The organism is Paenibacillus sp. 4624 (assembly GCF_050435065.1).
Classification (GTDB): domain Bacteria; phylum Bacillota; class Bacilli; order Paenibacillales; family Paenibacillaceae; genus Paenibacillus; species Paenibacillus amylolyticus_D.
Genome location: NZ_JBNDJR010000008.1, coordinates 169,078 through 226,748, shown reverse-complemented (window position 1 = coordinate 226,748; position 57,671 = coordinate 169,078). Strand labels below are relative to the sequence as shown.

Below are 57,671 nucleotides of genomic sequence, written 5' to 3'. Positions count from 1 at the left end.
CCTCTTCCAATACCCGAAAATAAAAGCCGGTATGCCCGCTTTCCTGAAAATAAACAGGTAACTCCTTGTAATCATATCTTACACCCAACTTGAAGCATGGTTGTCTTGGCTGACTGACTTGCACCTGCGCATCACCGAGTTCAAATACATCACCAATGCGAACCTCTTCCTCGGCGCATCCTGTAACGGTCAGATTCTCTCCAAATGCCCCCCACTCCAGCTTACGGTCCATCAGGCGCTCAATCGCCGAATAGCGACTATGATCGTATACACAGACCGCTTTATCTGGACCACCGTGGTGCACCAGATCCGCTTGGGCATCCCCTGTCATTCCAGTGAATGACAGGAAAACCGGGGCGGAGACAGGGTGTTTCACAATACCGCTCAACACTTCATGCTTCTGACCGGGCAGTGGCTTAGGCTTCCCTATATTAATCGCCAGAACTGCCGTGCTTTCCTCTTCTGTTATCGAATCGGGTATAGGTGTCATGCCACATCATACCTCCATGATTACTTATTATCGAACAGAACCACCAAATACTAATGTATTACTTAACAGCCGCCCTGGAGAAGTCAGCATCTTGCCACCTGCATACATTCCGGAGGATGCACCGCCATCCAAGTTCATCGCCTGTTTGGCTCCCAGCTTTTGCATCACAGCTGCCCATTCTTTCATTGTAGCACCAGAAACGGTGGCAAGCATCACCGAACCGTCGGGCATAATGGCAATTCCGCTTCTCGCTCCAGACGAATTCAAAATCTTCGGATCTCTGAACCCCTCACTTGCCGGATTGACCGATATCTTGCCGTCTTTCACCAGACGCGGGCCAGCACCGACAGCTGTGACTACATCCTGCCAAGGAATTTCCTGACCGGCTGCATTAGTATATCTGTAATTCATCTCTACGGTGGAACCTACCGTAAACCGGTCTGCTGTGGACTTCTCCCGGCCTGTGAAGACAAGAACAGAACCATTTTTGGGAATCGCTACGTTTGTGTTCGGTACTTTTTTGGTCACAACACCCTTTTCCATAATCACTGCTGTCCCACCCTTGAAACCAACATTGGCTCCGCGTTCTGGAGTGTATAGCATCGAGATGCTTGCATCTGCTGAAGGTGTCCGATTAATAAAGGTCGCATACCAGCTGCGTGATTTTCCGTTCGTATCTGTGACCGTGCCCGTTAAGCTCACTTGAAGTGAATCCATAATCGCTGACCCATCCGCTTTAAAACCAATAGATGTGCCATACCTTCCTATATGTATAACTTTCCCATTTGCTATTAACATCCCGTAAGGATCTGGTGCTCCGTGATATGCTTCAAAAAAAGCTCCGTTAATTGCTGCTTGTGCGCCATACGCTTTTACAATAGACGGCAATGTTGCGGTTTGGCCAACCTGTTTCTTAGCAAGTCCGACGGTTACTGGTGTCCCTTTTGGAATGGAAACGGTCTGTACGCTAAAACTACGTCCTGCTGCTTTCACTTTCTGTACTTTCGTGCTAATGGCTGCTTTGGCTTCCGCTGTCTGTGGTGCACTTACCGCCCCCGACAGTACTACCGGAAGTGCGAGGACGAGGGCCATCGCCCCAGTCCACCACTTTTTACTCTTTTTTTTCATCATCATGTTGCTCACCCTATCGCCACTCCCATCCAAGAGCCAAGGCTCTTCATCTCAAGTTGTTCAAACTTGTCCATCACCGTATCCGGGTCCAGACGCAATTCACAGCCTTCCAGGGTACAAGCCACCGGAACTGCACAGTGAATCTCTGCCAGTCTGCGAGACAGATGCAGCATATCGAGATCACTCTCAATTTTTTTACGTACCGAAGGAGTGAGTTGATCCAGATTGCTTAAGATCCCTTCAATCGATCCATACTCTTGCACAAGCTTCAAAGCCGTTTTCTCGCCAATTCCACGTACCCCGGGATAATTGTCGCTGGCATCTCCCATCAAGCCCTTCATGTCAATAACCTGACGCGGTGTCAATTGTTTCTCGGCCATCAACGTTTCGGGATTGTATACCATGTAGTTGCCGTGACCTTTTTTCATAATAATGATACTTGTGCGGTCATTAATCAGCTGTAACATATCATGGTCTCCCGTCAGTACCATCACATTCATATCGGTTTCTTCGGTGTAATACTTGGCGAGTGTCCCGATACAATCGTCAGCCTCATACCCTTCTGCACCAATATTCGGAATGTTCAAACTATCCATCACTTCACGAATCAGAGCAAACTGGGGAATAAGGTCATCTGGTGCTTCAGCACGATTACCTTTGTACGCTGCATACTCCTGACCGCGAAACGTCTTGCCTCCCATATCCCAACAGCAGATGACATGGCTTGGTCCAAACGTCTGAACCGCATCCCAAAAATAACGGATAAACCCATAGACTGCATTGGTCGGAAGCCCTGCCTTTGTACGTCTGATATATCCGCTCGCAGATGTTGCATAGAATGCCCGGAACAACACTGCCATACCGTCTACCAGTAACAAAGTAGGTTCATTACGTTGATTCACTTGATTTTGTTCTCTCCTTGATCTATGAAAGCTGGATAGACAAACTTCGCTATCAACTTCAATAGTATATTAAATGTCGAAACTCATTCTATCATTATAACATAGTTACGCCAACCCTCATTAGAGCATAATTATGCCACTCCTCCGTTCCACCAAAAAAAGCCCTGAATTGTGAACAATTCAAGGCTTAGCTCTGGCGAATTTTCAGGCGTTGTTCCATTCCTGCTCATACGTATCTTCTTTGAAACCTACGGTGACTTTTTCTCCATCAGTTACGATCGGACGTTTGATCAGACGACCATTGGAAGCCAGTAACGCAATCTGCTCTTCCTCGGACATGCCTGGCAGTTTGTCTTTGAGCTGTTGCTCTTTATAGACTTCTCCACTGGTGTTAAAAAACTTTTTCACTTCAAGTCCGCTTTTTTGAACAAGCTCTGTCAATTCATCTTTCGATGGTGGTGTATCGAAAATAGGGACTAGCTCCAGCTCATGCCCTTTCGCTTCTAGCCATTTCACAGCCTTACGGCACGTACCACATTTGGCATATTGGTATACTTTCAGTTTTGTCATGGGATCCCTTCCGCTCGGGTTTTGGTCTCTCGCTTCCCTTGGTTTGCTCCGCAAATCCAAAAGTCGCTCCATCCCAATACCCTCGCTCAGCAATTTTTCTGTTGGTGAACGGGGGCATATCGCCCCTCATTACACCTTGATTTTTCAACATGTATTCCAACATCTTTAGAGAGAAATGTTGGGGGGAATCCATACTCTGTGAGCTTAGAGATTTATGGGCTCTCCGGCTTTAACTAGCTTAAAGCCGTAAGAAATTTAAACTCTAAAAGTCTCTTTAGCCTTCGGCGTGTGGTTCGGATGCTTTGCTCACCGAACTCTAAAGCTTCAAAACCTTAAGGCTCAAAATGCCTTTAGCCTTCGGCGTGTGGTTTGGCGCTTCGCTCACCAAACTCTAAAGCTTCAAAACCTTAAGGCTCAAAACCCCTTTAGCCTTCGGCGTGTGGTTTGGCGCTTCGCTCACCAAACTCTAAAGCTTCAAAACCTTAAGGCTCAAAATGCCTTTAGCCTTCGGCGTGTGGTTTGGTTGCTTTGCCGCCAAACCGTGGGGTATCTTCGCTTACGATCACTCATTCGCTCCCCTGGATCTATGGTTACTCATCCACTAGGGTGTTTAGCTTGGCTATTGCACCGTTTCTCTCGGGGCCGCCTCGGTATCCAAACGTTTCTCCAATGCGGCCATATCTGGCGGCAGTGGTGCCTGGAATGTCATACGTTCACGAAGGATTGGATGTTCAAACGTCAGTTCACACGCATGCAGCGCTTGGCGTTCAATCCACGTATCCCGTTCCTCCCGAACAGCCATTGTCTGCTCATCCACGTTATGCACTGGCAACGTCTTATACATCTGATCACCGATCAACGGGCAACCGATAGACGTCATATGTACCCGGATCTGATGGGTTCGTCCACTCTCCAGCTTCAAACTTACAGCACTGGCACTTCCATCATCCCAGCGTGACAACGTTGTGTAGAGCGTTCTGGCTGCATATCCGTCTGGTGTAACGATACGGCGATGCGGTTCCTCGGGATCGCGATCAATAGGTCCGTCGACTGCTCCATGTTCGGGAACAGGGCTGCCATGCACCAGTGCGATATATTTTTTATCCACAGTACCGGCGATCATCTGCTCTGATACATGCTGGTGCACATACGGGTTTTTGGCAATCGCCAGCACACCGGATGTTTCTTGATCCAATCGATGGATAGGACGGAAGCGGAATTTCTCGCCTTTTTGTTGCCAATAATGCACCACACCATTAGCCAAAGTGCCTGTGTAATGCCCATGGGTTGGATGCACGATAATTCCGGCATCTTTATTCACGATCAGCAGATGTTCGTCTTCATACAATACGGTGAATGGAATTTCCTCTGGCAGAATATCATCGGATTCCTCTTGCTCCATCCGAACCTCCACCAGATCACCCGCACTTACTTTGACACTAATGTATACTCGTTCACCATTCAGCATAACACCTTGCTCGGTGAGTTTGATTTTGGATAAAAGCTTACGCGAAACCTGCAGCCGTTTTTGAAGCACGGTCTTTAACAGCCAGCCGTCCTCTACTTCGGTCACCCTGTAGGCAATCGGCGCATAATATTGGCTCATTCTTTGCGGCGGAATACTTTTTTGCTCCGCACATATTCAATATCCGCAACTTGTTGTCTAGCATTGGCTGTCCGTGCAACAACAAAGAAATAATCCGATAGACGATTCAGATACCTGCGCACCGACGGATTAATATCCGTATGCTGTCCCAGCGTAACGGTACGGCGCTCTGCCCGGCGACATACCGTACGGCACACATGTAGTGAAGATGAAAGTGGACTTCCGCCTGGAATAATAAAACGTTCCACTTTAGGATTCTCAGCATCATATTGATCGATCCACTGTTCCAAACGTGTGACCATCTCATCCCGTACTTTGTACTTTGTCTCACTTATGCGTACAAAAGCCAAATCTGATCCGCAGTCAAAAAGCTCCTGTTGCACTTCCAGCAGATGTTCGCGCAGATCCTCAAATTCTCCATTAGCAGAGTCAATAAGACTGATCGCTTGACCCACAAAGCAATTTAATTCATCAATCGTACCATAAGCCTCTACCCGATCATCATCTTTGATAACTCGGCCTCCAATGACTGAAGTTTGGCCTTCATCACCGGTTCGTGTATATATCCCCATCATCATCCCTCCAATTAGGCATCAATCATTTATCAACCGCTGAAATATCTTATCCGATTACCTAAAGCTCGTCTATTCTTAATCTTCATAACGCAAATGCAGAGCTTTCAGATCAATCGCAAGGCCAGACACCAACATAAACATCTGTTTTGCATTGGACTGCAAAATCCGGTTCACCGAAGCCATTCTCGCTGCAAAAATTCGTTCCTCTTCTGACGGATGTAAACTGCCATGCATCTCATTTGTAATAATAAGTATTTTCCCCTGGTAGGATAGCAGTGTCTCTAGTAACCGTTGTGTTTCAACACGTTGCTGATCCAAGTCAGTTGCTTCTCTGAAACTCGCTGCCATCCAGGATGTCAGGCTATCCACAATCAACATGCGTTGATCGGCCAGAAAAAGATTGGATTCCCGATTAATCTGGTTCACCACTTCAGCAAGCTTTGGACCGTTCCCCGCCTGAATGGCACGATAATGAGCGGATGGCAATTCGGGAATAACGGAATCATGATCACCAGTGGATAAATATACACCTTCCCGGCTCATTTGAGCCGCATATTGCAGCGCAAAGCGCGTTTTTCCGCTGCCTATACCGCCTGTGACCGTAATCAGCAATCCGTTCCCTCCTCCCATACCTGTTCTATATAGATGTTACTCTGTCAGCGCTTTGAGCACTTTTTTCGACTCTTCAATGTTAGCCGCTGACAATGGAATGGTAGCGAACAGATTGCTTGGAGCATAGTTCACATCCTTGAACATCTGCATGTCCTCAAGCGGAATGCCATACAGGTGGGTTTCCTTTTTCATATCAGATCCATCGTCGCCCTTCCCTTTTTCAACCAATACAGATCCCTCAAATACACCGCGTTCATATTTCTTGGGATCAAATGTATCGTCCAGCGGGACATTCGAGCCATTCTGACCATACTGTTTCATATCATTTTCAGGCAAAATAAAGATATCGTGGCTGCCAGCGGCATATTCAACCAATATTTTTTGGACATCGTACATCGCACTTGTAATGATTTCTACTTTTGGCTCTTCACCAAGCTTTTGCTGCAGCTTTGTTTGCAATTGCTCCGAAATACCCGATGGATTACCCTGGTTATCAATAATAAACACCGTAAATCCATCTTTACCGCCGCATCCGGCTAATATAAAGATTAATGAAATTATTGCGGCAAGTCCCCAAAATCTTTTCATTCCAGCTCCCCCTTTAGTCTCCTAACTCCAATATATCACAATTGTTCCACGCAAAAAAATAACCCGTCTATTCAACAATTATATTAAAGTAAATAGCAAAAAGGAGACCCTTTCGGACCTCCTTCTCTACCGTGTTACAAATTATATCATTCTACATGTTCCCAGCGTATATCCATCAACCCGATATTTACTTCGGTTTGACAGGATTAGCCTTCATGTATTCGTTAATCTTTAAGTCCAGCAAACTGCTGATCTCAATCACAATATCGGACGTAAATGATTTCTCTTCCAGGAAAATCTGTTCCATTTTGCTGCGAAGCATGCGGATCTCATCTTCCAAGGAAATGTTATGCAAGGATGCGTCATCAGGGTTCACCAACCATCGGTCGCCATGATCGCTTTCTGCCAGAACGTGTCCACGATTCGTCGGTAAATCATATTCAACACAAAACAAAGCTAACCCCTCCTCGGAAAATAATTTTCCAAATATATGAAATCTCATTTCAAATTGAAATTATATCATAATATTTTGTAAAAGAAAGTATTTTTTTGGAAAAGTTCCAAATGCCTTATTTATACTGTACCTCTTGTTTGTATTAACCCTCTTTTTGAACTTTGTAAACAAAATTCCCGATACGTTCCAAAGCTTCGTTTAACTGCGATACGGAGGTCGCATATGAGCAACGTAAAAATCCTTCCCCTTGCGGGCCAAAAACGTTACCTGGCACAGCAGCCACCTTGTTCTCGGTTAACAATCGTTCAGCAAACAGATCGGAGCTCAGGCCTGTCTTCTGAATACTCGGAAAAGCATAGAACGCTCCCTGAGGTTCATGACAATCCAGTCCGATATCACGGAACCCCTGTACAATCAAACGTCTGCGCTGATTATAGGATTCAACCATTCGGTCTTTCTCACCCAGTCCATTCGTCAATGCTTCAAGTGCAGCTACCTGCCCCATTGCTGGTGCACACATCACCGTGTACTGGTGAATTTTGAGCATTGCTGCAATAAGTTCGGGATGTCCACACATATATCCGATCCGCCAGCCTGTCATCGCAAACGCCTTGGAAAAACCGCTCACCAAAATCGTGCGATCTTTCATACCATGAATTGAAGCGAAGCTGACATGTTTTTGATTATACGTCAATTCGGCATAAATTTCGTCAGCAATGACGATCAGATCATGTTTTTTGACGACTTCTGCGATCGGTAGCCAGTCTTCATAAGTCATAATTGCCCCTGTAGGATTGCTCGGATAACATAAAATAACGACCTTGGATTTCGGTGTAATGCTAGCTTCCAGCGCTTCAGCCGTTACCTTGAACTGATCTTTTGCATATGTCTCTACCCCAACAGGAATACCTCCACCGATGGATGCAATAGGGGAGTAAGCTACATAAGATGGCTCCGGGATTAGAATCTCGTCACCGGGCACGATCAATGCACGCAAAGCAAGGTCAATCGCTTCACTTCCACCTACGGTGACAATAATCTCGTCTTTTGGATCGTACTTGGTATCAAACTGTGTATCCAAATAATCGCTAAGTGCTTCACGCAGCTTCGGCATACCTGCATTTGATGTATAACTAGTCATGCCTCTTTCAAGAGAGTATACACAAGCTTCACGCATATGCCACGGTGTTACAAAATCCGGCTCGCCTACACCAAGCGTGATGATATCTTTATTGTCGCCCACCAGATCAAAAAACTTGCGGATGCCGGATGGCGGGATCTGCTTCACAAGCGGAGCCAAATATGAGGACATTGTTTTGTTATTCCCGGTTGTCTGTTCATTCACTATCATGACACATCTTCCTTTACGGCGAGATCATGAGACGGTTGTCTTCCTGATGGTCTTCAAAAATAATCCCGTCCTGCTTATATTTTTTAAGAATAAAATTCGTCTTGGTTGACAGTACTGAATCAATCGGAGACAGCTTCTCCGATACAAAGTTAGCCACTTCACGCAGATTGCCGCCCTCTACTTCAACAAGTAGATCATAAGCTCCTGACATGAGGTACACGGACTTCACTTGCGGATAAAGATAGATCCGTTCAGCAATCCCTTCAAAGCCACGCCCACGCTCGGGTGTAATCTGAACTTCGATCAGGGCCGTCACTTTCTCATCATCGATTTTGCTCCAGTTCACTACCGTTGCATATTTGACGATGACGTGTTCTTCTTCAAGCTGTGCTACAGCAGCTTTGATTTTATCTTCCGACTCCCCCAGCAGCGTTGACAGCAGTGCGGGAGTCCTTCTCGCGTCTTCCTTCAACAGATCCAGAACTTTGAGTTGCAGATCGTTCAACTCTTTCATCGTTTTCCCTCCAGCGTCATCCAGGTTCCTAAAATGAATTAATACTTATATTACATGAATTCAACGTTGGTGCATAGACAAAAGACCGCCTGCCCTCAATTCAGGCAAGCGGTGGTATGGTCTATAGCGTCATGCTTCAAAACCCTTATCTACAGGTTACATGTAATAAGGGTTGCCGTAATTCGGTTGACGCGGAGACACATTCGGTATCTGGCTGTAAGAATTATTTTGTGCATTTTTCTCTTGCACAAATTGCTGACACTTCTGCTGTGCCTGGTGTGCTGACTGAATCTGTTTATCCACGTCCTGACGAGGTGCTTTGGCGGAAGCCGAATACATATTGTTCTGCTGCATCAGGTTAAACAGTTCACCTTGCAGTCGGAGTGTATCATTCGTCAAATCATTGAACATACTGCGAACCATAGGGCATGAAGATTCTGTTGTAGCTGTTGTGTATTCGCGCGAAGTTCGTCTCAGATCAGCAAGAATCGTTTTTAACAAATCCTGTTCTTGCATGAAATTACCGCTTTGATTATACATGTGTTTTCCTCCTATGTGCTTATTTATCGCTGCAGGCTGTCTTTAGATGTGAAGCTATTGGGATTGGGACGGTGCAAAAGATTGATGCTGATGCAACGTTTGAATCAATGTGTTCATGTGTTGCTCATGAGAGCGAACATATTGATTCAATGCCTGTTGAATAGCCGGATGTGTGGATATAGAAGCTGTAGCTGCACATTGCTTGATCAGCATCTCCTCGTTCGAGATGGAATCGGCAATGTAGTTTAATTCCTTTGGGCTCAGGGCTTGCATTTGTGAATGTTGCATGTACGTCGTACCTCCTAGATCTAAAGTTTATGCGAGTTTATTGTTACCTTGAATGACAAAACTATACCAATGTGATGACAAAGGAGTTGTTTCAGATGGATCTCGTATATGGCACACCTTACTGGCCTTCAACTTATAAATCGGATGTGGATTATCCCACGTTAAACAGCGATACCTCATGTGACTGCCTGATTATTGGCGGCGGTATGGGAGGCGCCCTGACCTCCAGGTTGCTTGCGCAGCGTGGAATCGATACTGTGGTCATTGATAAGCGAAAAATCGCGCATGGAAGCAGTTCAGCCAATACAGGCCTGCTACAATATACCAATGACAAAACGTTGACATCATGTATCAACACATTTGGAGAAGAAAAAGGGGTTCGCTTTTATCAATTGTGCCGTGAAGCCATGCAGCAGCTTACCGAAATTGCCGGAAGTTTGCAAACCGATCCCTGGTTTATTCCGCGAACCAGTTTTTGTTTTGCCAGCTCTGAAGAAGATGTTGCTATCTTGGAGGAAGAATATCGAACGTTGCAAAAGTATGGATTTGATGCAGAGCTATGGAACCCAGATCAAATTCAAAGTCATTTTTCATTCACAAAACCAGCGGCTCTTTATACAAAGGGAGATGCGGAAGTAAATCCGTTTCGCTTTGTGCAAGGCTTGTTTGAATCAGCTACTAAGCATGGGGCACGAATCTACGAACAAACCGAAATGATTCACTGTGACTATGATGATGAGGGGGTATGGTGTTATACGCCCCATGGCAAAATCCGAGCTAAACAGGTTGTCTATGCTGCCGGATATGAAACTCAGGAGATTAAAAAAGACAACGGAGCCTATCTGAAAGCAACGTATGCGATTACCACTAAACCTCTCCCCGATCTGAGCCTCTGGCATGAACAAGCGATGATCTGGGAAACAGCACGTCCTTATTTGTACATGCGCACCACGCCGGATAATCGAATTATTGCCGGAGGACTCGATGAAGAAATACCAAACAAGGATCAGCGCGAGCTTCGTGCAAAGAACCAAAGTGATGTTTTGTTAGAAGAGGTCAAATCGTATTTCCCGCTTGACGCGCTTGAGGTGGATTATGCTTGGGGTGCTGTGTTTGGTAATACACATGATGGCCTTCCCCTCATTGGTACGCATCCAGATCACCCGCACTCATACTTTGTCGAAGGGTACGGAGGGAACGGAACGGTGTACAGCATGATTGCGGCCTCCCTAATAACCGATGCCATTAGCGGCGTCCAGAATGAAGATATGAAGCTGTTTTCTCTGACAAGAACGAACAAACCATCTCCAATTTAAATTGCAAAAACGAATAGGATGAAACACAGCTTCATCGTGTAAAATGACAAAAAGGGTACAGCTAAGGGGAAAACTCCCCCCTCTTGCTGCATCCTTTTATTTTTTTTATTAACTTTTATGAATCACGTGCTGTCGTCTTGATCAAAAGTTTCCTCATAAACATCCAGCCAAAGAGCGGAAAAGCCCCCAGGATGATAATGAGCCAGATTAACACTTTAGTAGATGGGGAGTTTAGCACCGTAATCATAAATACGGTCAAGCCAAAAAGCCGCCCGCACATCAGACTGAGTTCCCTTAATACGACAAGTTCAACCCTTTTCTCCACATTTTCGCCGCTCGTGCCCATCATGTCGAAACCTGCGGAGATCATCGGCAAAATATATAGCGGCATGGCTATAGCACTTCCGATTCCCATAAAGAGAAGTGTTCCATAAGTCACTTTCCAAAGCAGAGGTAACAACACCAAAAGCAGCAGTACGGAACCTGTTAACATCCCTTTAGATCGGTAATGAGGTTTAAACCATTTTCCTGCAGCCCAGTAACTGACTAATGCCACAGCTGAAGTAATAAGAGAAAATTGTCCAAGTTTATACTCCTGGGTTGTCGCCAGATAAACAAGCAGTGCAATCAAAAAGGCAAATACCCCTTCCCGAACGCCTTGGGCAAACAGCCCCATGGAGAGCGGACGCCAAGGACTCTTTGGTGTGGATAATTGCCGAATGGGCTCTGACCAGCAGTATGTTCCACTAACTTTTCGTTTTTTCAGAAAAAAACTGAAGATCACTGCGATGATATAAATGACAAGAGATACGGTGAATATAAGCTGATATCCTGTATTATCTGCCATACGTGAAATAATGAGCCCCGAAAACCACGGCCCAACAATGCCTGTCATGGAGCCCAGCAAGCCAACCCAGCCATTAAACAAGTCCCTATTTTCTCGATCCGTCACTTCGAAATAAACGACATTAAAGGCAATCCAGAACAACCCCAATGCACAACCTAGGAGCAACCCCAGCGGCCAGATCCAATCCACCGCGCTCTTTCCCGTCCAAAGCACAAGCATATAGAAAACACCAGATAATGCTGTCCCAAGCCTCAAAGCACTCATTTTATTATGTTCCTTGACCCACTTCCCCGCGAGCCAAAACGTGATGCCAATAGCCAGTTGCTGACTGATGGTAAACCAGCCGAGCATCGCGTAATCTGGACGGCTTTTCCATAGAAACACGTTCAAAAACGTACCGGACAATGCTCCGGCTAACGCAAACAATCCATTCACGCCTAAAAGCAGAATGGATTGTCTTCCCAAAGTAATCTTCATCTGCCCCTCCTCCATCACCTGATGCCAGCTTACGTGGACAGGCGGCTCTTAAGGGTTAACGTACCCCAAGCCGGAGGAAAACATGATGAATCTTTGGTGTTGTATAAAATTAGTTTTCAAACCAATGTAATCTATTCGTGTGCACTCAGGTTCTGAATCAAACGCAAACGGTCATCCTCAGACAAACTGTATTGAACCTGGAAACAACCAGAGCACACGTAAGTCAGCACCGTAAATGGAGATGACAAGACAACGCCTTTTCCAGAAGCTGCATTAGCCATTGGTGTGAAGGTATCCTGACTCGCTGTCTGCGTTCCAGCTAGAATCATAAATTCACGGCAGTTCGGACACTCGGGTACTTCCTCTTGCTGATCCAGTTGCTTTTCTACACCTTGTTCATATTGAATCAGATCGTTGCCCTCATCTGCATATTTGTTCAAAGTACGAAGTTCTGGCAACTTCAGCTCCACTTCATCGCCCCAAAGCGAAGTCAGGTCTGAAATTTGCTCTTTGTCATTTGAAATATTTTCCATGTCGAACTCTTCTTCACTGTCATCATTCTCTTCGTCGCCGATGTTAATGTTCAGTGTACGGTAACCCTTCAATTCATTGTGACAATACGGACACTCTTCTTCCGGACCCAGTTCCTCATCCCAAACAATCTCGGTTTGGCACCAAGGGCATATCGTTGTTTCCATCATGTATCAACCTTTCTCTTTCATTTCACATAATTACGTATTTAACACATAGATCACACCGATGGCAAAAAATACAATCGATGCCGCAAACAAAATCCGTATCAATATTTTCATCATCGATCCCCCTAGATAATGCTTGCGCCAATAACAAAGGACAGTGAGACAGAAATGATCATGGATATCAATCCAACTGCACGGTTATCTGCTTCAATCTCCCGGTCAATTGAAAACACCGGCGTCAGGAACTCGAACAAAAAATAAGCAATGAGCAGCAAAATAAACCCGACAATAGACCATGTCATTGCTTCATATACAGAAGATTTGGCCTGAATACAAAAACGGAGTACGTTGCAAATTCCGAAGATTTTCCCGCCTGTAGCCATAGCCACAGCCACATTGCCTTTTTTGATCTCCGTCCAGCATTTATATTTGGTCACCAGTTCGAAGCAAGCGAGAAAAACAAGCAGCTCCATAATGGCAACCGAGAAGAAACCGAGGACCATCCCCAGCGGATGAGACAGCAGTCCGTCAATCGCTTCTTTCACTCCCCATTCTCCTTCCGAATCTGCTGTCCGACTTCACTGGACAGCAGATTTTTTTTCATTCATGTTCAGGCTATTCCAGTTCAGCGACGGTTACACCGTTGCCTCCCTCTCCGTAATTGCCTAGACGATAACTTTTAATATGTTTATGCTTCCGTAGGTAATCCTGAATACCCGTACGCAAAATTCCTGTACCTTTACCATGGATAATATACACTTGACCCAAGTTGGCGAGGAATGCTTCATCGATAAAACGATCTGCTTCCATCAGTGCTTCTTCCAAATTCGCCCCCCGTAGATCCAGCTCACTCTTCACGTTACCATCTCGAGTGCGCTTCATGCCTGTGACTGGTTTTTGCTTTGGCTGTTTTGCTGCCGGCGCAGTTTGTTGCAACTCCAAATCATCCAGCGACACCTTCATTTTCATAATCCCGAGCTGCACAACAGCATCCTTGTTTCCTGCCATCTCCACGACATGCCCCTTCTGATTCAGACTGTAAACCAGAACTTCATCACCTGGGCCAATTGCACGTGCTTTTGGAGCGGCTGTTTTATTCACCGTTTTTTTACGTTTTTCCGGCTCTGCTTCATCCAGTTGCTTGCGAGCAGCGATCAATTTATGCTCCTTGACAGAAGCACCCTCTTCCAGGGCCAGCTGACGAAGATCAGCAATAATTTTCTCCGCTTCTGCACGAGCCTTATCTACAATGCTACGCGCATCTTCCTCCGCTTTCTCAATCCGGCGATCACGCTGTTGTTCCAGCTTTTCGAGTTCGGCTTGATGGCGGCTGCGCAGTTTTTCCATATCTTGGCGAAGCATTTCCGCTTTTAGACGCTCTTGTTCAGCTGTAAGACGGTTCTCTTCGAGGGAAGCGATCATGTGTTCAATCCGCTGGTCTTCTTCTTTCACTTCACCGCGAGCGTAATCCAGAATGTACGCTGGAAGTCCCAGTCTCTCTGCAATCGCAAAAGCGTTACTGCGTCCCGGTACACCAACCAGCAGACGGTATGTCGGACTCAGTGTATTGATATCAAATTCCATGCTGGCATTAATAACACCTTTACGCTCATACGCATAAGCCTTCAGCTCACTATAGTGAGTCGTTGCTACCATGCGGCAACCTGTCTGGTGCATATGCTCTAACATAGAGATCGCCAGCGCAGAACCTTCCGCCGGGTCTGTTCCCGCTCCGAGTTCGTCTAGAAGGATGAGACTTTTGGGCGTCATATTTTTCAAAATACGAATGATGTTGGTCATATGGCTAGAGAACGTACTCAGATTCTGCTCGATACTCTGTTCGTCACCAATGTCGGCATATATTGCATCGAATACACACAGTTGACTCCCATCTTCGGCTGGCACAAACAATCCTGACATGGCCATCAAACTTAATAGACCAATCGTTTTCAACGTTACTGTTTTACCGCCCGTATTTGGTCCAGTCACGATTATAGAGGTGTAGTCGTTACCAAGCTCTACATCAATCGGAACAACATGTTCAATCGGAATCAGTGGATGACGTCCTTTTTTCAGCTTGAGGAAGCCCCGATCATTCATTCGAGGCAATGTTGCTTTCAGTTCACGGGCTAAACGTGCTTTGGCAAAAATAAAATCAAGTGATGACAGCAAATCGACATCATATAACAGCCACTCCCCCTGCTCACTGACAAGGGCCGTCAATTTTTGCAAAATGATCTCAATTTCGCGCTCTTCCCGAATCCGGGTTTCGCGTAATTTATTGTTCATAGCCACGATGGATTCCGGCTCAATGAATAGAGTCGCTCCTGAACCTGACTGATCATGAACAATGCCGCCAAAATAAGAGCGGTATTCTGCTTTGACCGGAATCACAAATCGATCTCCACGAATCGTAATGAGCTGATCTTGCAGCATTTTGGATACGGTCGAAGAACGAATCATTGAATCCAGCTTTTCCCGAATTCGTGCTTCTCCCCCCCGCAGTTCACGGCGAATCTGTGCCAGCGTTACACTCGCACTATCTGCAACCTCCGCATTATCATCAATGCAGATACGGATAGCGTCTTCAAGCTCCTTCTGTTCCGACAACTGGTCACTGATATAAAAGAGCGATGCGATCGGCTCGTCCTCATGCAGCGTTGCAATCTGACGTTTCAACCGTCTGGCTGCATGTGTCGTCGTGGAAATGCCCAGCAGTTCATGCGGGTTGAGTGTGCCCCCAATCTCGGCTCGTTTTACAGAAGCCGTGATGTCTACAATTCCGCCAAAGGACGGGGAACCTTTCAGACGCTCAAAGGCGAAAGCTTCATCCGTTTGTTGAAGCAAACGTTTTACTTCTTCCAGGTCACTATTCGGCTCAAGCTGCTCTGCTTTTTTCTTGCCCATTGATGTTTGAGCGAAGCCGGTCAATGTATTTAGAATTTTGCGATATTCTAGTGTGTGTAATATTTTCGTATCCAAGTGTACAACTCCTTCCAAACTATACCTGTATTATAACGAAAGAAACGTTGTTGCGCTATTTAACGAATCCTTCCACACATAACTTGAGGTAAGACGCCACAAACTACATGTGTCAGGATTGTGCTATTCATTTTACTCCCTTAGAGTTCCCATGTTTATGCCCAATCCAATCTGAACAAAGGAGGTAAACCCCCATGAATTTTCTGGGCCATGTCGTACGATTTATTATCGCAGCTATCGTCTTAATGGTTGTAAGCTGGATCGTTCCCGGTTTCGCCGTTGGTGGTTTCTGGAGCGCCCTGATGCTTGCATTGGTCATCGCATTACTGGGCTGGATCGTTGAAGGCATCTTTGGCAAAAGAGTGAATCCTTTTGGCCGGGGAATCGTCGGCTTTATCGTAAGCGCACTGGTCATTTGGCTAGGTCAATATGTGGTTGATCACGTTGAGGTCAGTCTTCTCGGTGCCATTCTCGCCGCATTGGTCATCGGGATTATCGATCTCTTCATTCCGGTATCCACACCGTTTGATGCCGGACGAAACTCAAAAAGCTAAAAACTGCCTGTCATACTGGCAAACGCTCTAACAAGACATCTAAACCTCGGAAGGCCGTTGGCCTGAAGAGGTTTTTCTTTTTGAACATTAGTAACCAGCAGCAACTCGATAAATTTCAATAAAACGACATACCCCACATGTCCATGCATCGGCAGATTGCGGTATGATGACTTGAGAAATCATTCAAATTTGATCCATCTCACACGTTGAAGGAGGTACATGATGAAAAAAGGTGTAACATGGCTTGCTGCCTTAATGTTAATCCTTGTTCTTGCTGCATGCGGTAGCCCCAAAGATTCAGAAGCATCCGAGCCAGAGGTTACAGCCAGTGAGCAACTCGTGATCAAGGCAAGCAACTACGAATTTGATCAACCCGAATATCGACTGAAAAAAGGCGTGCCTGTGAAGATTGTTTATGAAAACGTCAACGGAAATCACGGTTTGCTCGTGCCTGAGTTCAATCTTCGGTTGGACACCCAAAAAAGTTCCAAAGTCATTATCCCAGATAAAGTCGGAGAGTTCGAAATGTCATGTTCCGTTTTTTGTGGTTCTGGACACAGCAGCATGATCTCCAAAATTATAGTAGAAGAATAACACCTCAAGACAAGAGCCCCCGCAGCGACGGGAGCTCTTTTTGTATTATAACAAATTATGCAAGAGTTCGCTGATCAACCATCGAGGGACGAAAGAGTCTATCCGCTACGTCTGATCCTGCTCAATCAATTCAATCCATTCGTTATATTCCGTCTGTAACTTCGTATATTCATCGTGCAGCTGACGATACTCCGTATTCAACTGCTCTGCCTTTTCTTGTTCCATCTCCCGTTCAACCTGCAGCAATCGAAGCTGGTTGGCTGCCAGTTCATAACGTTCACCTATTTCGCGTAGTTCATTTTCCATGATCTGCTTCTCTTCATCAGCCTCCACTTGTTGCTGTTCCCGCTTCAAACGCTCCTTGAGCAACTGGTCTCGTTCTTGTACCAGTTCTTCGAGCTTCTCGGAACTTGCTGCACTCTCACGCTGCCACGCTGTCAATTCACTCTCGAGCGCTGTCCAGCGATCCTGCCATGCCTGCTCCTGCTCCGCCCATTCGTCAGCACGTACCTTCCATACCTGTTCGTTCTGCTCTGCCGACTGAGTTGCCTGTTCCAACTGAGAGCGAAGCTCTTCTTCACGTGTCACCAGTTGTTGAATTCGAGAAGACAGTTCCGCCTGATTGGCGGCTAGATCCTCATATTTAATTTGCCATTCGAGAGCTTCCTCTTCCGTCTGCGCGAGTTGATTCGCTTGCTCTGTATAACGCTTGGCAAGCTGTTCAGCGGACTGTCTTGCTTCGTTCAGCGATTGCTCCAGCGCATTCTTCTCCGCTTCGAGTTCACTCATCAGCGAACCAGCATTCTCTTCTCGTTGAAGAGCATCGCTGTAATCGTTACGGATCTGCTTATATTGCTCCTGCAGACGACTCAATTCCTCTTTGGCACCATGCAATTCATCGCGAGTATCATTTAATTCCTTATGCTGGTCATCTAACTCCTTAAGATGTTCACTCAGCTCACTACGAGTGCCCTGAAGTTCCTCATTCAATTGTTTGAGTTTCTCTTCCAGGTGCTCGTTTTCTTTCTCATAACGAACGGCTTCTTCATTGTAAAGACGTGCTTCTTCCTTCACGACAGAAAGTTCATCATGCAAGGACTGCACACCAGCCTCCAGCGTCTCATTCTGATCAGCCGCCTCGAGAATCTGATTCTCCAGATCGCCAATATCAGCGAGCCTCTGTTCAGCAACTTTTTTCCAAGATTGTTCACTTTCCGTCAATGTTGTGATCTCATTTTGTAATGTACGGACAGCTGCATGCGCTTGCTCAAGCACCTTGTGTAGTCTGCGCTGTTCTTCTTCTGATTTCGCTTCTGCTTCAAGCAAATGCTGCGCATCCTGTTCAAGCTGCGCATGCTGCTCCTGGAGTTTGCGCAGTTGAGCTGTGAGCGCTGTTTCACGATCCACTGCTTCATTATACTGATCTTGCCACTGTTGCTGAGACTCCTGTGTCTGTTTCAACGACTGCTCCGTTTCACGAAGTTTGTTTTGCAGATCATTGCTGTCTCCTCTCAACTGCTCTAATTGTTGCTGGAGCTCCGCAATTCGACGTGTCTGGGTCTCCTGTTCCTGAATACGGATCTCGTGCTCCTGTCGCAACGACTCCACTTGGGTACGTTCCGCTTGAAGCAACTGTTCTTGCTCAGAAACCACTTCCTGCGCATGTTGAAGCTGACTCCGAACCTCGCCCAGTTGTTCATTGATCTCCGTTATTCGAGCATTTGCCTGAGCGCGTTCTTCCTCCAACTGACGAGCCAGTTTACGCTGCTCTTGCTGGAGCATTTCCTCAGCCGCAGCCGTTGCCTCAGCTGTACGGGTGGCCGCTGCTTCTTGCTCTTCTTTCAATTGTTCTTCATAGAATGCCTCTTTCTCCATCCATTCCAGTTCGGATTGCTCAGAGAGAGCCTTAAACTCAGCCCGCAACTGCTCCAAGGCAGCCTGGTGCTTCTGCTCAGCGTCAGCAAGCCATGCTTCATGTTCCTGTTTCGCTTGCGCTTCGAGCGCATCTGCCTGCTTCCGTGCATTCTGTTCAGCTTGCTCCAGACGTTGCTTCATTTGATTTTCAAGTTCGCTATATTGAAGGGCCGCCTCTTCCTGCACCTGCTTCAATTTGAGTTCAGCCTGCTCCAGTTCCAAGAAGATCGCTGCTTCTGCCTCTTCTTTGGCCGCTTTTACCTGTTCTGCTGCCTGAACCTGCAGTTTTTGGCGCTCTGCTACAGCCTTGCTTTCGGCTTCCTTCAATTGTGCCGCAGTTCTGTCCTGCAACTCCTTGTACTCGGCCGAGGCTTTGGCCCGCACCTGCTGCAACTCAGCTGCAGCACGGTTCTGTGCTTCTTTAAGCTGCGAAGCAGATTGAGCCTGTACTTGTTTGAGTTGGTTTGCTGCTTTTTCCTCTGTTTCCTTTACACGTGAATTGCCTTTCGCTTCTGCCTCTTTGAGTTGTGCCGCGGCTTGTGCCTGCAGCTTCTGGATCTGATCCTTCATTTGGCTGCGCTCTTGCTCCAACATCGCATTCAGTTTGGTGATTTCAGCCTGTTTGTCTGCCGTGAGCTTTTGCAAAGCCTGCTCCGCTTCAATCTTCTGCTGGCGCACTTCAGCGAGAGATTGATCTCGTTGCTGCAATTCCTTTTGGTGTTCACTCTGAATGGCGTTTAATCGGTTCAATTCATTTCGAAGTTCTGTTCGTTCTCCCGTCAGCATCTTGAGCTCATTTCGGATCTCCTGCGTCTGAAGAGACTGCTCGGCCATATGTACGGCCGCAAGTACAGCAATACGCGGCGTGTCCAAACGGGAATGACTTTTGGAGATAGCGCTCATACGCTCATCTACCAGATTAGCTACTTGTTTCATATAATCGGCACTGCTGCCGACCAGTTTATAGGAAGTCCCGTAGATCTCTACGGTGACGCGTGTACGATCAGGTGTAGTCACAGTTGTGCCCTCCTTCAAGTCTGTATGTTGATTCTAAGCTGTAATGACAAAAAAGTCACATCGATCCTCTAATGCTAAGGATTCGATGTGACTTCAAGCAATTCCTGCTAATCTTTGTTCAAAAAATTGACTTCTGTCCTATTTGCGCAGTTCTGCGTTGAATTGCTCTTCCAGATGTGTTACGACACGCGCATGAACTTCAGTAATCTCTTCGTCGGTTAGCGTGCGCTCACGGTTCCGGTATACCAGCGCCATCGCCACACTTTTCTTGTCTTCCCCCAGCTTGCTACCTGTAAATACATCGAATACCTGTACCGTCTGCAACAGCTCCCCAGCGGATTCACGAATTGCACGAAGCATGTCACCGGCTTCAATATCTTTGCTTACCACCACAGCAATATCACGCTCCACTGCCGGGAAACGCGGAAGTTCACGATAACGAATATCCGCATCCGCTTCCTGATATATCGCTTCAAGAACAATTTCAGCAACATAAACATCATTTAGATCATATTGTTGCTGTAATTCTGGATGCAATTGACCGAGAGTACCGATCAATGTGCCTTCACCGCCGTCTTTGCCATCCAAATAGATAGAAGCAGAACGCCCTGGATGAAATCCTTCCGGACTGTTCGCTACGAAACGAATCCGCTGTTCCAGCCCCAAATAAGCAAACAAGTTCTCAAGTGCACCTTTGATGTCAAAGAAATCCACTTTCTCTGCTCCGACATTCCATTGTTGCGCTACACGATTACCCGTAAGCAACATGGAGAGTACCGGTATTTCATGAGGCTGCTTCGTCAGCTTCTCTTCCTCCGTGAAGAAAACACTGCCCACTTCAAACACAGCAAGCGAATCCTGCTTCCGGTTCATGTTGTATACAGCAGCATCCAGCATCTGCGGCAAAATGCTCGTACGCAACACACTACGATCTTCACTCATCGGCATAGCCAGCTTAACCGCTTTGCTTCCTTGTGTAAGAGCAGGGAACAGCACTGCTTTGTCTGGATGAACAAAGGAATAACTGATCATTTCCTGCCAGCCGCTGCCAGACATCAACCCACGGATGGTACGACGAATGGCTTGAGGACGGGTATATGCTCCTGGTGTAGTCGGGCCTTCGATCCACGTTGTTGGAATGTTGTCGTACCCGTATAGACGGGCTACCTCTTCGAACAGATCCACATCCATCGTGATATCCCCTCTACGAGTAGGCACTTCCACATCGAGAACCCCCTGCTCCGCATCACCACATGCAAAGTGCAACCGGGCAAAGATTGTTTTCACCTCAAGCAGAGATAGATCCGTGCCCAAGTAACGGTTAAGTCTGTTCAGAGACATTTGAATGACACGCTTCTCGGAAGATTCAGCGCCCGCTTGAACAATCCCTTGATGCACTTGGCCTGATGCATAACGCTGAATGAGTTCAGCCGCACGATCCAAAGCCGTAATCACCGCACCCGGGTCTACTTCTTTTTCAAAACGCAAGCTTGCTTCGGAACGCAGCCCCAGTTGGCGCGATGTCTTCCGAACCGTTCCGCCATCGAACTTGGCGGACTCCAAGAGCAGATTCACGGTGCTTTCCGATACCTCGGAATTTTCACCACCCATAACTCCAGCGATGGCAACAGGCTTCACGCCGTCGGTAATCAGCAGCATATGCGGTTCCAGCTTACGCTCCTGTCCATCCAACGTCACAATCGTTTCGCCTTCATGTGCCATACGCACTTCAATACGTCCGTTCTCCAGCTTATCTGCATCAAATGCGTGCAGCGGCTGACCATATTCCAGCATGACATAATTCGTAATGTCCACGATATTGTTGATTGGACGAACACCAGCTGCCATGAGACGGTTTTGCATCCACAGCGGGGAAGCACCCAGTTTGATGCCAGTCACATAACGAGCTGCATAATGGATGCATTGCTCCTGAGCTTTGATCTCTACAGAAATATGATTAGCCGCTTCATCACCAGCTTCGACCAGCTGATCTTTCGGATTCGGCAACGTCACTTCGCGTCCCAGGATCGCACCCACTTCGTATGCTGCACCCCGCATACTCAAGGCGTCGGAGCGGTTCGGCGTCAAATCCAGTTCCAGCACATGATCATCCAAGCCAAGCACCTGGCTAATTGGCGTGCCAACCTCTGTGTTTTCCGGCAGAACAAGAATACCTTCCTGTTGCTCTTTAGGCAGCAATTTGTCGTTCATGCCAAGCTCTTTGGCAGAACAAATCATACCAAGCGATACCACGCCGCGCAGCTTCGCTTTTTTAATATCCAGCCCGCCTGGAAGCTTTGCACCAACAAGGGCTACCGCTACCTTTTGACCCGCATCCACATTTTTCGCGCCACATACGATCTGCAGCTCTTCCTCTTGCCCTGCATCAATTACACAGACATTCAGCTTGTCCGCGTCCGGGTGTTTCTCCTTACTCTTCACGTAACCAACAACAACCTTGTTTACCCCTTGGTTGCGGTTCTCCACAACATCAATCTCGATCCCTGCACGGGTGATTTTCTCTGCCAGCTCCTGTGGTGTTACACCTTCAAGGGCAATATAATCAGACAGCCAATCTGTCGATACTCTCATGCACGTTCACTTCCTTAATCTTTGTATTAGTTTTGACGTTCATTGACGTTCAATATCATTACAGCCGTCCGAATTGTTTCAGGAACGTCTGATCACTGTTATAGAAATGACGAATATCATCTATGCCATACTTCAGCATTGCGATTCGCTCTACACCCATACCAAAGGCAAAGCCACTGTATTTCTCCGGGTCATATCCGCCCATCTCCAGCACTTTCGGGTGAACCATACCGCCGCCCAAAATTTCGAGCCAGCCTGTTTGTTTGCAGACACGGCATCCGCTACCACCGCATTGTACACAAGTGACATCGACTTCCGCACTTGGCTCGGTGAACGGGAAGAAGCTTGGACGCAGACGAATTTCCGTGTGGGCGCCGAACATTTCACGCACAAATTGCAGCAACGTTCCTTTCAAATCACTCATACGAATGTTTTCACTGATTACAAGGCCTTCGACTTGATGGAACTGGAAGGAGTGTGTGGCATCGTCGTCATCGCGGCGATATACTTTACCCGGGCAGATGACTTTGACAGGCACCTCACCTTTCATGCTTTGCATCGTACGAACCTGTACCGGAGAAGTATGCGTACGCATCAACAGATCCTCAGTAACATAGAAGGAATCCTGCATATCGCGCGCCGGGTGGTTCTTTGGCAGATTCAGGGCTTCGAAGTTGTAATAGTCCATCTCCACCTCAGGACCTTCTGCTACGCGGTATCCCATACCGATGAAAATATCTTCGATCTCCTGCACTACTTTGGTCAGCGGATGCAGTCCGCCTTGACGTCCACGGCGCCCCGGCAAGGTTACATCAATTTTCTCGGATTGAAGTCGCTTCGCAGTCTCTTCCTTCTGGAATTGCTCCTGCTTGCTGTTGATCACCTCTTCAATCGCTCCACGAACCTCGTTACCCACTTGTCCAATGACTGGACGCTCTTCCGCACTAAGTGCACCCATGCCGCGCAGAATCTCAGTCAATGCCCCTTTTTTGCCCAAATACTTTACACGCAGATCAGCCAGCGTCTGCGGATCGTTAACGCCAGACAGCTGTTCCAGCGCTTCGATCTTCAATGCTTCCAAACGTTCTTTCATGTGTAATTGCCTCCTTTAAATGCTGTTATTGCAACAAAAAAAGGCCTTTTCTCCCCAAAAGGGACGAAAAGACCGTGGTACCACCCTTGTTAGACTCCCGTTGTCACATTGCAACAAGCTCTGCAACACGTTCTGTCTCACTTTGTACGGAATAACGACCGTTAACCGTTTACCCCTACTGTCGTCTCTGTGTCTGCACACATCATCAGGTTCAGGGAACCGCTCCGGAGTGAATTTCGGCAGCCTGGTTCTACAGAAACGCTCTCAATCTACGGCGCTTCCTCCCTGTCCAGAGGCACTGCTTACTTGTCTCCATCAATACGTTTGTTCAAATTAAACTAACCTTTATCGATACCAATGATCGATGATCGTTCATTATTATATGCAAAATACGGTGAAATAGCAAGCATGCCCCGTTGCTAATTTGCAGATGCACCTTGATTTCTCAGCTCCTTCAATCGTTGCTGAATGACACGAATCTCGGCTGATTCTCCCTCCATCTCTGCCGCAGGCTCCGTGAGCGAAAGGCGTTCTCGTTCTGTTCCTGCAGGGCTTACGGGAGAAAGCAACTCAGACAGTCTCATCTCCAGCCGCAGACGCTCATCATCCGAATCACGTGTGTCCAGTGCAGATTCCCGTAGTTGCACCGTTTGCTCCCAATCCGCCACGCCTCCCTCAAAAAGTGATATCGTTCCATCGGGCTTCAAGTCACATAGACGATTCGCCAGCGTTCGGACTAACATCCGGTCATGAGATACAATAACCAGTGCACCGGAGGCTTCTTTTAGCACATTTTCCATCACTTCCTGCGTGTCAATGTCCAGATAATTCGTTGGCTCATCGAGCACCAGCAGATTGGCGCCGCCGAAATACAATCGTAGAAATGCCACCCGGCATTTCTCCCCCATGCTTAAATCCCCAATCCGTTTAAATACATCTTCTCGTGAAAATAAAAAACATCCCAGGATGGTACGAGCACCACTCTGCGTCATCGAAGGGAGGGCAAGTAAGCTGTCCAGCAGTGTTGCATTCTCAGGCAAGCCCTCCAGCTCTTGTGAGAAATAACCGATCCGAAGCTGGGGATGACGGCTCACTTTTCCCTGCGAAGGTTGAAGCTCTCCAATCATTAATTTCAACAGTGTGCTCTTGCCTGTACCATTTGCTCCACGCACGGCAAGCCGGTCCCCACGCTCAACGGCAATCCGCAAATCGTGAAGAAACGAGTGCTTAGGATCGTACGAAAAGTTTACTTCCTCCAGCGCCAGAAGTTGACGAGCCCCGATTGAGCTCATCTGTAGCTCCATGTTCAGTTTGGCGGCTTCACGCGGTTTATCCACCCGCTCATTCTCAAGCCGCTCTAGCTGCTTCTGTTTGGCGTGGTAACGCGAAATATTTTTGTTCGCTCTCGCCTTGTAGAAACTCTGGGTAATCTTCACCTCTTGGCCGCCTGCCTCATTATGAGCCTTGTGAAACCACTGTTGATAATTACGAATCGTTTCCTCCAGCGCTTTTCGTTCCAGTTGCTGTTTGCGATATATCGTCTCCTGTTCCTTCAACTCCCGCTCTTTATGCCCCTTGTAATCGGTATAACCACCTCTATATTTCGTCAGTTTGTCTGCGCTAAATTCAATTACACTGGTTGCTACCCGGTCAATAAATGTCCGGTCATGGGATACAAACAGCACCGTACCCTCGTATGCAGATAACCAGGCTTCGAGCCAACGCATGCTCTCTTCATCCAGATGATTGGTCGGTTCATCCAAAATTAAAAACTTGGGCTTGCTAACCAGCAGTCCAGCGAGGCGCGCTTTTGTTTTCTGACCACCGCTAAGTGATTGATAAGGCCTGCTCCAGTGTTCCGTGCTTAACCCGAGGCGTGTTAACACTTTCTCCACCTCTGTTTCCCACATGTAGCCGTTCAGTTGCTCATATTCCTCCAAAAAACGGGCATATTCGTCCAGCAAAGCGGTATCTTCGGCAGCATCAGCGTCACTCAATCGCCGCTCCAGTTCTTCAAGTTTTCGCTTGACCTCGTCAATCCTCCCACTCTCCCGCCTTACTGCATTCAATACGTTTATTCCACTCGGGACCTCCGAACGTTGACGCATGAAGCCCCATTCCGGGAGTGGAAGATGACGATCAATCCGTCCATCCCCTTGCTCTTCACCGAGTATAATCCGTAAAAGTGTCGTTTTGCCGCATCCATTGCGTCCTAAAATGGCGAGCCGTTCGCCTTCGTTAATTTCAAGGTTCAATCCCGCAAACAATTCATTACCGTTCCATTCTTTTGATACTTCATGCAAGCGCACCAATGTCGTCATGAGTCCTCATCCTTTCTTGAACAAAAAAATCAAAAAAACCGCTGGCATCAGCCGGCGGTTTAACAATTCGTTATGGAATCAAGCATTCAAAATGCAGATATGAGGTCAAATATAGCATGAACAAATACACCCTAATAAGGGTATACGCAAGCTAAATTGCCTGCTGGTTTCATACTTTTCCCATAGCTGAATTTGGACACACGAATCCCCTCATTGCTCAGCCGCTCGGCTGACTGCGTCATACAACAATCTGCAGTTAACTGGGGTTCACTTCATGTGTCTTACTTCATGGGACGTATGGTTACCTCTCATTCATGTGTAGTATCAATTCTCCGTTATTGTACCAGATCATTGGAAAAAAGCAAAGGTCAGCATGTCATTGTCTGTATCTAAATTTCAAAAAAAAGAAAAAACCCTTGATAACCAAGGGTTTTCCGGGTACTACTGTTAAGCGGGTGATGGGAATCGAACCCACGCTATTAGCTTGGAAGGCTAAAGTTCTACCATTGAACTACACCCGCAAGATGAACAATCGGGACGACACGATTTGAACATGCGACCCCCTGGTCCCAAACCAGGTGCTCTACCAAGCTGAGCTACGTCCCGTTAAATTCCGAATGGAAGTTAACAGTGATTTTACAAAACTTAATATACCACGATCCGCACTAACGTGCAAGGTGAATCAGCAGTTTTCTTCCTAAAACTGGATACGAGAAAGGCAGGAACGCTCTCGCGACCCTGCTACTTCTTATCCTGCCGGCTTGTCAATATCTCTTAAGAACCTTTGCTCAAAGTCCGCCGCTTCAATCGGCTTACCGAAAAAATACCCTTGTGCCTCATGACAATGCTGATTTCGGAGAAACATCATCTGTTCCTCGTTCTCAACACCTTCTGCTGTAACCTTGAGTTGTAAATGGTGTGCCATCGAAGTAATCGTTGATACAATAGCAGCGTTATTGCTGTCTTCCATGATTTCATTCACAAATGATCGGTCAATCTTGAGCCGGTCAATCGGCAAATCCTTGAGATAATGGAGTGAGCTGTATCCCGTGCCAAAGTCATCAATACTAATATGTACACCAATCTCCTTAATTTTATGAAGCTGTTCAAAGGCCCGATCTTTGTCAAACGTCATGCTCTCCGTAATCTCCAGTTCAAGCCATACCGGCTCAAGTCCCGTTTCCCTCAGAATACTGTTGATACTCTCAAGCAGATGGGAATGTCTGAACTGTCTCATCGATAGGTTAACGGATACACACAGTTTGCGATATCCCGCTTCCTGCCATAGCTTGTTCTGTGCACAAGCCTGTCGGAGCACCCATTCTCCGAGCGGAACAATCAGTCCACTCTCCTCGGCCAGCGGAATAAACTCTGCGGGTGACACTGAACCGCGCTGCGGATGTTGCCATCTCACAAGAGCTTCCATGCCTACGATCAGTCCGCTTTGCAGATTCACCTGGGGCTGGTATACCAGATAAAACTGCCCCCGAGCCAGTGCTTTGCGCAAATCATTTTCAAGTTGCAATCGTTCCTGAGCTTTCATCTGCATGGCATGTGCATAGCGGTTAAGTTCAATTCCCTGTTCCTTCGCACTATGCAGAGCCGTGTCGGCGTTCTGAATAATCTCTTGTGGAGACTCTCCATCATAAGGAAAGATGGCCATGCCTATGCCCAGCGTAAGATGATATTCGTTCCCATCCACCATAACCGGTTTTTCAAAGAGCTGCAGAATCGACCGTGTCCGGCGTAACGCTGTATCTGTACTGTAGAAGTCCGTCATGGTTAGCGCAAATTCGTCTCTCCCTAGACCAAACACCTCTTCTCCCGGGAGAGATGAATGATTCAATCGCTGTCCAACCTGACGCAGAACCCGGTTAGCCGCTTGTTGCCCAAGGGAGTCATTTATGGTTTTGAAACGATTAATGTTGAGCACAAGTACACCGACGAGTTTTTCCTCCACAACCGCATCATCCAGCATGAGTTGAAGGCGCTGGCTTAGGCGGCGGCGATTCGGAAGGCCCGTGACATCATCATGGTGGGCAATGTAATTCATTTTGGCCTCAGCGGCCTGTTGTTGCAGGAATGGGGTGTCAACTACAGATGCATAGAGCCCCTTTTGAATGAAAAAGTATCCCAAACAATTGCTGAGCATACCAAGCAGCAGATTGAGATCGTCCACTACACTTGCAGTCACGAAATACGCCTGACCTAGCAAAAAACAGAACATGCCATTAAGGATAGGTGGTAGATCGGCGTTTTTTGTCTTTTTCCACTGCACATACAGAACAACAGCCCCAGTAATATACAGCAGTCCTGCAATCCAATGCAGGCGAGTGAATGCTTTACCAAGCAAATGACCATCAAGCATCTCGGGCAGTAAACTCCACTCTTGAATAGAACAGATGTACAAAATCAGAAAGACTCCTAGGGTAGCGCTGAACAGAAGAAATTTGCGCGGTAATGCAACTTGCTTCTCGTGCACGGTGTATATAAATAACAGTCCCACTGAACAAACCAGTGATCCCATCGTTGACATCATTAATGAAAAATCGGATTCCATCATCGCTCTGTTAGGAACGTCTTCTGCAAATGAAACGATGTGCACCAGTTCAAAAAGACCTATCATTAAAAAGAGTGTTGTCAGTAACACTCTGCGCAGCGTCAATTTTTGAGTTTGAAATAGCCAGCTTTGATTATAAATGCCAATACAGGCAGCCGTTGCAGCGAATCCACCTAGAAGCGTTATCACCGGGTAACCCGAAAAAACCAGATCAGAGCCTGAAGAAGAACGAAACCATTGACTTACGAGGAAAAACAATAAGCCGCCGATGGCGACCCAACCTATGTGACTCTGACCTTGCATTTTAAACTTCATGCCATGTTTTCCTTCCCGGGATCACTATCCTGAAATACGTGTACAACTGAATTCTGTTGATCTGATTCACCAAGTATATTACACATTTCGACAAAAACATATATTGACCACTGTTTAATTTAATCTTCCATATTTTCTATCTGGTACATAATAACATTTAAATCCCTATTCGTGAACTAAAAAATAGTTATAAGTAGGAATATCTATTCATAAAAATGAGTGAAAACAAGGCATAAAGAACTAAAAAAACATGGACCTCAGGTTAGAGACCATGTTTTTTTCGAATTTACAACTGTATTTAAGACTATTTTTATTTATCGAAGTTTACTTCAGGCGTTGTTAGCTTATCGTAGAAGTCAACGACTTTGTCTTTGTTCTCCGATGAACGAAGTGCCATAGCCGACCGTGGGTGCTCGTCCAGCGTCCCTGTAATCATGTAAGGCAGGATATAACCCCATTCTTCTTTTTCTCTCAGTGGAACCATAAGTTGTTCCAATACCTCAAGCACTGGACGTAGATTATACTTGGTTCCTTTCAAATGAGCTACCAGCAGTTCTGTTGGGCAGTTTCCAGCTGCGCGGCCCATACCGTATACAGAAGCATCGAGCAATTCAACTCCAAGTTCAGCGGCTACGAGCGTGTTAGAGAACGCAAGCTGCATGTTGTTATGCGTGTGAACGCCAAGACGTTTATTTGGAAGATGCGTCTTGAACTTCTCCACCAAATATTTCACATCGTTATGATCCAGGCTGCCGTAAGAGTCTACGATATATACGACATCAACCGAGCTCTCCTTGATCAATTCAAAAGCTTCCAGCAATTCATTCTCCATAACATTCGAGAGTGCCATAATATTCAGTGTCGTTTCATAACCACGATCATGGAATGTTTGTACCAGTGCAAGCGCCTTGTCCACATCTTTACTGTAACAAGCAACACGAATCAGATCCAGCATACTCTCACTGCGTGGCAAAATATCGTTCTCATCTACACGTCCTACATCCACAAGTGCAGACAGTTTGGTGTTGCCTTTTTGCGGAATGACTTTACGAAGAAAATCATCATTCAGGAAGCGCCAAGGTCCGGCATCTTCGGAGCCTTTAAGCAACTTCGGCGAATTTTTGTAGCCAATTTCCATATAATCAACGCCAGCTTCATTCAACCCTGCATACAGCTTTTGAACAAAGTCGACGCTAAAGTCCCAATTATTCACCAATCCACCATCACGAATGGTACAATCTACAATTTTACTATGATTTGTCTTCATTAATGTCTGCTCCTTTTCTGACCAACTTGTGTATTCCTCTCATGATACTTGAACGTGACAAGAAAAGTAAAGGGATTCCGGGCTTATTTACGGTAAGATTTCCAGATTCGGTCCATATCAATCATATCAGGGTTCTCATCATCTTTCTTCCCGTAGCGCACAGCATTGTAGACTTCAGGAAGCCGCGTTGCCAACTCTTCCTCTGTACCCTCTTTACTCTTAGGATAACTCTCTTTAATGCTTTCCGCTGTCTCCAGCGGCGTATACGACTTCTCAACCTGTACTCCGCGATCCATCGCATTGCTTACCCATACCCGATAATAGTATCGAATACGCTCTCCAGCCTGAATGGGAACAGGTTCCTTTTTGCGGAACCATCGTTTACGAACCTTCGCGGGCACTTCCAGTGTTTCGCTGATATCCACATACTCTGTTTTCGGTTCCTGCCTTTTCTGCACAGGCTGTAACAATCCTTTGAAACGCTCCGCCAGTTTATCCATGATCGTCCTGCCCAGTTTGACCAAAAGCCATAAAATCACAGCCGCCGCTGCCCCAAAAACGATCCATCCGAGGATTTCCCAGAATACGGAAGGTTCCGAAGGCAGGCCTCTTAATTCATCCGGCAGGTTCATCGGCTCATTTGGCATCTCCGGTGTAAGTGGCGGTTCCTGAGGTGAAGAAGTCCCGAACAGTCCTCTGATCCACGCAAGGAGACGATCCTGCAATGGCGCAAGCCATGCAGCAAGACCGGGAAAAGCACCTATACCTGCAATAATGATTAACATCCATATGATTCGAAGGTGGTTTGCCCGTGTGAATTCCCGCAGTACCAATCTGCGCTTGCCATCATTAAGAACCGCACGATCCAGTTGTGCCCTGTATTGCCCCACAATCCAACATCCAAAACTGATGACTCCAGCAGCATAGATGTAACCCGTGTACATCATAACAGGTAACATGAATTCGATCTGCGTTGCCGCGATTGTGGATACAATGGCACTGATTACACCCACGAGTTGCAGGCGCCACAGCCTGTTGGAATGAAAAACAGGATCAAAATGCAACCCTGTGTATGCCGCAATAAATAAACCTACTCCAAGCGTAATGATTTCTGGAAGTGAAAGCGTGAGCAACATCCCCGAAACCCATGCGAACAAAATACAGATAACAACTGCCATTAGACCTCGAACGAAAGCGCTCTTCTCTATAACACTCGTAAATCGATGCTGAATCCATAGGCCGAGCAGGCCTGCCATAACATATAAACCAAACAACAGATATGGAAAATAGCCACTGGTATACAACGATGTGATCGTAAAGATTGGAAACAGATATATCCCTATCGAAAAAACAGGCAACATGGATATAATATGTGTTCGCTTCATTGCATCATTTTCATTCATGCGCCCACCGCCCCTGCATCACGCTTCAACTGTTCTACAGGCAAAATCGTTACCCGATGACCCTGATCATGCAGACGTCCGATTTCATGTTCCATGGCAGCCGAAACATATGATGTAATCAACAAATAACTGCGAATCTGCTGCCCTTCTTCATTCAATCGTACTTCATCTTGCAAAAACTGCTCCATGGGTACCAAACACTTCAACTCAGTTTCAGCCATAGCTTCCAGCAACATCTCCAGATGAGGTGTACCGTAATCTGGTTCAATACGAAGCACATCGCGTCCCCCACCTACACGGTAGCCGTTATGTGCAAAGCCAGCAGGCAAACCTTTGCCAATGGCCTCTACTGCTGCAGTGGCTGCGTAGCGGAGTGACTGCTCAATCAGCTCAGGCCTAGTCACCACACTCCACATCTCAGCAGAGTCCTGTATATTCACTATAATCCATGACTGGGGATCTGCGGTCCAGCCTTGCTTGTACACCTGAAGTTCGCCTGTACGTGCACTTGCTTTCCAGTGAATACGATTCATTGGATCACCAGCCCCGTAAGGCCGCACCCCCAGAATTAGAAACGGGTCTTCCACAATCCAGCGAGAAACCTCCACCTCTCCTTGCCATACCTGATAGATGGCTGGCATATCTTCAGTGTTAACCAATGAAGGATATACAATCATCGTCATCTGCACAGGAATCGGCTTTGAGGAACGCCATACTCCAAATAAATCTCCACCAGTCATGGTAGCTGTATCCATCGTAAACACTCCACGTTTGGAGCAAACAAACGGATGCTTGCGGGTAATCCGATTATATGGTTTTAATGTAAAAATACTTTTATGGTTCTGATAAATATTACCCTGACTAATATCCATACCTGAACCTGAATGAAATACAAATGAAGCCGGCATCATTGCTTCAAGTCTAAGCCACGGTACAGAAATTCGTTTTTCATTGGATATCGTTTCGATCATCTGCAGTTCATCACCAGCGTAACACCGTGTTTTGCTGAACTGCCTGCTGTATTTGAGATTTCGCAACACAGGCCGTCCAAACCATATGCCATGCAGCACAATCACTAAACTTCCAACAACGACAAGCCATAGAAGTGCCATAAGCCTAACGTCCGCCTGTAGTAAGTGTCTCGGTTGGTACCTCGGTTTCGGTCAGAATCTGTTGAATGATGTGTTCCGCAAGTCCTTCTTGCTGTCTGATTCGATTACGAAACACCAGACGGTGAGCCAGCACAGGCTCTGCCAGTAATTTAATGTCATCAGGTACAACATAGTCTCTGCCGTGAAGCGCAGCCCATGCCTGACTTGCCTTAAGAAGCGCCTGCGCCCCCCGTGGACTAACGCCCAGAGACAGTTCAGGATGTTTTCTCGTTGCTTCAGTGAGCTGTACAATATAACGCAGGAGGTCCTCGTTTACGTTAACCGTTTTATACGTTTCTTGTGCTTTCAGAAGTTGCTCGCGAGATATAATGGAAGACAGATCATCTACAGAGCGGCTAGCAACCGTTCTTCTCAGAATCTCTACACTTTCTTCCCCGGACGGATACCCCATACGAATCTTCATCATAAATCGATCCATCTGTGCTTCAGGTAACGGAAATGTTCCTTGATTATCAATAGGATTCTGAGTGGCGATCACGATAAACGGCCGCTCGAGCTGCCTTGTTGAGCCATCAATACTGATCTGGCGCTCTTCCATACATTCGAGCAAGCTGGACTGTGTGCGTGGAGTTGCCCGATTGATCTCATCTGCCAGCACAAGATTCGCAAACAGCGGACCGGGCCTGAATTCGAAATCTCCTGATTTTTGATTATAGAAATGAATACCCGTCAAATCGGATGGCAGCAAGTCAGGTGTAAACTGGATCCGTTGAAAAGTGCAGTCTAGTGACGACGCCATCGATTTGGCAATCATTGTTTTACCTGTACCCGGGACATCTTCCAGAAGCACATGACCTGATGCAATGATCGCTGTCAGAATCAGTTCCACTGTATGTGTCTTTCCCACAATTACTTTGCCTACATGTTCGATGAGTTGCCCGTTCATAAGCTCCATATTCTGAATATTCAAAACGATCCCTTCCTTCCGTGATGCATATGTATTCGCATTCATTTCTAACTATAACCCTAATCGCACGAACAAAAAACAAAGGAATCGGCAAATACCGATCCCTTCTGATATCGTCTGTGTCAATTCACTAATGGAAGTTTGATCATAAAGCTGGTGCCTTCGCCTTTTTGACTATCAACAGAGATGGTGCCTCCATGATTTTTAATAATACGATAGCTTACGGAAAGTCCGAGACCCGTCCCACTTTCTTTTGTCGTAAAGAAAGGATCGAACAACCGTACCAGCGTGTTATGATCCATACCTCTTCCGTTATCCGTGATCGTAATTTGCACAAAATTATTGTCCGTGGCTGTCGTGATTCGGATCAAGCCTGTATATTCTTCACCGACTTCTTCAATCGCGTCCATTGCATTTTTGACCATATTCAGAATGACCTGTTTGATCTGCTTTACATCAATGGATACATTAAGCGGGGTGTCATCCACCTCAAGCAGAATTTCGCATCCTTTCATCAACCCTTCACTCTCGGTCAATAGAACGACCTCTTTCAGCAAAGATTCTACGGTCATGACCGTTTTCTGCGGAGCCGAAGGTTTCGAGGAATTCAGAAATTCATAGATAATGTCATTTGCCCTGTCGATCTCGGTGAGTATGATTCTGGCATATTCGTCTTTACCCAGCTGCAACAGATGGGGCCGAAGCAACTGGATGAATCCGCGAATGGCTGTTAACGGGTTACGAATCTCATGAGCAATCGATGCGGAGATGCGGCCAAGCATAGCCAGTTTATCGTTTTGATAGGCTGTCTGCTCGATCTGCTTGTAATCCGAAACATCCTTGACACTAAAAAGAAAATCGCCATCCATCTGATCGCCATAGGTCACGGTCACGAGCCAGTGCCTTCCATACTCATCCGTCAGCTCATGATAACGCTTACGATGAAAGATCGTTTCCCGATAAATTCGTAAAATTTTCTTTTTCTTGAATCGACTCATTTGGGGCAAACGCAACATCTGCATTAACGTGCATCCGCTTAACAGATCCCTCGGCAACTCCAGCAATTTAGCCATCTGTACGTTAATAAACGTCAACACCCCATGATGATCAAATAACATAATACCGCTATCCATGTGTTCTAGCACATTTTCATACTTATTGTTATCCAGATGTACTTGAGGAAGCACATCCGTTGGTTGAGGCGCTATATCCTGAAATTCACGAATCACTTCAGGTTCCTCCTTTTCACGTAAATGATAAACTTTGCCGTTCGGACATCATATCATCACAGAAACAGGAAGGGCCGATTTTTTGTTGATTACCGGGTCCCTTTCATCAGGGGGCTGAGCCGAAAATATGGATGGCATATCCGGAACGTAAGCTGGTCTAATCCGGTTCATTACAAAAAGCCCGGAAAAATCATATACGTTTTGTTCCTTTCTAACCTTCTCCAATTCCCAAACGAATACCCTTCAATTGCTCCGCCTCTTTTCCAAGTCTGCTTTTATCATAGACAAGTTTAGGGAATAGAGTCAATCGGAGAAAGTGTCGAATGGAAATTATTTTGCAAAAACAACAAAGGTTTATCTAAAAAATACAAAAAACGAAGCCGTATCGCCCTATTGGGAAATCAGCTTCGTTCAATATTGTGTAATTCGGATATTTGTCTATCCATGTCACATCTCACTGCAATCTATAGCCCGGTCTTGTTATGCTGAATTTTAAGTTTTCGTTGACTCATGACGGCAAGGCGGCGTTTCAATTCGCTTTCCCATTTCTCATCCTTCATTTCCTTGGCGAGCCGCAGCAGATCCAGTGACATATCAATCTGACGCTGAACGATCACCATCGCATCTTCGCTTTCACGGTTTACACAATTTTCGAAGATGGCATCCTCGTCTTCGGTCACATAGTCTTGAAAATCAATTTCAGAAGCCCCGTCGCCATGCGCATACTCAGCAAGAATTTCATATTCATTCTCAACCTTGTAATGCACCTCAACCCGGTGACATACCGGACAAAACAGCAGGGGAACATTATGAACCTGGGTGCGGTAATGCTTCAGCGTGCCCTTCGTTCCTACCATACTTGCCCCACAACAGTAACTCATTTTTGTTCACCCTCCTTATTAGGTGCCGGGAATTTAATGAATATACCCCCGTGCACTTGAAAACTTCCGAAAGGGAATCGTTCAAACAGTGTATCACATTCATATGCAAATTATAAATGCGGATTACCGGAATCACTTAAAATACCGGGTTTCCATACCCTATTCGCCTTACAAGCCTTCAATTCCTCTTTCTCTTATAAAAAAGAAGATCTTCTTCTATTACATTATTAACACGTCTGACAGCTTGTTCAAACACCTTCATTAAGTTAACGTTATACTTTTGAAAAAGGTTGCAAAAAGCCCTCAATCCCGAGTGGGATGAGGGCTTGAACATCAATCGTTCAAGTAAACCCGGCTTACAGGTTGCTGTCGCCTGGTTTCCAGTTCATTGCACACAATCCACCGGATTGAAGTGCTTGCAGTACGCGAAGTGTTTCTTCAACACTGCGGCCTACATCGTTGTGGTTAACGACTTGATATTTCAGTTCGCCTTCTGGATCGATGATGAACAGACCGCGCAATGCTACGCCTTCTTCTTCGATCAGAACGCCGTAATCTTTAGCTACTTGCTTCGTGATATCGGAAGCGAGCGGGAAGTTCAACTGACCAAGACCATTGCTGTCTTTAGGTGTGTTGATCCATGCTTTGTGGCTGTGCACGGAGTCTACGCTCACGCCAAGAATTTCTGTATCCAAAGCTTTGAATTGCTCCGAAGCATCGCTCAAAGCTGTAATTTCAGTTGGGCACACAAATGTGAAGTCCAAAGGATAAAAGAAGAATACAAGCCATTTGCCACGGTAATCGGACAGTTTAACGGAACCAAAATCTTGTCCGTCTCCTGATACTGTTTCCATTGCGAAATCTGGTGCTGGTCTACCAACCAAACGTTCTGCCATAACTAAAAATTCCTCCTTTGAGATTATGTAAGCATCCATATGGATTGCTCATCATCAGGATACACGCAAGCGCTTGTCCTGTCATTAAATTTGTTGATACTTGTTCTCAAGTACAAATAAAATGTTATCATCCGTACTTCTCAAAGTCAAGATTATAAACGTTATTTTTTTATAATAATTATAAATAAGAAATTTTCGTGTCGAATTTATGGTGAAAATGAGAAAGGAACAGCCCTTTGCATTCTCCACTATTAGAAACCAAAAGACGGTCTACTAGGGCATCAAAGGGCTGTTTCTTATACGAACTGCAGGACTGTATCCTGAGATCTGTTAATGTCTCAATAAGTGGACAAGGCTGGAATGAAACTTAAGCCTTTTTTTGAATAGCTGCAACAATCAGATCGCCCATTTCGGTCGTACTGATCGATTTGCTCTTATCAACAGCAATGTCACTTGTACGGTGGCCCGCATTCAGTACGTTCGCTACCGCTTCTTCAATCGCATCTGCACCTTCTGCATAGCCAAACGTTGTACGGAACATCAACGCGAGTGACAAGATGGTAGCAATCGGGTTAGCCAAGCCTTGACCCGCAATATCCGGCGCAGAGCCGTGTACCGGTTCATACAGACCGAAGCTTCCTTCACCCAGCGATGCCGAAGCGAGCATACCGATGGAACCTGTCAGCATAGCTGCTTCATCACTCAGGATGTCACCAAACATATTCTCTGTTACGATGACGTCAAAGCTTGCCGGACGACGCAACAACTGCATTGCGCAATTGTCTACAAGCACATGCTCCAGTTCAACATCCGGATAATCTGGAGCTACACGGTTAACCACTTCACGCCAGAGGCGGGATGTTTCCAGCACGTTAGCCTTGTCGACAGAAGCCAGTTTTTTGCGGCGACCTTGAGCGATCTCAAATGCTTGACGAACGATGCGCTCTACTTCCGCAACATTGTAAGCACAAGTGTCCACGGCCTCTTCACCTTGGGCACTCTCACGTCTGAACTTCTCGCCAAAATAAATTCCGCCGGTCAGTTCACGAACAACCATCAGGTCTGTCCCTTCAAGTACTTCCGGTTTCAGCGTGGATGCGTCTTTCAAACAGTCAAACACAACGGCCGGACGCAGATTGGAGAACAGTCCAAGCGCTTTACGAATACCCAGCAGTCCTGTTTCAGGACGCAACTCCTTACTGTTATTATCCCATTTTGGTCCACCTACAGCTCCGAGCAACACTGCATCTGCATTTTTACATACAGTCAATGTTTCTTCTGGAAGCGGTGTGCCTTTCTCGTCAATGGCAATACCACCAAACAGCGCGTGCTCTGTTTCAAAACGATAACCGAACACTTCCTCCGTACGTTTCAGAACTTTTTCCGCCTCAGCCACAACTTCAGGACCAATTCCGTCACCTGCGATTACTGCAATTTTTTTCACGTCTGCCATAGGTTGTCCACTCCCTCATCTTCATTCATCACTGATTCGCTCATGTTAGCGTTTCTGTGTAAACATCGTCTCATAAATAACTCTCTTCTTTGTATCATATTCTACGGTCATTTGACCAAGATATACAATCTATGACTTTAATAGTTTTTACCTATAAGAAGGATCATGACAAGCTTCGATGTTGTTCGCCAGTTCAGGGTAAGGTAAAATATAGCTGAAATCAAATCAGGGATGCTGGAGGGATGTTTAACATGCAATATTCGTATTTGGGTAAATCAGGCCTTAAGGTCAGCCGTATCTGTCTTGGTACGATGAATTTTGGACCAGCCACGGACGAGAAAGAAGCTTTCCGCATTATGGATGCAGCTCTGGATGCCGGCGTTAACTTTTTTGATACCGCTAACATTTATGGTTGGGGTGAAAATTCCGGTCTCACCGAAGAAATCATCGGACGTTGGTTCAAACAAGGCGGAGGCAGACGTGAAAAGGTCGTGCTTGCCACCAAAGTCTACGGTTCCATGCATGATGAAACAGATGGCCCTAACAACGAAGCCGGTCTCTCCGCATATAAAATCAGACGTCACCTTGAAGGCTCTCTTCAACGTCTGCAAACCGATCATATTGAATTATACCAGATGCACCATGTTGACCCGGTCATTACGTGGGACGAATTGTGGGGTGCATTCGAGCATGCAGTATATCAGGGCAAAATCGGATATGTCGGTTCAAGTAATTTTGCCGCGTGGCAGATCGCCCTTGCTCAGAGTGAAGCGAAAAATCGTCACTTCCTCGGCCTTGTATCTGAGCAACATAAATATAGCTTGAATTGCCGTCTGCCTGAGCTGGAGGTATTACCAGCCGCTAAAGCGCTCGGGCTTGGCGTCATTCCATGGAGCCCGCTGGATGGCGGTCTGCTCGGACGTAATGCCTTACAGAAACTTGAAGGAACTCGCAGCGGAGGCATTTCAGAACGAATTGAACAACATCAGACGCAGCTTGAAGATTTCGCTGCACTTTGCCGTGATCTTGGTGAACCGCAAGATACCGTTGCACTTGCCTGGGTAGCTGCCAATCCGGCTGTTACTGCGCCAATTATTGGTCCGCGCACACTGGAGCAATTCGAAACCGCCTTGAAATGTCTTGACCTGACACTGGATGAATCCACACTCAACCGTTTGGATGAAATCTTCCCTGGTCCTGGTGGACACGCCCCTAACGCATACGCGTGGTAAATTGATATTATAAAAAAGTCTGACCCTCGCTGGACTGTACTCATAGATAGACTTCATAACGTCTACACTAACAGGCACAGTCGACTCCAGAAGGGTCAGACTTTTTAATATGTTCGTCTTTAGCTTTACTATACAGACTATGGCTTTACTATACCGGCCTAGTTAGCAGATTTGTAAATTTGTACTTTAAGCACACAGTACAGTACTCTTCTACAAATTGACGTTAACACGGTTGGTGTATGTTTTACGTTTTTCAATGAGTTGGTTCAACCCGTCTACATACGCACGCGCACTAGCACCGAGAATATCTGTGCTCACGCCGCGTCCTTGAACAGAAACTTGATTCTGAGTCAGCACAACGTGTACTTCACCAAGTGCGTCTTTACCGTGTGTTACTGATTTGATGGAATAGTCCGATAGCGTTACTTCTTCTCCGCTCACCTGATCAATAGCGTTATAGATCGCATCCACCGAACCATTACCTTCCGCCTGTTTCTCCACCGTGTCACCGTTCAGCGTAGCAATACGCACTTTAGCTGTAGGTACGGATTCATCGCCGTACGTAACAAAGATGGATTCCAGTTTGTACACCTCAGGTGCATCCTGTAATTTTTCTTCAATTACGGCAAGCAGGTCTTCATCGGTAACTTCTTTTTTCTTGTCTGCCAGATCTTTGAATTGTGCAAAAGCTCGGTTCAACGCCTCATCATCCAGTTCGTACCCGAGGTCAATCAAGCGTTCACGGAACGCGTGACGTCCGGAATGCTTACCAAGCACCAGCTTGCTTTCTTTGAGACCGATCGTTTCGGGTGTCATGATCTCATAGGTTGTTTTTTCCTTCAACATGCCATCCTGGTGAATGCCGGACTCATGAGCAAAGGCATTTGCCCCCACGATTGCTTTGTTGCCAGGTACAACCATACCGGTCAAACGGCTAACCAAACGACTGGTACGTGCGATCTCGGACAACTGCAGTGTAGTTTTCGCCTGGAAAAACTCCTGACGTGTTTCCAGCGCCATTGCAATTTCTTCAATCGCCGTGTTGCCTGCACGCTCTCCGATGCCGTTGATCGTGCCTTCAATCTGATCAGCGCCGTTCAAAATGGCGGCAAGCGTATTCGCTGTTGCCATCCCCAGATCGTTGTGACAGTGTGCACTCAGCTGAACTTTATCGATGTTGTGAACATTTTCTTTCAGATGTTTAAAAATATTCCCGTATTCATATGGGCTCAGGTAACCGACCGTATCCGGAATATTAACGACAGAAGCACCCTCTTCAACTGCCATATTCACCATTTCTACGAGAAAATCATACTCGGTACGTCCTGCATCCTCCAAAGAAAATTCAATCTTGGAAAATGTCTTCTTTGCATAACGAATCGCAGAGCGAGCCGTGTCCAGAACCTGTCCTTTATCCATGCGCAACTTATGCTGGCGATGGATTGGCGACGTGGCCAAAAATACGTGAATGCACGGGTCTTCTGCACCTTTAAGTGCTTCCTTCACCGCATCAATATCCTGCTCTCTGGAGCGGGACAAGCCGATCACTGTAATATTTTTTACCGCTTTCGCTACGGCGTTAACCGCGGCCAAGTCACCCGGAGATGCTGCTGGGAAACCTGCTTCCATCCGGTCAATGCCAAGACGCTCCAGTTGATGGGCAATCTCCACCTTTTCGCGAGTGTTCAGATTGACTCCTGGAGATTGTTCTCCATCACGCAGCGTTGTGTCAAATACATAGATTTTACGCACCTTCGCACCCCCTGCTTATTATTCATTTCTGTAAACCAGAATAGCGGCTCACGCATAAGCACGGCCGCTATTTCCAGTTCACGCTGTAAGTTGCTTGGATCCCCTAAGATGCTTGTTCAAAAAGTGAACGAAATTGTTGCTTACTTTTTGATCCAGTGCATCATTTCACGCAATTGTCCGCCAACCACTTCGATTGGGTGTTCAGCTTCGTTACGACGTGTTGCTGTCAAGAATGCACGACCGGATTGGTTTTCCAGAATGAAGTCACGTGCGAATTTACCTTGTTGGATATCAGAAAGCACTTCTTTCATTGCTTTCTTCGTATCTTCAGTAACGACGCGAGGTCCAGTTACATAATCACCATATTCCGCAGTGTTACTGATGGAATCACGCATGCTTGCAAGTCCACCTTCATACATCATGTCAACGATCAGTTTCAATTCGTGCAGACACTCGAAGTATGCCATTTCTGGAGCATATCCAGCTTCTGTCAACGTTTCGAATCCAGCTTTAACGAGGGCACTTACACCGCCACACAGAACCGCTTGCTCACCGAACAAGTCTGTTTCTGTTTCTTCACGGAAGGAAGTTTCGATAACGCCTGCACGTGTGCAGCCGATTCCTTTAGCATAAGCGAGACCGATGTCTTTCGCTTTACCTGTTGCATCTTTTTCGATCGCGATCAGACCAGGAACACCGAATCCTTCTACATAGGTACGACGTACCATGTGGCCAGGGGACTTAGGAGCTACCAGCAATACATCGCTGTCTTTTGGAGCAACGATTTGGCCGAAGTGAACGTTAAAACCGTGAGAGAAGAGCAATGCTGCGCCTTTTTTCAGGTTTGGTTCGATTTCGTTTTTGTATACAGAAGCTTGTGTTTCATCTGGCAGCAAGATTTGAACCACATCTGCACGGCTAGTTGCTTCAGCCGGAGACAACACTTCAAATCCATCATTTTTAGCAGCGTCAAAAGATTTACCTTCACGAAGTCCGATGACTACGTTCAATCCGCTGTCACGCAGGTTTTGTGCCTGTGCATGACCTTGGCTACCATATCCGATCACCGCGATCGTTTTTCCTTTCAATACGCTAAGCTCTGCATCCTGTTCATAATAAGTAGTTACTGGCATGTTATAAGTCCTCCTTTGTATTGTAAAGAACCCTTCATTAATGAGCGGGTGTCTCAATGGACCGATACACTTCACATCTTGGTAAAAAAACTGCCTGATCGATGCTGATTAACCGCTGCATATGATCCGATCCGTTCAGACACCCGCTCGTTAATGCGGGGGTGTGGCTCTCTTTTCAAGCGTTACATCACTAAATTGTTACTTTACAGCAGTTGCTGGACTGACACATTCGGGTCAGATAGCATTTATTTTACGCTAACTGTACATTTTCACAAGTAAATCATTGTGTTCATGTATGGATCAGCCCATCTTGATTTCATTATACCTCTAGACGTTGCCTCGTACCAATGCCGTTACGCCTGTACGGGACAATTCACGAATGCCATATGGCTTGAGCAGTTCGATCATAGCATCAATTTTGTCCGTATCACCAACGGCCTGTACCATGAGACTTGCTGGGCCTACATCGACAACCGATGCGCGGAATGTTTCCACCACACCCAAAATTTCCGGACGCTCGGAAGGCTCTGCCTTCACCTTGATCAGCGCGAGTTCACGAGCAACCATCGGTTTCAAGCTGAAGTCAACCACTTTGATAACATCAATAATTTTATACAGCTGTTTCTCAATCTGCTCAATTGTTTTGTCGTCACCAATCGTCACAATGACCATCCGGGAAAGTCCTGGTTCTTCAGATTGACCTACTGTAATACTTTCGATGTTATACCCGCGTCGACCAAACAATCCGGATACACGCTGAAGGACACCTGGCTGGTCATTAACCAATATCGAAATCGTATGTCTTATCATTCTTCAGCATCTCCCATCAGCATTTGATCGATTGTTGCTCCTTGCGGAACCATTGGATATACATTTTCATCCTTGCGTACAACAAATTCTACAACGACTGGTCCTGGCGTATCCAAAGCTTCCTGCCATGCACGCTCGGCTTCTTCCTTGTTCGTTGCCCGCAATCCTTTTACTCCGTAAGCTTCAGCCAACTTCACAAAATCAGGGCTTCCTGCCAAATCGATATGACTGTAGCGATTTTCATAAATCAGTTCCTGCCACTGACGAACCATACCTAGTACTTCGTTGTTAATAATTACAATTTTAACTGGAATGTTGTTGATCGCACAGATTGCCAGTTCCTGAGAACACATTTGCATCCCGCCATCTCCGTTAATGGAGATAACCAGTCGATCCGGATTAGCCATTTGTGCACCAATCGCAGAAGGGAATCCAAATCCCATTGTTCCAAGTCCACCTGAGGTAACCCAGGAGCGCGGTTGATTAAATTTGTAGTATTGAGCTGCCCACATCTGATGTTGTCCAACGTCCGTTGTCACAATTGCTTCGCCTTTTGTGGTGTCGTTCAACAGTTCAACAACCCATTGCGGTTTTAACACTTCATCCGAATCCGTGTAGCTATACGGCTTTTCTTGTTTCCACTGTTTGATCTGATCTCTCCAGGCATCTGCACGTTCGGCACGTCCAACTTCTTTGTTTGCAATCTCCAGCACCGTTTTCACATCGCCTACAATCGGAATATCTGTCGCAATGTTTTTGCCGATCTCTGCAGGATCAATGTCGATATGAACAATTTTCGCATGTGGTGCGAATCCGTCCAGCTTACCCGTTACCCGATCATCAAATCGGGCACCGATGTTGATGAGCAAATCCGATTGCTGAATTGCCATGTTCGATGTGTAGGTTCCGTGCATTCCCGGCATTCCAGTCCAAAGCTCATGCCCGCTTGGGAAAGCACCAAGTCCAAGAAGTGTTGTTGTGATCGGGATACCCGTCTTCTCAACAAACTCGAAAAGTGCTTCATGTCCGCCAGAGTAAACGACACCGCCACCCGCAATGATCATTGGCCGCTCTGCTTCCTGAATGGCCTGTGCCAAACGATCTACCTGCAGTTTATTCGGTACCGTGCGTGGATTGTACCCTCTCAATATAACAGGTTCCGTGCTCGGTTCAAACAACGTTTTGTTCGCCGATACATCTTTTGGAATATCGATCAGTACAGGTCCTTTACGTCCGGTATTAGCGATATGGAATGCCTCATGAATGATGCCCGCGAGGTCTTTTACATCCTTTACCAGATAACTGTGTTTGGTGATCGGCATTGTGATCCCGGTGATATCCGCTTCCTGGAAAGCATCCGAGCCGATCAAGCTGGAATTGACATTCCCCGTAATGACAACCAGTGGTACGGAATCCATATATGCCGTTGCAATTCCTGTCACGAGATTCGTTGCACCTGGACCCGAGGTCGCAATACATACGCCTACTTTTCCACTGGCTCGTGCATAACCGTCTGCCGCGTGAATGGCACCTTGCTCGTGACGAGTCAGGACATGTTTGAAATCTTCAAAGCCATACATTGCATCGTAAATGTACAATACTGCACCGCCCGGATAACCAAAGACACAATCCACACCTTCAAGCAGCAAACTTCTTAGCAAAATCTCGGAACCGCTAATGACCTCCGGCTTCATCCATCTTTCACGTAATTCATCTGTCGATCGTACTTCTGGAATTTGAGCTCCCATTAGTCATCCTCCTCTCGAAATTTACACCATTCTGACATAAAAAGGTACAAAAAAACCTTCCATCCCTGCAAACAAGTTCATGCTTGCGAGGGACGAAAGGTTATCGCTTCCGTGGTACCACCCAACTTTGTCCGAAATTTCGCAATAACGGACCTTACCAGGTATAACAAAACGATGTTCAAACGAACAAAGTCGTCTCCCATACCTGTTGTCTGTAACGCAGACTTACGATTCCCCCTAATACGCGTTGGATTTGACGTTCCAATGCTTTTCAGGAAAACAGCTCCGAGGTGAGCTCGTATATAAGGGGTAATGGTGGTGGTTTCAGCAAATCCATCCACTCTCTGAGCAAAAGAGCCCTTAAAACTTCGTCCTCTTCATAGCCGATGAAATATTCTCGTTAAATGTTAGGAACATTATATGATTCCTCTAACCGATAAGTCAATACCTGTTTTTGATAAAAATGTGCTCACCTGATCCATATACGCTCTTCACTCTATGTTTGCCCCAATGTCTGGCCTTCATGCAGTCACCTTTTATCCCGCCCCAGGCATAAGATATACAGGCCGCACGACAGGCCTTGAAAGGAGGCCCCGCATGATCATTCGTCAGCGTTCATCCAAACTGGATGACGGCGCAATTATGAAGCTGATTGACACACAGCTTGTTCCTTTATCCCATATGAGCGAGAAGGAAATCCATAAAATACGCAAAGAAATACCCCTGCGAATGAACAGGGGCATGACTTTTGTAATCTCGCCGGAGCCAAATAAACCTGCTGTGGCATTCATTCATTTTCTCATGCATGGAGAACTACTTTACGTAGATATGATGGCCGTTAGTTTAAAAGAGCAACGTAAACGCTACGGACAGACGTTACTGCATGAAGCTGAGAACTTTGCAGCATCCCGTGGTTGCAAAAAATCCAAAGTCATGGTAGATGAAGGAAATACCAAGGGAAATCAATTCTATCAAAAAAATGGATATCAAAACCTGAGATATATCCTGATCAGTCGCTGTTACGAAATGGAAAAAAGACTCTAGCCGCTTTTAGAAAAATCCAGGTGGTCTCGGTCCGGGACCGTAAGGACCATATCCTGGGCCTGGGCCGTAACCCGGTCCGGAACCATAACCAGGGCCATACCCTGGGCAACAATCAGGTTTCGGACCCGGACCATACCCTGGGCCAAATCCTGGACCCGAGCCATAAGCGTAAGGCAATGTCGCAATGGCCAGCAGATCAAATAATACCAAAGGCAAGATGGCTTTGGTACGTACTTTTTTTCCACCTATACGCTTGAGAACGAGTTTGTCACCTGATACTTTTAACAGTTTCCCCGTAACCCGAGTACCGTCTTTTTTGACTGCAACTATATTTTTGCCTATAAGTTTCATCGCTTCAGTACGCGTAACCTGTTTTCTCATACTATCCCTCCTCCTCGGATCATTCAAAACAGTGTATTCGTCCATGACCGAATTCGCCTGTTTCTTTGTCCCTACCGAAAAAGTTGGGTACTACAATGAAGCGCACAAAAAAAAGACTCGCTTGATCGCGAATCTTTTCTTGAATAACTATTCGGGATACCAAATGATATCCTGTTTCCTTTGCTAGAGTTACCTTTTACCAGGATCATACGGTTCGCCCAGAGCAGATGGAGCCGAAGAACGTCCAACCGCAGCCACCAGAACGATGATCGTGAGCAAGTAAGGCAACATGAAAATAATTTCCTGGGGAATACTCTGTGACCATTCAAACAATTGCACATAGTTACGAATCGCTTGAGAAAATCCAAAAAATACAGCCGCGCCGAAAGCACCGATTGGATTCCACTTACCAAAGATCATCGCTGCAATCGCAATGTAACCTTGACCGGAAACGGTATTATGCGAAAACGTACCTGTTGTTGTCAATGTAATGGCTGCTCCACCAATCGCCGCAAGCGCACCACTGATCATAACAGCAACATAACGGTAACGACGAACTTTAACCCCAACAGTATCCGCCGCACTTGGATGTTCACCTACAGAACGCAGACGAAGTCCAAACGGTGTTTTGAACATAATGTAGTATGTCAGGAATACAAACAGAATCGCTAGGTAAGTCGTTGGATATACATTTTTGAAAAATGCTTCTCCAAGCAAAGGAATATTTTCGAGAAACGGCACATTGAATTTGCTAAAACCTTGTACCAGAGGTGAATCACCTGAACCTTCAAACAGCAGTTTTACCAAATACAACGTACTTCCTGCCGCCAAAAAGTTAATGACGATACCGCTGATAATCTGATCAGCTTTAAACGTAATTGATGCTACAGCGTGAATAAGTGAAACTAGCACACCAAGCACGATGGCAAGCAGTATCCCCATCCAAGCCGACGTTGTTCCACCCATACCTGCTTCTTGAGCATAGTGAGCACCAATACCGGCTGCAAACGCACCAAACACCATAAAACCTTCAAGTCCGAGATTTGTTACCCCGGATTTTTCCGAGAAAATTCCGCCAAGGGAAGCAAAAATCAATGCCGTAGCAAAGACAAGCGTCGTATTGATAATTTGCCCGATTGTCAACAAGTCCATCTACAACACCTTCTCTTTCTTACGCTTGGAATAGAACGGTTTAAGTACCCAGCGCACGATGCCTTGTGCGGCAATGAAGAAGATAATCGAACCGATGACAATCCGAATAATCTCAGGTGGTACATCCGCAGCAAAGCTCATTCCTGCAGAACCGTAAGTAAGCGTACCAAAGAGCAACGCACCAAGTAGCACTCCAAACGGATGGTTTAGACCAATCAAAGCAACCGCGATCCCGTCAAACCCAGTACCTGGCGAGCCTGACATTACGGTCTGATACTGGAACACCCCAAGAACCTGGAACGCTCCGCCAAGCCCTGCGAGCATACCACTGATAAACATCGCTTTCACGATATTCCGGTTAACATGCATACCTGCATATTCTGCTGCATTCGGGTTATAACCGACGGCACGAATTTCATAACCCTGCTTTGTTTTCCACATGTAAATATAAAATAGCACAGCCATAACAAGAGCAATCAACGTTCCCATATGCACACGTGAATTACCCATCAATTCAGAAAGCCAGGTCAGACTTATGGAAGCCGACTCACTAATGTCAACAGAGCGGTTCTCTCCTTGCAGTAGCAGAAATTGACGCACGATCAGATTGGCTAAATACAATCCAATCCAATTCAGCATAATACTGCTGATTACCTCGTTAACCCCACGTGCAGCTTTCAGGTAACCAGCAATTGCTGCCCAAAGCCCACCAAATACCCCACCCGCAATCAAAGCAAGCGGCGCGTGAATATATATAGGCAGACCTGCGAACTTTACACCAACGAAGGTAGCAGCTGTCATCCCTACGAGAAACTGTCCTTCGCCTCCGATATTGAACAACCCGGCACGAGCCGCAAAAGCAAACGCAAGTCCCGTCATGATGAGCGGTGTCATTTCCCGCACAGCTTCCCCGAAGTTGTACATATCACCAAACACCTTTTTGAACAAAGCACCGTATGCTTCAAACGGATTATATCCACCAATTAGCATAACAATTCCACCGAGAATAAGTCCCATCACAATTGCTACAACAGGCAAAATAAACGAATCCCGGGTAAACCATTTTAACACTTTATTCATGCGCAGTACCTCTCTTTTGGGTGCTGCCCGCCATCATCAAGCCAAGCTCCCTGTCATTGGTTTCTTCCGGCAGCACCTCGCCAACGATCTGTCCTTCATAGATAACCGCAATGCGGTCCGATACGTTCATGATCTCGTCGAGTTCGAATGAAATTAGCAAAACAGCCTTTCCCTGATCGCGCTGAGCAATCAATTGCTTCTGCACAAACTCGATAGCTCCCACATCCAGACCACGGGTTGGCTGGGCAGCAATCAGCAATTCAGGGTTTTTATCCACTTCACGAGCGATGATGGCTTTCTGCTGGTTTCCTCCTGACAAGGAACGTGCTTTCGTCTCGATGCTCGGTGTACGCACGTCAAATGCTTCAACAAGCCGCTTCGCCTGCTTTTTGATTGCCTCAAAGTTCAGAAAACCTTTGCGCGTATAGGGCTTTTTGTAATACGATTCCAGAACGATATTTTCGCTCACCGAAAAATCCAGAACAAGCCCATGTTTATGTCGATCTTCCGGAATATGAGCAACGCCCGCCTCCGAGATGTGACGAGGAGAATGATTGGAAAGCTCTTTTCCTTCCAAACGGATCGATCCGCTATCCACTTTGCGCAGACCTGTGAGGGCTTCGATCAATTCACTCTGTCCGTTACCGTCAACCCCTGCAATACCCACAATTTCTCCAGCACGTACATTCAAGTTCAAATCGTTCAGAACCGCAATACCCTCTTTGTTTTTGGCTGTCAGCTTGCTCACCTCAAGTACGTTAGCACCAGGTGTGGCAGGCTTTTTGTCCACTTTAAACGTAACGTTACGGCCAACCATTTTCTCTGCCAATTCATTCGGGTTGGTTTCCGAAGTTTTGACCGAATCAATGACTTTACCACGTCGAATAATCGTAACTGTATCCGAAATTTCCATAATTTCTTTCAGTTTGTGCGTAATCAGGATAATTGACTTGCCTTCAGCGACAAGTTTTTTCATGATGACCATAAGTTCTTTGATTTCTTGCGGCGTAAGTACCGCTGTTGGTTCATCGAAGATCAGAATGTCTGCACCACGATACAACGTTTTGACAATCTCAACACGTTGCTGCATGCCGACAGAAATATCATGAATTTTGGCGTGAGGATTTACCTTAAGCCCATATTGCTCGGACAAGCGCTGTACTTCTGCCGCAGCCTTTTTATAGTTAATATTGAGACCTTTTGTTGGTTCAGATCCCAAAATAATGTTCTCTGTTACCGTGAACGGCTGTACCAGCTTAAAATGCTGATGCACCATACCGATGCCAAGATCGATTGCCCGGTTTGGACTGTCGATGATGACAGGTTTGCCATTCACTTCAATGGAACCTTCATCCGGCTGATAGAGACCAAAAACAATGTTCATCAATGTTGACTTACCAGCGCCGTTTTCACCCAGTAGAGCATGGATCTCGCCTTTCTGAAGCTGAAGGCTGATGGCGTCGTTGGCAACAATGCCTGGGAAACGCTTCGTTATTTGTTTCAACTCAACGACGGGGGTTGCTGCACCCATGTAATCACCCTTATAACTGATATAGTGTGGTTCCGCAAACGAAAGAAAAGCTCCTATTCGGAGCACTATTGCAATAGTTAGATTGTACAAATGTTATAATGCCTTGATCAAATGTTCCTGACTTTACAATCACAAGGCCGGTCAAGACCGGCCCGGATGATTATATTACAGCAGCTATCAAAATGACTACGAATTCTTATTACTCAGTAGGTACTTTGATTTCGCCGCTAATGATTTTTTCTTTGTACTCGTCAACTTTTGCCAGAACTTCTGGTGTTACATTTTTACTGGAAGTATCCGCAATACCTACGCCGTTTTCTTTCAGCGTCAGATTCTCGGAACCACCAGCGAATGTACCGTCAACAATTTCTTTATTAACGCGTTTAACCGCTTCGTCTACTTTTTTGATCATGGAAGTCAGTGTAATTTCATCACCAAACTCCAAAGACTGGTCTTTATCCACACCGATTACCCATACATCTTGACCTTGCTTCTTACGTGCACTTGCTTCGTTAAACACACCGTTACCCGTTGCACCCGAAGCGTGGAAGATGATGTCTACGCCCTGGTTGTACAGAGTAGCTGCAGCCGCTTTACCCAGGTCCGGTTTATCAAAAGCACCTGTGTAGTTCGGAATGAATTCAGCTTTAGGGTTTACTGCTTTAACCCCTTCTCTGAAACCAGCTTCAAACTTTTTGATCAGCGGGCTGTTCATACCACCTACGAAACCAACTTTGTTTGTTTTTGTTGTCAAACCAGCAACAACACCAACCAGGAAAGATCCTTCTTCTTCAGCGAAAGTTACAGATTTCACGTTAGGTGCATCCACTACGCTGTCGATGATTGCCAGTTTAGCATCAGGGTTTTGCTCAGCTACTGTTTTGATCGCATCAGCCAGTTGGAAACCGATACCCCAAGTCAGATCATATCCGTTTTTAACAAATTCGTTCAAGTTAGGAATATATTCTTCATCGGATTTACTTTGCAGGTATTTTACTTTTGCACCTGTTTCAGTTTCGGTTGCTTGCAGTGCTTCCCAAGCCGATTGGTTAAAGGATTTGTCGTTTACGCCGCCTACGTCAGTAACCATACCGATTTGAACATCGGATTTGGCTTCAGTGGAAGTTCCACTCTTATCTCCTCCGGCATTTGTTTCTTCTTTGGGTTTGCTTCCACATCCTGCGAGCATAACCGATACTGCCAGCAACATCACCAGAGACAGGCTGAGCATTTTTTTCATTTCTCTTTTTCCCCCTTAATAATATGTCCCTTTCAAATCTCGTCTGTATTGCACGGATCAACAGATATAAAGAACAGCTTAGAAGCGGAATGTTTCGCCAATGGCTCACTAAAAGCGCATTCTTATGGGCGATACATCTGTCCATCTGTCGAAAAACCGAACATTATGACCCGAAAAGAAAATTTTAGGACTGGCCTACTAGAGGTGATTATACAATCAACCAGTGTTAAAATCCAGATGTATAATCACCAAAAACCACTTATTTTTGTACTTTTTTTATTGAAAGCGCTTAATAATTTAACGTTTTAACACACTAACGTTACAACGATGTGATGTTACATAACAAAAAAGTTACACCAACTTCAAAACCTTCGCGAAAACACTCTAATTCATTTGCATTATTGTACCGTTCGTGTTTTATGTAATACCAAGCTGTGTTATTCACCAACGGTGTTCGCACTTCGCTTTTAATTGCAACTTTGTGATTATGTTTAGGTTGTTCTTCCTACGCCATTCTTATTCCCAATTCCGTAAAAAAAGCCGCCATAGGTACGGCGGCTTACTTCATACAGATTTAAGCGTTGATTTTACCTTTAGCTACAGCAGCCAAAGAGTTGAACGCGTTGATGTCATTAACGGCCAGATCAGCCAGCATTTTGCGGTTCATGTCTACACCAGCAAGTTTCAATCCGTGGATCAATTTGTTGTAAGACAAACCGTTCATACGTGCTGCAGCATTGATACGAACGATCCACAGTCTGCGGAAGTTACGTTTTGTGTTGCGACGGTCACGGTATGCGTATACCAGGGATTTCATTACTTGCTCATTAGCTGTTTTAAAGATACGGTGTTTGGAACCGAAATAACCTCTTGCCAGTTTCAAAACCTTTTTATGACGACGACGTACTACAAAACCGCCTTTTACTCTTGCCATATTAAAGAACCTCCCAAATAAATATAAATGTATCCGTGTGGTATGTGTATGGCCGAAGCCTATCCCCCGTACGGAATCTAGTATTTTGAATTAACCTTTCAGGTTAGCCAAACCTTGTTTCAAACGTCTCACGTCACCTGCAGCCATAACCGGGTTACCGTTCAGAACGCGCTTCGCACGTTTGGATTTGTGAGAAAGCAAGTGGTTTTTGTGAGCTTTGTAACGAAGGACTTTACCGGAACCGGTAATTTTGAAGCGTCCTTTCAAACTGCTGTGTGTTTTCATTTTAGGCATATTGTGTTTCCTCCTCCAATGTTATCAGGCTTTAGGAGCCAGAATCATGATCATACTGCGGCCTTCCAGTTTGGGTTGACGTTCTACGGTGCAGAGCTCTGCAACTTCCGTTTTGACACGTTCCAAAATCCGTTGACCAATAGCGGCATGCGCAATTTCACGTCCGCGATAACGAACGGAACATTTCACTTTGTCGCCTTCTTTCAAAAACTTAACTACATTACGAAGCTTCGTTTGATAATCGTGCTCCTCAATATTGGAACGGAACCATACTTCTTTAATGTCAACAATTTTCTGGTTCTTACGGGCTTCTTTGTCTTTCTTTTGCTGCTCATAGCGGAATTTGCCATAGTCCATGATGCGGCACACCGGCGGTTTAGCCTGTGGGGCCACATTAACCAGGTCCAAGTTCAGGTCAATTGCCATTTGAAGTGCTTCACGAATGGGAGTGATCCCGATTTGTTCTCCTTCAGCTCCGACAAGGCGTACTTCCTTCGCCCGAATCTCGTCATTAATCATGTGATCTTTACTAATAACCGTCCACCTCCAGGTCATTTTGAATATCCAGTTACACAAAAATAAAAGGGATGCCGGTCAAGCTACCGACATCCCTGTAATCAACACAATTCTTCATGAGTATACACTTCATAAATTATTGGGATCGTTGACCAGCCAACGTATGTTGGTCAGGTGAGAAGTCGGACTTCTGCTTGTGATTCCATTTTGCTATTTGTTTAACGCACTTGAACACTATAACATCTACCAACAAACATTGTCAACACTCAAAACACTTTTTTTTTCAAAACAGTGTGCTGTGTGTAAATCTCATAGCTGCGCAGAGGTTCACCAATATATTTATCCGTAAGTTACCCCTGTTTGCTCTGTACTTCGTCCAGACGAACAACCCGTGTATGTTGCGTGTGGCTCCACTGTTTGTTGTTTTGCGTAAAGAACGCGTAAAACGTAATTGGATACCAGGACAACAAATAAATCGGGAAAAGAATCAGATACAGATACACTTTAGCAAACTTAACTTTTTCCAGCGCCATGGACAACAGGAACGTTAACACGTTCATGCCGATCGCTATGAATCCAACCCACAATGGGAAATATCCATAAATGTTAGCGATATGTGGGCCGTCCAATACGTAAATATCGATTGACATTACAGCCGTCAACAGGAAAGTAAGCAACACCACATACACATTGGCACCATATACAGCGAGGTCAAACTTCACGATACTTCTTTCTTTAATGGACTGCCATAGCAGTGGGAAGAAATATCTTCTCGCTACCGTAAAGTGCCCTTGCATCCAGCGCAAACGCTGTCTAGCGGAAGCTTTAAAAGTCAATGGCTTCTCATCGAACACTTTGGCGTCATAGTTAAACACCGGGTACACATTACGCTGCACACTTCGCATCGTGAACTCCAGGTCTTCTACAAGGCTTGTAGCTCCCCATCCAATTTCTTTCAGCAGATCGGTCTCGAAGCACATGCCCGTACCGCCGAGGAAATTCGCCATGTTCAGGTTGTGACGAGACAACTGCCACAGACGGTTGATATACCAGTACGATACACCATATGCCGCAGTGATCCATGAATCCTCAGGATTTTTAGTATCAATGTATCCCTGAATAACTCGTGCTCCATTGCACAAATCATTGTTCATTTCACGCAAGAAGTTTTGCTCAACCAGATTGTCAGCATCAAGCATAACTACCGCATCATACTGACGTGGCAAATCCCACAGGTATTTAAGCATCCACTCGATGGCATGCCCTTTACCTCTCAAGTCTGGATTCGTACGTACACATGCATTCCAGCCATGCTGACGAACAATTTCTGCCGTGCTGTCTGTACAGTTGTCACAGATGACAAATACATCGTACAGATCTCTCGGATAATCCAGTTCCTTCAGGTTTTCCATCAACGCACCGATAACTTGTTCCTCATTGTGTGCAGCAACCAGCACAGCAAATGATTTTGTTGCAGGATAATTTTTCTTTTTCTTTTTCTTATACAGACCGAACAGCGAAAACGTGAATTGGTACACGGCCAGCAGTGCCAAAATGACCTGCAGCGTGACGAATATAGCGTCCAACATCGTTCTCTGTTACCCCCTTTTAGATAAAACCCAGATTACTTAGCATTTTCTCTTCCTGATTCTGCATTTTATTTTTTTGTAATTGCAGAATATGACCCTGTGCTTTTGTGTACTACGTCAATCATACAGGCAATGTTTCAAATGATGGCTGCGGCCAGTTGGCTGCTTTATCGATTCTGTATTCTTTTCAGCAATTTGTCAAAACCTCAATTCCACTTCCTGAAGCAGAAATGTGAACTTTAAACGCTGAATAGCCACTCAGTGATACCACAACCTCGCATTCATGCCTGATATATCTTATTTTCAGCTGTTTTCTTGATTTTTATTTCTAAAGTCCCTTCTTTTTGATGTGGCTTACTGTAGCTGAACAGTGTCTCTACATCAAATAACGTAAATGGCCACCAAAAAGTTTAATCTAAAACTCACATTTTTTTACCTCATTTCAGCCATGTTGAATCATTGTATCTTTTTTCGAGGAATGAAGTCAAAAAAGACCATTGGTTTTTCATCCACTCTTTTACATGAATTTTACGTTCTTTACATGTCTTCTTCTTGAAAAGGACAACATTTAAAAATATGATAAACATACGCCTGAAATAACCTCAAGACCTTCAAAAACGGTTATATACTAAACAGGTGCAAACCTACACGGGTTTCATCCCGGAAATACTGCCGTCCTCGGGGCGGCCTGACTGGCAGGAGGCCAATATGAGCCGTTTTTTCTTAAAGTTTCAAGAGTACGATCGTAATGTGTTTATGTGGATTAACGGCCGGCTTCATAATCGTTTTATGAATTTCTGGCTGTACTATCTCACCCATCTTGGCGGAGCAACTTCTTCCATTGCGGTATCTTTGTTAATCTGGCTGCTTGCCCCGGCTCCCTGGAGTACGACTGGACTTCAAGCCTGCATCGCCTTAGCGGTAAGTCATATCCCTGTAGCCATTGCCAAGAAATTGTATCCTCGCATTCGACCTTACCTGGCCTTGCCTGATACAATAACGTTTCGCAACCCACTAACGGATCATTCGTTTCCATCGGGGCATACAACCGCTATTTTTTCGGTCACAGTGCCCTTTATGGCCGCTGAGCCGTTTCTATTACTGACTTTGCTTCCTGTGGCTCTTATTGTCGGATTCTCTCGAATTTATCTGGGTCTACACTATCCGTCCGATGTTTTGGCAGGAGCCACAATCGGTACTTTAGTCGCACTTGCTACAGTTGCATTCTGGGCTTAAAGCCGATATGTTAGACTCAGGAAAACCTAGCAGGAACAGGTGAAGCAAGCGTGGAGAAAAAAAGAATTTTACTATTATCTGAGGGCTTTGGCGCAGGTCATACGCAGGCTGCTTATGCATTGTCCAGCCATTTACGAAAGCTGTCGCCGAATATCCAAACCAAAGTGCTTGAACTCGGAAGCTTTCTTAACCCGAAAGTAGCACCACTTATCCTTAATGCGTACAAAAGAACGGTGACCAATCAACCCAAACTCGTTGGATACATGTACAGACAACAATATAAAAAACCATTGAATCGGCTAACAACTCTTGCACTGCACAAAGTGTTTTACACCCATACCCGCAGTGTCGTTCGTCAGTTGCATCCAAATGCCATTGTCTGCACCCACCCGATTCCAAGTGCAGTTATATCCAGGTTAAAGCGGTTAGGTACAAAGGTTCCCTTATGTAATGTTTTAACCGATTATGACGCACACGGCACATGGATTAGTCCTGAGGTGGATTTATATCTCGTTTCCTCGGACGAAGTAAAATCCAAGTTGATACGTCGAGGGGTGTCCGTAGATAAAATCAAGGTAACCGGTATTCCTGTACACCCAAACTTCTGGGAGCATCCCGGACATGATGAAATCCGCTCCAGATTTAATCTAAAAAAAATGCCAACCGTGCTTGTCATGGGCGGTGGCTGGGGGATGCTCAGTGACAAGGTTGTTCACCAGTTACTAGCACGCTGGCATGAAGATATCCAGATTATTTTCTGTCTTGGACGTAATGACAAAATACGGATTAGCATGGAGCAGGACCCACTGTTCCAGCAAGAGAATATCCACATTATCGGATATACAACGGAAATCGATAAATTAATGGAAGTCTCTGATCTACTGATTACAAAACCAGGCGGAATGACTTGCAGTGAAGGTTTGGCAAAGGGCATTCCGATGCTGTTTCATAACCCGATCCCGGGTCAGGAAGAAGAGAATGTACATTATTTTACAACCAGAGGATTAGGTGAACGAATTACCTCCCTTGACGTGGTTGTACAATGGATGAACAAATTGCTTCATCATTATCCAGATGTGGTGCAGAAGCGAAAACGCCATCTGGCGGAGATTGCCAAAGTACATCCGATGGAAAGCGCGCAGTCTATCATGGATTTGTTACAGGATATGCAGCCTTCATCATCAGAGTCGACCCGTTTATAACCTTTGTAGTTTGAATAAGCTCGTCCTTCTTATCTCTTATAACGAAGAGAAAAGGTGCCTTCGAAACCGAAGGCACCTTTTCTTCTTACGTTTGCAAATTAACCATACTGCTTATTGTATACCGGCAGATTTCAGGTACTCCTGCCATTGTTTTGTATACTCCGACTGAATTTTATCCAGACCGGCTTGTTTTGCTTTTTCCATAAACGTATTCAAACCACCCTCTACATCCGCAACAAGGCCTACGTTAAGCGGATACAGATACTGCTTCTCAACTTGCTCCAAAGCCGCTTTCTCCGCTTGATAAGGTGTCCAATCCTCGGCAAAACCAGTGAAGATATCCGGTTTTTTGATCTTATCAAGGTCTTTAAACATAGCCAGTACATCATCAAAGCTCTTGTCGTACAGCATAAACTCTGGATTACGCCATGCCCAGCCATTCATACCTTCACGCGGGAAGCCATTGCTCTGTGCATCGCCAATCATATGGTAGTATCCGTCTTTTACTTCAAAGTTTTTGCCTTCCACACCATACTCGGTCAACCAGTTGTAACGTTTGTCGGTCACAAGCTTCTCGTAAAATTCCAATGCTCTTTCCGGGTTTTTACTGCTACGCGGAATAGCAAAACCGTTATGAATCGGATGCACCGGCTGTGCAAACCCTTTCGCATTCGGATATGGGAAATAT

Annotated in this window: 52 protein-coding genes and 2 tRNA genes (2 of these 54 only partly in view); 7 read left to right on the top strand and 47 right to left on the bottom strand. The window is 45.9% G+C overall.

All coding sequences use genetic code 11. The features are described 5' to 3' along the window. From ABIE27_RS19420 to ABIE27_RS19360, 13 genes are all read right to left on the bottom strand, one after another. Nucleotides 1–490 carry the 5' portion of an MOSC domain-containing protein gene (locus ABIE27_RS19420; protein ID WP_123065054.1) on the bottom strand. The gene continues 197 nt to the left of window position 1, outside the view, so the window shows 490 of its 687 coding nt (coding positions 1–490); its start codon is at nt 488–490; the stop codon falls past the left edge of the window. Nucleotides 491–517: 27 nt separating this feature from the next. Further along, nucleotides 518–1,618 carry a phosphodiester glycosidase family protein gene (locus ABIE27_RS19415; RefSeq protein ID WP_240036917.1) on the bottom strand — a complete coding sequence of 367 codons (1,101 nt, stop codon included), beginning with the start codon at nt 1,616–1,618 and terminating at the stop codon, nt 518–520. Between the two features lie 11 nt (nt 1,619–1,629). Next, entirely contained in the window at nt 1,630–2,523 is an 894-nt protein-coding gene (locus ABIE27_RS19410; protein WP_123065056.1) for a 5'-3' exonuclease, read from the bottom strand. Nucleotides 2,524–2,727: 204 nt separating this feature from the next. After that, the gene (locus ABIE27_RS19405; protein ID WP_429351256.1) at nt 2,728–3,093 is read right to left on the bottom strand and encodes an arsenate reductase family protein; all 366 of its coding nucleotides are present in this window, start codon (nt 3,091–3,093) and stop codon (nt 2,728–2,730) included. A 619-nt stretch (nt 3,094–3,712) separates the two neighbouring features. Then, nucleotides 3,713–4,699, bottom strand: a complete 987-nt coding sequence (locus tag ABIE27_RS19400) for an RluA family pseudouridine synthase (protein WP_123065058.1) — start codon at nt 4,697–4,699, stop codon at nt 3,713–3,715. Continuing rightward, nucleotides 4,696–5,271 carry a cob(I)yrinic acid a,c-diamide adenosyltransferase gene (locus ABIE27_RS19395; RefSeq protein WP_123065059.1) on the bottom strand — a complete coding sequence of 192 codons (576 nt, stop codon included), beginning with the start codon at nt 5,269–5,271 and terminating at the stop codon, nt 4,696–4,698. Before ABIE27_RS19395 ends, ABIE27_RS19400 begins: the two co-directional genes overlap by 4 nt. A gap of 78 nt (nt 5,272–5,349) precedes the next feature. Beyond that, nucleotides 5,350–5,886 (bottom strand): bifunctional adenosylcobinamide kinase/adenosylcobinamide-phosphate guanylyltransferase, encoded by a 537-nt coding sequence (locus tag ABIE27_RS19390; RefSeq protein ID WP_161556954.1) that lies wholly within the window; start codon nt 5,884–5,886, stop codon nt 5,350–5,352. A 36-nt stretch (nt 5,887–5,922) separates the two neighbouring features. After that, nucleotides 5,923–6,474, bottom strand: a complete 552-nt coding sequence (locus tag ABIE27_RS19385) for a hypothetical protein (protein ID WP_123065061.1) — start codon at nt 6,472–6,474, stop codon at nt 5,923–5,925. Between the two features lie 187 nt (nt 6,475–6,661). Beyond that, nucleotides 6,662–6,976 carry an aspartyl-phosphate phosphatase Spo0E family protein gene (locus ABIE27_RS19380; protein ID WP_192895117.1) on the bottom strand — a complete coding sequence of 105 codons (315 nt, stop codon included), beginning with the start codon at nt 6,974–6,976 and terminating at the stop codon, nt 6,662–6,664. Nucleotides 6,977–7,070: 94 nt separating this feature from the next. Then, a complete protein-coding gene (locus ABIE27_RS19375; protein ID WP_429351255.1) occupies nt 7,071–8,279 on the bottom strand; it encodes an aminotransferase class I/II-fold pyridoxal phosphate-dependent enzyme in 1,209 nt (402 codons plus the stop codon). Nucleotides 8,280–8,292: 13 nt separating this feature from the next. Next, nucleotides 8,293–8,793, bottom strand: coding sequence for an Lrp/AsnC family transcriptional regulator (locus tag ABIE27_RS19370; RefSeq protein ID WP_123065064.1), 501 nt, complete (start codon nt 8,791–8,793; stop codon nt 8,293–8,295). 156 nt (nt 8,794–8,949) lie between these two features. Further along, a complete protein-coding gene (locus ABIE27_RS19365; protein ID WP_123065065.1) occupies nt 8,950–9,333 on the bottom strand; it encodes a spore coat protein in 384 nt (127 codons plus the stop codon). A gap of 54 nt (nt 9,334–9,387) precedes the next feature. Next, entirely contained in the window at nt 9,388–9,621 is a 234-nt protein-coding gene (locus tag ABIE27_RS19360) for a hypothetical protein (protein WP_123065066.1), read from the bottom strand. 95 nt (nt 9,622–9,716) lie between these two features. Here ABIE27_RS19360 and ABIE27_RS19355 point away from each other — a divergent pair, with 95 nt between their 5' ends. Beyond that, the gene (locus ABIE27_RS19355; RefSeq protein ID WP_123065067.1) at nt 9,717–10,937 is read left to right on the top strand and encodes an NAD(P)/FAD-dependent oxidoreductase; all 1,221 of its coding nucleotides are present in this window, start codon (nt 9,717–9,719) and stop codon (nt 10,935–10,937) included. A gap of 115 nt (nt 10,938–11,052) precedes the next feature. Here ABIE27_RS19355 and ABIE27_RS19350 read toward each other — a convergent pair whose 3' ends face one another. The 4 genes from ABIE27_RS19350 to ABIE27_RS19335 all read right to left on the bottom strand — a co-directional run bounded on the left by ABIE27_RS19350 (nt 11,053) and on the right by ABIE27_RS19335 (nt 15,941). After that, nucleotides 11,053–12,261 (bottom strand): MFS transporter, encoded by a 1,209-nt coding sequence (locus ABIE27_RS19350; protein ID WP_123065068.1) that lies wholly within the window; start codon nt 12,259–12,261, stop codon nt 11,053–11,055. A gap of 131 nt (nt 12,262–12,392) precedes the next feature. Further along, nucleotides 12,393–12,959 (bottom strand): hypothetical protein, encoded by a 567-nt coding sequence (locus ABIE27_RS19345; protein ID WP_123065229.1) that lies wholly within the window; start codon nt 12,957–12,959, stop codon nt 12,393–12,395. Nucleotides 12,960–13,084: 125 nt separating this feature from the next. Continuing rightward, nucleotides 13,085–13,462 (bottom strand): DUF350 domain-containing protein, encoded by a 378-nt coding sequence (locus ABIE27_RS19340; RefSeq protein ID WP_123065230.1) that lies wholly within the window; start codon nt 13,460–13,462, stop codon nt 13,085–13,087. A gap of 112 nt (nt 13,463–13,574) precedes the next feature. Next, entirely contained in the window at nt 13,575–15,941 is a 2,367-nt protein-coding gene (locus tag ABIE27_RS19335) for an endonuclease MutS2 (RefSeq protein ID WP_429351254.1), read from the bottom strand. 194 nt (nt 15,942–16,135) lie between these two features. Between ABIE27_RS19335 and ABIE27_RS19330 the strand changes: the two genes are divergently transcribed. Both ABIE27_RS19330 and ABIE27_RS19325 read left to right on the top strand, forming a co-directional pair. Beyond that, nucleotides 16,136–16,495, top strand: coding sequence for a phage holin family protein (locus ABIE27_RS19330; protein ID WP_123065070.1), 360 nt, complete (start codon nt 16,136–16,138; stop codon nt 16,493–16,495). A 222-nt stretch (nt 16,496–16,717) separates the two neighbouring features. Next, nucleotides 16,718–17,089, top strand: coding sequence for a cytochrome C oxidase subunit II (locus ABIE27_RS19325; protein ID WP_123065071.1), 372 nt, complete (start codon nt 16,718–16,720; stop codon nt 17,087–17,089). A gap of 105 nt (nt 17,090–17,194) precedes the next feature. Here the strand turns inward: ABIE27_RS19325 and ABIE27_RS19320 are convergent, their stop codons facing one another. From ABIE27_RS19320 to leuB, 16 genes are all read right to left on the bottom strand, one after another. Further along, entirely contained in the window at nt 17,195–20,020 is a 2,826-nt protein-coding gene (locus ABIE27_RS19320) for a hypothetical protein (RefSeq protein ID WP_429351253.1), read from the bottom strand. A gap of 138 nt (nt 20,021–20,158) precedes the next feature. Then, nucleotides 20,159–22,612: a phenylalanine--tRNA ligase subunit beta gene (gene pheT, locus ABIE27_RS19315; RefSeq protein WP_429351252.1), complete on the bottom strand. Its 2,454-nt coding sequence runs from the start codon at nt 22,610–22,612 to the stop codon at nt 20,159–20,161. Nucleotides 22,613–22,670: 58 nt separating this feature from the next. Beyond that, on the bottom strand, nt 22,671–23,705 hold the full coding sequence (pheS, locus tag ABIE27_RS19310) for a phenylalanine--tRNA ligase subunit alpha (RefSeq protein ID WP_123065074.1): 1,035 nt from the start codon (nt 23,703–23,705) through the stop codon (nt 22,671–22,673). Nucleotides 23,706–24,124: 419 nt separating this feature from the next. Beyond that, entirely contained in the window at nt 24,125–26,026 is a 1,902-nt protein-coding gene (gene abc-f, locus ABIE27_RS19305) for a ribosomal protection-like ABC-F family protein (protein WP_123065075.1), read from the bottom strand. A 450-nt stretch (nt 26,027–26,476) separates the two neighbouring features. Beyond that, a tRNA-Gly gene (locus ABIE27_RS19300) sits at nt 26,477–26,547 on the bottom strand. 11 nt (nt 26,548–26,558) lie between these two features. Continuing rightward, a tRNA-Pro gene (locus ABIE27_RS19295) sits at nt 26,559–26,632 on the bottom strand. A 142-nt stretch (nt 26,633–26,774) separates the two neighbouring features. Next, nucleotides 26,775–28,901 carry a bifunctional diguanylate cyclase/phosphodiesterase gene (locus ABIE27_RS19290; RefSeq protein ID WP_240036921.1) on the bottom strand — a complete coding sequence of 709 codons (2,127 nt, stop codon included), beginning with the start codon at nt 28,899–28,901 and terminating at the stop codon, nt 26,775–26,777. 310 nt (nt 28,902–29,211) lie between these two features. Then, nucleotides 29,212–30,168, bottom strand: coding sequence for an aldolase catalytic domain-containing protein (locus ABIE27_RS19285; protein WP_123065076.1), 957 nt, complete (start codon nt 30,166–30,168; stop codon nt 29,212–29,214). 83 nt (nt 30,169–30,251) lie between these two features. Beyond that, on the bottom strand, nt 30,252–31,553 hold the full coding sequence (locus ABIE27_RS19280; protein ID WP_429351251.1) for a hypothetical protein: 1,302 nt from the start codon (nt 31,551–31,553) through the stop codon (nt 30,252–30,254). Between the two features lie 14 nt (nt 31,554–31,567). Next, the gene (locus tag ABIE27_RS19275; protein WP_123065078.1) at nt 31,568–32,683 is read right to left on the bottom strand and encodes a DUF58 domain-containing protein; all 1,116 of its coding nucleotides are present in this window, start codon (nt 32,681–32,683) and stop codon (nt 31,568–31,570) included. Nucleotides 32,684–32,687: 4 nt separating this feature from the next. Next, nucleotides 32,688–33,653, bottom strand: a complete 966-nt coding sequence (locus ABIE27_RS19270; protein ID WP_429351250.1) for an AAA family ATPase — start codon at nt 33,651–33,653, stop codon at nt 32,688–32,690. 119 nt (nt 33,654–33,772) lie between these two features. Beyond that, nucleotides 33,773–34,879: an ATP-binding protein gene (locus tag ABIE27_RS19265; RefSeq protein WP_123065079.1), complete on the bottom strand. Its 1,107-nt coding sequence runs from the start codon at nt 34,877–34,879 to the stop codon at nt 33,773–33,775. A 48-nt stretch (nt 34,880–34,927) separates the two neighbouring features. Next, nucleotides 34,928–35,104: a hypothetical protein gene (locus ABIE27_RS19260; protein WP_161556955.1), complete on the bottom strand. Its 177-nt coding sequence runs from the start codon at nt 35,102–35,104 to the stop codon at nt 34,928–34,930. A gap of 239 nt (nt 35,105–35,343) precedes the next feature. After that, on the bottom strand, nt 35,344–35,760 hold the full coding sequence (locus ABIE27_RS19255) for a hypothetical protein (RefSeq protein WP_090922221.1): 417 nt from the start codon (nt 35,758–35,760) through the stop codon (nt 35,344–35,346). Between the two features lie 356 nt (nt 35,761–36,116). Beyond that, on the bottom strand, nt 36,117–36,656 hold the full coding sequence (locus ABIE27_RS19250; RefSeq protein WP_062320195.1) for a peroxiredoxin: 540 nt from the start codon (nt 36,654–36,656) through the stop codon (nt 36,117–36,119). A gap of 367 nt (nt 36,657–37,023) precedes the next feature. Beyond that, nucleotides 37,024–38,109: a 3-isopropylmalate dehydrogenase gene (gene leuB, locus ABIE27_RS19245; protein WP_123065080.1), complete on the bottom strand. Its 1,086-nt coding sequence runs from the start codon at nt 38,107–38,109 to the stop codon at nt 37,024–37,026. Between the two features lie 251 nt (nt 38,110–38,360). Between leuB and ABIE27_RS19240 the strand changes: the two genes are divergently transcribed. Continuing rightward, nucleotides 38,361–39,341, top strand: coding sequence for an aldo/keto reductase (locus ABIE27_RS19240; RefSeq protein WP_123065081.1), 981 nt, complete (start codon nt 38,361–38,363; stop codon nt 39,339–39,341). A gap of 210 nt (nt 39,342–39,551) precedes the next feature. Here ABIE27_RS19240 and ABIE27_RS19235 read toward each other — a convergent pair whose 3' ends face one another. The 4 genes from ABIE27_RS19235 to ilvB form a co-directional block, all read right to left on the bottom strand. Further along, nucleotides 39,552–41,093 carry a 2-isopropylmalate synthase gene (locus ABIE27_RS19235; protein ID WP_123065082.1) on the bottom strand — a complete coding sequence of 514 codons (1,542 nt, stop codon included), beginning with the start codon at nt 41,091–41,093 and terminating at the stop codon, nt 39,552–39,554. Nucleotides 41,094–41,233: 140 nt separating this feature from the next. Continuing rightward, nucleotides 41,234–42,226 (bottom strand): ketol-acid reductoisomerase, encoded by a 993-nt coding sequence (gene ilvC / locus ABIE27_RS19230; protein WP_090922211.1) that lies wholly within the window; start codon nt 42,224–42,226, stop codon nt 41,234–41,236. A gap of 327 nt (nt 42,227–42,553) precedes the next feature. Continuing rightward, nucleotides 42,554–43,036: an acetolactate synthase small subunit gene (gene ilvN, locus ABIE27_RS19225; protein ID WP_123065083.1), complete on the bottom strand. Its 483-nt coding sequence runs from the start codon at nt 43,034–43,036 to the stop codon at nt 42,554–42,556. After that, nucleotides 43,033–44,784 carry a biosynthetic-type acetolactate synthase large subunit gene (ilvB, locus tag ABIE27_RS19220; RefSeq protein ID WP_090922207.1) on the bottom strand — a complete coding sequence of 584 codons (1,752 nt, stop codon included), beginning with the start codon at nt 44,782–44,784 and terminating at the stop codon, nt 43,033–43,035. The genes ilvN and ilvB overlap by 4 nt, the downstream gene beginning before the upstream one ends. A 600-nt stretch (nt 44,785–45,384) precedes the next feature. On the opposite strand from ilvB, the gene ABIE27_RS19215 reads away from it, so the two are divergent. After that, nucleotides 45,385–45,828 (top strand): GNAT family N-acetyltransferase, encoded by a 444-nt coding sequence (locus ABIE27_RS19215; protein ID WP_429351331.1) that lies wholly within the window; start codon nt 45,385–45,387, stop codon nt 45,826–45,828. 6 nt (nt 45,829–45,834) lie between these two features. On the opposite strand, the gene ABIE27_RS19210 is transcribed toward ABIE27_RS19215, so the two are convergent. The 9 genes from ABIE27_RS19210 to ABIE27_RS19170 form a co-directional block, all read right to left on the bottom strand. Then, on the bottom strand, nt 45,835–46,209 hold the full coding sequence (locus ABIE27_RS19210; RefSeq protein ID WP_429351249.1) for a hypothetical protein: 375 nt from the start codon (nt 46,207–46,209) through the stop codon (nt 45,835–45,837). Nucleotides 46,210–46,398: 189 nt separating this feature from the next. Beyond that, nucleotides 46,399–47,361, bottom strand: coding sequence for an ABC transporter permease (locus ABIE27_RS19205; RefSeq protein ID WP_123065086.1), 963 nt, complete (start codon nt 47,359–47,361; stop codon nt 46,399–46,401). Next, entirely contained in the window at nt 47,362–48,441 is a 1,080-nt protein-coding gene (locus ABIE27_RS19200) for an ABC transporter permease (RefSeq protein ID WP_123065087.1), read from the bottom strand. It abuts the gene before it with no gap. Continuing rightward, nucleotides 48,434–49,972 (bottom strand): ABC transporter ATP-binding protein, encoded by a 1,539-nt coding sequence (locus tag ABIE27_RS19195; protein ID WP_123065088.1) that lies wholly within the window; start codon nt 49,970–49,972, stop codon nt 48,434–48,436. The genes ABIE27_RS19200 and ABIE27_RS19195 overlap by 8 nt, the downstream gene beginning before the upstream one ends. A gap of 199 nt (nt 49,973–50,171) precedes the next feature. Continuing rightward, nucleotides 50,172–51,212 carry a BMP family lipoprotein gene (locus ABIE27_RS19190; protein WP_123065089.1) on the bottom strand — a complete coding sequence of 347 codons (1,041 nt, stop codon included), beginning with the start codon at nt 51,210–51,212 and terminating at the stop codon, nt 50,172–50,174. Between the two features lie 574 nt (nt 51,213–51,786). Next, nucleotides 51,787–52,146: a 50S ribosomal protein L20 gene (rplT, locus tag ABIE27_RS19185; protein WP_123065090.1), complete on the bottom strand. Its 360-nt coding sequence runs from the start codon at nt 52,144–52,146 to the stop codon at nt 51,787–51,789. A gap of 90 nt (nt 52,147–52,236) precedes the next feature. Then, the gene (gene rpmI, locus ABIE27_RS19180; RefSeq protein ID WP_017689665.1) at nt 52,237–52,440 is read right to left on the bottom strand and encodes a 50S ribosomal protein L35; all 204 of its coding nucleotides are present in this window, start codon (nt 52,438–52,440) and stop codon (nt 52,237–52,239) included. Nucleotides 52,441–52,464: 24 nt separating this feature from the next. After that, the gene (gene infC / locus ABIE27_RS19175) at nt 52,465–52,959 is read right to left on the bottom strand and encodes a translation initiation factor IF-3 (RefSeq protein ID WP_123065091.1); all 495 of its coding nucleotides are present in this window, start codon (nt 52,957–52,959) and stop codon (nt 52,465–52,467) included. A 347-nt stretch (nt 52,960–53,306) separates the two neighbouring features. Then, on the bottom strand, nt 53,307–54,545 hold the full coding sequence (locus ABIE27_RS19170) for a glycosyltransferase family 2 protein (RefSeq protein WP_123065092.1): 1,239 nt from the start codon (nt 54,543–54,545) through the stop codon (nt 53,307–53,309). Nucleotides 54,546–55,253: 708 nt separating this feature from the next. Between ABIE27_RS19170 and ABIE27_RS19165 the strand changes: the two genes are divergently transcribed. Continuing rightward, nucleotides 55,254–55,781: a phosphatase PAP2 family protein gene (locus ABIE27_RS19165; protein WP_123065093.1), complete on the top strand. Its 528-nt coding sequence runs from the start codon at nt 55,254–55,256 to the stop codon at nt 55,779–55,781. A 50-nt stretch (nt 55,782–55,831) separates the two neighbouring features. Further along, the gene (locus ABIE27_RS19160; protein WP_123065094.1) at nt 55,832–56,983 is read left to right on the top strand and encodes an MGDG synthase family glycosyltransferase; all 1,152 of its coding nucleotides are present in this window, start codon (nt 55,832–55,834) and stop codon (nt 56,981–56,983) included. Between the two features lie 111 nt (nt 56,984–57,094). On the opposite strand, the gene ABIE27_RS19155 is transcribed toward ABIE27_RS19160, so the two are convergent. Next, nucleotides 57,095–57,671: the 3' end of an ABC transporter substrate-binding protein gene (locus ABIE27_RS19155; protein ID WP_429351248.1), read on the bottom strand. Its footprint extends 977 nt past the window's final position; 577 of the gene's 1,554 nt are visible here — the last part of the coding sequence; the start codon falls outside the window, past its right edge; it ends in the stop codon at nt 57,095–57,097.

What these genes read in the sequence shown, in the direction of transcription:
- ABIE27_RS19205 (WP_123065086.1), bottom strand. Translation starts at nt 47,361, where the DNA reads ATGGACTTGTTGACAATCGGGCAAATTATCAATACGACGCTTGTCTTT.
- ilvC (WP_090922211.1), bottom strand. Translation starts at nt 42,226, where the DNA reads ATGCCAGTAACTACTTATTATGAACAGGATGCAGAGCTTAGCGTATTG.
- leuB (WP_123065080.1), bottom strand. Translation starts at nt 38,109, where the DNA reads ATGGCAGACGTGAAAAAAATTGCAGTAATCGCAGGTGACGGAATTGGT.
- ABIE27_RS19255 (WP_090922221.1), bottom strand. Translation starts at nt 35,760, where the DNA reads ATGAGTTACTGTTGTGGGGCAAGTATGGTAGGAACGAAGGGCACGCTG.
- ABIE27_RS19275 (WP_123065078.1), bottom strand. Translation starts at nt 32,683, where the DNA reads ATGGCACTTCTATGGCTTGTCGTTGTTGGAAGTTTAGTGATTGTGCTG.
- ilvB (WP_090922207.1), bottom strand. Translation starts at nt 44,784, where the DNA reads ATGGGAGCTCAAATTCCAGAAGTACGATCGACAGATGAATTACGTGAA.
- ABIE27_RS19395 (WP_123065059.1), bottom strand. Translation starts at nt 5,271, where the DNA reads ATGGGGATATATACACGAACCGGTGATGAAGGCCAAACTTCAGTCATT.
- ABIE27_RS19285 (WP_123065076.1), bottom strand. Translation starts at nt 30,168, where the DNA reads ATGAAGACAAATCATAGTAAAATTGTAGATTGTACCATTCGTGATGGT.
- ABIE27_RS19330 (WP_123065070.1), top strand. Translation starts at nt 16,136, where the DNA reads ATGAATTTTCTGGGCCATGTCGTACGATTTATTATCGCAGCTATCGTC.
- ABIE27_RS19360 (WP_123065066.1), bottom strand. Translation starts at nt 9,621, where the DNA reads ATGCAACATTCACAAATGCAAGCCCTGAGCCCAAAGGAATTAAACTAC.
- ABIE27_RS19340 (WP_123065230.1), bottom strand. Translation starts at nt 13,462, where the DNA reads ATGGTCCTCGGTTTCTTCTCGGTTGCCATTATGGAGCTGCTTGTTTTT.
- ABIE27_RS19280 (WP_429351251.1), bottom strand. Translation starts at nt 31,553, where the DNA reads ATGAAGCGAACACATATTATATCCATGTTGCCTGTTTTTTCGATAGGG.
- ABIE27_RS19240 (WP_123065081.1), top strand. Translation starts at nt 38,361, where the DNA reads ATGCAATATTCGTATTTGGGTAAATCAGGCCTTAAGGTCAGCCGTATC.
- ABIE27_RS19375 (WP_429351255.1), bottom strand. Translation starts at nt 8,279, where the DNA reads ATGATAGTGAATGAACAGACAACCGGGAATAACAAAACAATGTCCTCA.
- ABIE27_RS19165 (WP_123065093.1), top strand. Translation starts at nt 55,254, where the DNA reads ATGAGCCGTTTTTTCTTAAAGTTTCAAGAGTACGATCGTAATGTGTTT.
- ABIE27_RS19355 (WP_123065067.1), top strand. Translation starts at nt 9,717, where the DNA reads ATGGATCTCGTATATGGCACACCTTACTGGCCTTCAACTTATAAATCG.
- ABIE27_RS19200 (WP_123065087.1), bottom strand. Translation starts at nt 48,441, where the DNA reads ATGAATAAAGTGTTAAAATGGTTTACCCGGGATTCGTTTATTTTGCCT.
- pheT (WP_429351252.1), bottom strand. Translation starts at nt 22,612, where the DNA reads ATGAGAGTATCGACAGATTGGCTGTCTGATTATATTGCCCTTGAAGGT.
- ABIE27_RS19380 (WP_192895117.1), bottom strand. Translation starts at nt 6,976, where the DNA reads ATGAGATTTCATATATTTGGAAAATTATTTTCCGAGGAGGGGTTAGCT.
- ABIE27_RS19250 (WP_062320195.1), bottom strand. Translation starts at nt 36,656, where the DNA reads ATGGCAGAACGTTTGGTTGGTAGACCAGCACCAGATTTCGCAATGGAA.
- pheS (WP_123065074.1), bottom strand. Translation starts at nt 23,705, where the DNA reads ATGAAAGAACGTTTGGAAGCATTGAAGATCGAAGCGCTGGAACAGCTG.
- ABIE27_RS19210 (WP_429351249.1), bottom strand. Translation starts at nt 46,209, where the DNA reads ATGAGAAAACAGGTTACGCGTACTGAAGCGATGAAACTTATAGGCAAA.
- ABIE27_RS19345 (WP_123065229.1), bottom strand. Translation starts at nt 12,959, where the DNA reads ATGGAAACAACGATATGCCCTTGGTGCCAAACCGAGATTGTTTGGGAT.
- ABIE27_RS19170 (WP_123065092.1), bottom strand. Translation starts at nt 54,545, where the DNA reads ATGTTGGACGCTATATTCGTCACGCTGCAGGTCATTTTGGCACTGCTG.
- ABIE27_RS19190 (WP_123065089.1), bottom strand. Translation starts at nt 51,212, where the DNA reads ATGAAAAAAATGCTCAGCCTGTCTCTGGTGATGTTGCTGGCAGTATCG.
- rplT (WP_123065090.1), bottom strand. Translation starts at nt 52,146, where the DNA reads ATGGCAAGAGTAAAAGGCGGTTTTGTAGTACGTCGTCGTCATAAAAAG.
- ABIE27_RS19290 (WP_240036921.1), bottom strand. Translation starts at nt 28,901, where the DNA reads ATGAAGTTTAAAATGCAAGGTCAGAGTCACATAGGTTGGGTCGCCATC.
- ABIE27_RS19365 (WP_123065065.1), bottom strand. Translation starts at nt 9,333, where the DNA reads ATGTATAATCAAAGCGGTAATTTCATGCAAGAACAGGATTTGTTAAAA.
- infC (WP_123065091.1), bottom strand. Translation starts at nt 52,959, where the DNA reads ATGATTAATGACGAGATTCGGGCGAAGGAAGTACGCCTTGTCGGAGCT.
- rpmI (WP_017689665.1), bottom strand. Translation starts at nt 52,440, where the DNA reads ATGCCTAAAATGAAAACACACAGCAGTTTGAAAGGACGCTTCAAAATT.
- ilvN (WP_123065083.1), bottom strand. Translation starts at nt 43,036, where the DNA reads ATGATAAGACATACGATTTCGATATTGGTTAATGACCAGCCAGGTGTC.
- ABIE27_RS19405 (WP_429351256.1), bottom strand. Translation starts at nt 3,093, where the DNA reads ATGACAAAACTGAAAGTATACCAATATGCCAAATGTGGTACGTGCCGT.
- ABIE27_RS19350 (WP_123065068.1), bottom strand. Translation starts at nt 12,261, where the DNA reads ATGAAGATTACTTTGGGAAGACAATCCATTCTGCTTTTAGGCGTGAAT.
- ABIE27_RS19415 (WP_240036917.1), bottom strand. Translation starts at nt 1,618, where the DNA reads ATGAAAAAAAAGAGTAAAAAGTGGTGGACTGGGGCGATGGCCCTCGTC.
- ABIE27_RS19325 (WP_123065071.1), top strand. Translation starts at nt 16,718, where the DNA reads ATGAAAAAAGGTGTAACATGGCTTGCTGCCTTAATGTTAATCCTTGTT.
- ABIE27_RS19385 (WP_123065061.1), bottom strand. Translation starts at nt 6,474, where the DNA reads ATGAAAAGATTTTGGGGACTTGCCGCAATAATTTCATTAATCTTTATA.
- ABIE27_RS19400 (WP_123065058.1), bottom strand. Translation starts at nt 4,699, where the DNA reads ATGAGCCAATATTATGCGCCGATTGCCTACAGGGTGACCGAAGTAGAG.
- abc-f (WP_123065075.1), bottom strand. Translation starts at nt 26,026, where the DNA reads ATGACGACATTGGTGCGCTTGCATGAAGTATCAAAAGAATGGAACGGT.
- ABIE27_RS19195 (WP_123065088.1), bottom strand. Translation starts at nt 49,972, where the DNA reads ATGGGTGCAGCAACCCCCGTCGTTGAGTTGAAACAAATAACGAAGCGT.
- ABIE27_RS19370 (WP_123065064.1), bottom strand. Translation starts at nt 8,793, where the DNA reads ATGAAAGAGTTGAACGATCTGCAACTCAAAGTTCTGGATCTGTTGAAG.